Annotated in this window: 50 protein-coding genes and 1 riboswitch (2 of these 51 cut by a window edge); of the genes, 27 read left to right on the top strand and 23 right to left on the bottom strand. The window is 59.3% G+C overall.

The window, feature by feature from the left end; genetic code table 11:
• Positions 1-809: the 3' portion of an excinuclease ABC subunit UvrA gene (locus DW821_RS03525; protein WP_118065613.1), read on the top strand. The gene continues 1,684 nt to the left of window position 1, outside the view; the window shows 809 of its 2,493 coding nt (coding positions 1,685-2,493); its start codon lies beyond the left edge, outside the window; the stop codon is at positions 807-809.
• A 29-nt stretch (positions 810-838) separates the two neighbouring features.
• Here DW821_RS03525 and DW821_RS03520 read toward each other — a convergent pair whose 3' ends face one another.
• From DW821_RS03520 to DW821_RS03505, 4 genes are all read right to left on the bottom strand, one after another.
• Positions 839-1,438, bottom strand: coding sequence for a tRNA (cytidine(34)-2'-O)-methyltransferase (locus DW821_RS03520; protein WP_118065611.1), 600 nt, complete (start codon positions 1,436-1,438; stop codon positions 839-841).
• 101 nt (positions 1,439-1,539) lie between these two features.
• The gene (locus DW821_RS03515; RefSeq protein WP_118065609.1) at positions 1,540-2,670 is read right to left on the bottom strand and encodes a GTP-binding protein; all 1,131 of its coding nucleotides are present in this window, start codon (positions 2,668-2,670) and stop codon (positions 1,540-1,542) included.
• Between the two features lie 86 nt (positions 2,671-2,756).
• Positions 2,757-3,098 (bottom strand): arsenate reductase family protein, encoded by a 342-nt coding sequence (locus DW821_RS03510; protein WP_022093957.1) that lies wholly within the window; start codon positions 3,096-3,098, stop codon positions 2,757-2,759.
• Between the two features lie 36 nt (positions 3,099-3,134).
• Positions 3,135-3,740: a flavodoxin family protein gene (locus tag DW821_RS03505; RefSeq protein ID WP_118065607.1), complete on the bottom strand. Its 606-nt coding sequence runs from the start codon at positions 3,738-3,740 to the stop codon at positions 3,135-3,137.
• A gap of 404 nt (positions 3,741-4,144) precedes the next feature.
• Between DW821_RS03505 and DW821_RS03500 the strand changes: the two genes are divergently transcribed.
• The gene (locus tag DW821_RS03500; protein ID WP_117635527.1) at positions 4,145-4,465 is read left to right on the top strand and encodes a DUF3784 domain-containing protein; all 321 of its coding nucleotides are present in this window, start codon (positions 4,145-4,147) and stop codon (positions 4,463-4,465) included.
• A gap of 286 nt (positions 4,466-4,751) precedes the next feature.
• Here DW821_RS03500 and DW821_RS03495 read toward each other — a convergent pair whose 3' ends face one another.
• The 3 genes from DW821_RS03495 to DW821_RS03485 all read right to left on the bottom strand — a co-directional run bounded on the left by DW821_RS03495 (position 4,752) and on the right by DW821_RS03485 (position 9,127).
• On the bottom strand, positions 4,752-5,555 hold the full coding sequence (locus DW821_RS03495) for a diguanylate cyclase domain-containing protein (protein WP_158567533.1): 804 nt from the start codon (positions 5,553-5,555) through the stop codon (positions 4,752-4,754).
• Positions 5,521-6,285, bottom strand: a complete 765-nt coding sequence (locus DW821_RS03490; RefSeq protein WP_118065603.1) for a GGDEF domain-containing protein — start codon at positions 6,283-6,285, stop codon at positions 5,521-5,523. Before DW821_RS03490 ends, DW821_RS03495 begins: the two co-directional genes overlap by 35 nt.
• 124 nt (positions 6,286-6,409) lie before the next feature.
• A complete protein-coding gene (locus DW821_RS03485) occupies positions 6,410-9,127 on the bottom strand; it encodes an EAL domain-containing protein (protein ID WP_118065601.1) in 2,718 nt (905 codons plus the stop codon).
• Positions 9,128-9,451: 324 nt separating this feature from the next.
• On the opposite strand from DW821_RS03485, the gene DW821_RS03480 reads away from it, so the two are divergent.
• A complete protein-coding gene (locus DW821_RS03480) occupies positions 9,452-10,321 on the top strand; it encodes a patatin family protein (RefSeq protein ID WP_118065599.1) in 870 nt (289 codons plus the stop codon).
• 224 nt (positions 10,322-10,545) lie between these two features.
• On the opposite strand, the gene DW821_RS03475 is transcribed toward DW821_RS03480, so the two are convergent.
• From DW821_RS03475 to thiM, 3 genes are read right to left on the bottom strand one after another with little or no spacing between them, the layout of a single operon-like run.
• The gene (locus tag DW821_RS03475; RefSeq protein ID WP_118065597.1) at positions 10,546-11,241 is read right to left on the bottom strand and encodes a thiamine phosphate synthase; all 696 of its coding nucleotides are present in this window, start codon (positions 11,239-11,241) and stop codon (positions 10,546-10,548) included.
• Positions 11,238-11,579 carry a thiamine-binding protein gene (locus tag DW821_RS03470; protein ID WP_233552986.1) on the bottom strand — a complete coding sequence of 114 codons (342 nt, stop codon included), beginning with the start codon at positions 11,577-11,579 and terminating at the stop codon, positions 11,238-11,240. Before DW821_RS03470 ends, DW821_RS03475 begins: the two co-directional genes overlap by 4 nt.
• Before the next feature lie 3 nt (positions 11,580-11,582).
• Complete coding sequence (gene thiM, locus DW821_RS03465) at positions 11,583-12,422, bottom strand: hydroxyethylthiazole kinase (RefSeq protein WP_118065595.1); 840 nt, start codon at positions 12,420-12,422, stop codon at positions 11,583-11,585.
• 51 nt (positions 12,423-12,473) lie between these two features.
• Positions 12,474-12,584: riboswitch (TPP riboswitch) on the bottom strand.
• A gap of 60 nt (positions 12,585-12,644) precedes the next feature.
• On the opposite strand from thiM, the gene DW821_RS03460 reads away from it, so the two are divergent.
• The 4 genes from DW821_RS03460 (at position 12,645) to DW821_RS03445 (ending at position 17,206) form a co-directional block, all read left to right on the top strand.
• Positions 12,645-13,553, top strand: a complete 909-nt coding sequence (locus tag DW821_RS03460; protein WP_118065593.1) for an HAD-IIB family hydrolase — start codon at positions 12,645-12,647, stop codon at positions 13,551-13,553.
• Positions 13,554-13,563: 10 nt separating this feature from the next.
• Positions 13,564-14,460 (top strand): LysR family transcriptional regulator, encoded by an 897-nt coding sequence (locus tag DW821_RS03455; protein WP_118065591.1) that lies wholly within the window; start codon positions 13,564-13,566, stop codon positions 14,458-14,460.
• Between the two features lie 155 nt (positions 14,461-14,615).
• Positions 14,616-15,749 (top strand): 5-methyltetrahydropteroyltriglutamate--homocysteine S-methyltransferase, encoded by a 1,134-nt coding sequence (locus DW821_RS03450; RefSeq protein ID WP_233552985.1) that lies wholly within the window; start codon positions 14,616-14,618, stop codon positions 15,747-15,749.
• Positions 15,750-15,871: 122 nt separating this feature from the next.
• The gene (locus tag DW821_RS03445; RefSeq protein ID WP_118065587.1) at positions 15,872-17,206 is read left to right on the top strand and encodes a uracil-xanthine permease family protein; all 1,335 of its coding nucleotides are present in this window, start codon (positions 15,872-15,874) and stop codon (positions 17,204-17,206) included.
• 57 nt (positions 17,207-17,263) lie between these two features.
• Here DW821_RS03445 and DW821_RS03440 read toward each other — a convergent pair whose 3' ends face one another.
• From DW821_RS03440 to DW821_RS03420, 5 genes are all read right to left on the bottom strand, one after another.
• Positions 17,264-17,929: an alpha/beta hydrolase gene (locus DW821_RS03440; RefSeq protein ID WP_118065585.1), complete on the bottom strand. Its 666-nt coding sequence runs from the start codon at positions 17,927-17,929 to the stop codon at positions 17,264-17,266.
• A 207-nt stretch (positions 17,930-18,136) separates the two neighbouring features.
• A complete protein-coding gene (locus tag DW821_RS03435) occupies positions 18,137-19,834 on the bottom strand; it encodes a hypothetical protein (protein ID WP_118065583.1) in 1,698 nt (565 codons plus the stop codon).
• Positions 19,835-20,105: 271 nt separating this feature from the next.
• Entirely contained in the window at positions 20,106-20,936 is an 831-nt protein-coding gene (locus DW821_RS03430; protein WP_118065581.1) for a hypothetical protein, read from the bottom strand.
• Positions 20,937-21,139: 203 nt separating this feature from the next.
• On the bottom strand, positions 21,140-21,886 hold the full coding sequence (locus DW821_RS03425) for a carbohydrate-binding domain-containing protein (RefSeq protein ID WP_158567532.1): 747 nt from the start codon (positions 21,884-21,886) through the stop codon (positions 21,140-21,142).
• A 207-nt stretch (positions 21,887-22,093) separates the two neighbouring features.
• Positions 22,094-23,407 (bottom strand): NCS2 family permease, encoded by a 1,314-nt coding sequence (locus DW821_RS03420; protein WP_117803754.1) that lies wholly within the window; start codon positions 23,405-23,407, stop codon positions 22,094-22,096.
• A gap of 193 nt (positions 23,408-23,600) precedes the next feature.
• On the opposite strand from DW821_RS03420, the gene DW821_RS03415 reads away from it, so the two are divergent.
• Entirely contained in the window at positions 23,601-24,020 is a 420-nt protein-coding gene (locus tag DW821_RS03415; protein WP_118065577.1) for a peptide deformylase, read from the top strand.
• A gap of 131 nt (positions 24,021-24,151) precedes the next feature.
• The gene (gene bsh, locus DW821_RS03410; protein ID WP_117640612.1) at positions 24,152-25,117 is read left to right on the top strand and encodes a choloylglycine hydrolase; all 966 of its coding nucleotides are present in this window, start codon (positions 24,152-24,154) and stop codon (positions 25,115-25,117) included.
• A 79-nt stretch (positions 25,118-25,196) separates the two neighbouring features.
• On the opposite strand, the gene DW821_RS03405 is transcribed toward bsh, so the two are convergent.
• Entirely contained in the window at positions 25,197-27,446 is a 2,250-nt protein-coding gene (locus tag DW821_RS03405; RefSeq protein WP_118065575.1) for a KUP/HAK/KT family potassium transporter, read from the bottom strand.
• A 139-nt stretch (positions 27,447-27,585) separates the two neighbouring features.
• The gene (locus DW821_RS03400; protein ID WP_118065573.1) at positions 27,586-28,497 is read right to left on the bottom strand and encodes a DMT family transporter; all 912 of its coding nucleotides are present in this window, start codon (positions 28,495-28,497) and stop codon (positions 27,586-27,588) included.
• A gap of 118 nt (positions 28,498-28,615) precedes the next feature.
• On the opposite strand from DW821_RS03400, the gene DW821_RS03395 reads away from it, so the two are divergent.
• From DW821_RS03395 to DW821_RS03370, 6 genes are all read left to right on the top strand, one after another.
• On the top strand, positions 28,616-29,473 hold the full coding sequence (locus DW821_RS03395) for a LysR family transcriptional regulator (protein ID WP_118065571.1): 858 nt from the start codon (positions 28,616-28,618) through the stop codon (positions 29,471-29,473).
• 202 nt (positions 29,474-29,675) lie between these two features.
• On the top strand, positions 29,676-31,157 hold the full coding sequence (locus DW821_RS03390; protein WP_117757320.1) for an aminotransferase class I/II-fold pyridoxal phosphate-dependent enzyme: 1,482 nt from the start codon (positions 29,676-29,678) through the stop codon (positions 31,155-31,157).
• Between the two features lie 227 nt (positions 31,158-31,384).
• Positions 31,385-32,419 (top strand): amidohydrolase family protein, encoded by a 1,035-nt coding sequence (locus DW821_RS03385; RefSeq protein ID WP_118065569.1) that lies wholly within the window; start codon positions 31,385-31,387, stop codon positions 32,417-32,419.
• Positions 32,420-32,444: 25 nt separating this feature from the next.
• A complete protein-coding gene (locus DW821_RS03380) occupies positions 32,445-33,692 on the top strand; it encodes a hypothetical protein (RefSeq protein WP_128620467.1) in 1,248 nt (415 codons plus the stop codon).
• A gap of 18 nt (positions 33,693-33,710) precedes the next feature.
• Complete coding sequence (locus tag DW821_RS03375; protein ID WP_117647440.1) at positions 33,711-34,829, top strand: neutral/alkaline non-lysosomal ceramidase N-terminal domain-containing protein; 1,119 nt, start codon at positions 33,711-33,713, stop codon at positions 34,827-34,829.
• A 193-nt stretch (positions 34,830-35,022) separates the two neighbouring features.
• Positions 35,023-36,465: a PTS transporter subunit EIIC gene (locus tag DW821_RS03370; protein ID WP_117736463.1), complete on the top strand. Its 1,443-nt coding sequence runs from the start codon at positions 35,023-35,025 to the stop codon at positions 36,463-36,465.
• Between the two features lie 123 nt (positions 36,466-36,588).
• On the opposite strand, the gene DW821_RS03365 is transcribed toward DW821_RS03370, so the two are convergent.
• On the bottom strand, positions 36,589-37,512 hold the full coding sequence (locus DW821_RS03365; protein ID WP_118065567.1) for a LysR family transcriptional regulator: 924 nt from the start codon (positions 37,510-37,512) through the stop codon (positions 36,589-36,591).
• 36 nt (positions 37,513-37,548) lie between these two features.
• Positions 37,549-37,959 (bottom strand): peptide deformylase, encoded by a 411-nt coding sequence (locus DW821_RS03360; RefSeq protein WP_117778906.1) that lies wholly within the window; start codon positions 37,957-37,959, stop codon positions 37,549-37,551.
• 204 nt (positions 37,960-38,163) lie between these two features.
• Here DW821_RS03360 and DW821_RS03355 point away from each other — a divergent pair, with 204 nt between their 5' ends.
• Both DW821_RS03355 and DW821_RS03350 read left to right on the top strand, forming a co-directional pair.
• Positions 38,164-39,579 (top strand): MFS transporter, encoded by a 1,416-nt coding sequence (locus DW821_RS03355; protein ID WP_118065565.1) that lies wholly within the window; start codon positions 38,164-38,166, stop codon positions 39,577-39,579.
• Positions 39,580-39,731: 152 nt separating this feature from the next.
• Complete coding sequence (locus tag DW821_RS03350; protein WP_118065563.1) at positions 39,732-40,592, top strand: hypothetical protein; 861 nt, start codon at positions 39,732-39,734, stop codon at positions 40,590-40,592.
• 402 nt (positions 40,593-40,994) lie between these two features.
• Here the strand turns inward: DW821_RS03350 and pdxT are convergent, their stop codons facing one another.
• Both pdxT and pdxS read right to left on the bottom strand, forming a co-directional pair.
• A complete protein-coding gene (pdxT, locus tag DW821_RS03345; protein ID WP_118065561.1) occupies positions 40,995-41,582 on the bottom strand; it encodes a pyridoxal 5'-phosphate synthase glutaminase subunit PdxT in 588 nt (195 codons plus the stop codon).
• 20 nt (positions 41,583-41,602) lie between these two features.
• A complete protein-coding gene (gene pdxS / locus DW821_RS03340) occupies positions 41,603-42,493 on the bottom strand; it encodes a pyridoxal 5'-phosphate synthase lyase subunit PdxS (RefSeq protein ID WP_118065559.1) in 891 nt (296 codons plus the stop codon).
• A 145-nt stretch (positions 42,494-42,638) separates the two neighbouring features.
• Here pdxS and DW821_RS03335 point away from each other — a divergent pair, with 145 nt between their 5' ends.
• Positions 42,639-44,078 carry a PLP-dependent aminotransferase family protein gene (locus DW821_RS03335; protein WP_118065557.1) on the top strand — a complete coding sequence of 480 codons (1,440 nt, stop codon included), beginning with the start codon at positions 42,639-42,641 and terminating at the stop codon, positions 44,076-44,078.
• Positions 44,079-44,616: 538 nt separating this feature from the next.
• Positions 44,617-45,498: a hypothetical protein gene (locus DW821_RS03330; protein WP_117817290.1), complete on the top strand. Its 882-nt coding sequence runs from the start codon at positions 44,617-44,619 to the stop codon at positions 45,496-45,498.
• 242 nt (positions 45,499-45,740) lie between these two features.
• On the opposite strand, the gene DW821_RS03325 is transcribed toward DW821_RS03330, so the two are convergent.
• Positions 45,741-46,304 carry a ferritin family protein gene (locus DW821_RS03325; protein ID WP_070097113.1) on the bottom strand — a complete coding sequence of 188 codons (564 nt, stop codon included), beginning with the start codon at positions 46,302-46,304 and terminating at the stop codon, positions 45,741-45,743.
• Between the two features lie 253 nt (positions 46,305-46,557).
• Between DW821_RS03325 and DW821_RS03320 the strand changes: the two genes are divergently transcribed.
• From DW821_RS03320 to DW821_RS03285, 8 genes are all read left to right on the top strand, one after another.
• Positions 46,558-47,778, top strand: coding sequence for an iron-containing alcohol dehydrogenase (locus DW821_RS03320; protein WP_118065555.1), 1,221 nt, complete (start codon positions 46,558-46,560; stop codon positions 47,776-47,778).
• A gap of 8 nt (positions 47,779-47,786) precedes the next feature.
• Complete coding sequence (locus DW821_RS03315; RefSeq protein ID WP_118065553.1) at positions 47,787-49,166, top strand: aldehyde dehydrogenase; 1,380 nt, start codon at positions 47,787-47,789, stop codon at positions 49,164-49,166.
• Positions 49,167-49,430: 264 nt separating this feature from the next.
• Positions 49,431-49,610, top strand: coding sequence for a hypothetical protein (locus DW821_RS03310; protein ID WP_118065551.1), 180 nt, complete (start codon positions 49,431-49,433; stop codon positions 49,608-49,610).
• Between the two features lie 66 nt (positions 49,611-49,676).
• Positions 49,677-50,222: a metallophosphoesterase gene (locus tag DW821_RS03305; RefSeq protein WP_233545900.1), complete on the top strand. Its 546-nt coding sequence runs from the start codon at positions 49,677-49,679 to the stop codon at positions 50,220-50,222.
• 73 nt (positions 50,223-50,295) lie between these two features.
• A complete protein-coding gene (locus DW821_RS03300) occupies positions 50,296-51,132 on the top strand; it encodes a PRD domain-containing protein (protein ID WP_158551187.1) in 837 nt (278 codons plus the stop codon).
• Between the two features lie 339 nt (positions 51,133-51,471).
• Positions 51,472-52,920, top strand: coding sequence for a PTS transporter subunit EIIC (locus DW821_RS03295; RefSeq protein ID WP_117797677.1), 1,449 nt, complete (start codon positions 51,472-51,474; stop codon positions 52,918-52,920).
• Positions 52,921-52,997: 77 nt separating this feature from the next.
• Entirely contained in the window at positions 52,998-53,762 is a 765-nt protein-coding gene (locus tag DW821_RS03290) for a ChbG/HpnK family deacetylase (protein ID WP_117765952.1), read from the top strand.
• A 139-nt stretch (positions 53,763-53,901) separates the two neighbouring features.
• Entirely contained in the window at positions 53,902-55,659 is a 1,758-nt protein-coding gene (locus DW821_RS03285) for a DUF2130 domain-containing protein (RefSeq protein ID WP_118065547.1), read from the top strand.
• 79 nt (positions 55,660-55,738) lie between these two features.
• Here DW821_RS03285 and DW821_RS03280 read toward each other — a convergent pair whose 3' ends face one another.
• Positions 55,739-57,671 carry the 3' portion of an RNA helicase gene (locus tag DW821_RS03280; protein ID WP_118065545.1) on the bottom strand. 749 nt of this gene lie beyond the right edge of the window, so the window shows 1,933 of its 2,682 coding nt (coding positions 750-2,682); its start codon lies off the right edge, out of view; its stop codon occupies positions 55,739-55,741.

Below are 57,671 nucleotides of genomic sequence, written 5' to 3'. Positions count from 1 at the left end.
GCCATGTGCGCTGGGTCGACGCCGAGAGTATCGCACGCGCCAACCTGATTGACGCTACGCCCATCGGCGCCAACGTGCGCTCGACGGTGGCGACCTATGCCGACATCCATGATGAGCTGCGCCGCGCCTTCGCCCGCACGCCCGAGGCCAAGGCGGCAGGGTATAAGGCGGGTGCCTTTAGCTACAACACCGGCGCCTTGCACTGCCCCACATGCGATGGCACGGGCTCGATATCGCTTGACGTGCAGTTTTTGCCCGATGTCGAGATCGTCTGCCCTGCATGCCGTGGCTCGCGTTATGCGGATGCCGCCTCGCATATCCATCGCGAGGGCAAGGACGGCAGCCTGCTTACGTTGCCGCAACTTATGGATATGAGCGTGGATGAGGCCCTCGACGCGACCGTCGGACTCAAGAAGGTTCAGGTGCGTTTACAGACCTTGCACGACCTGGGCTTGGGTTATCTCACGCTTGGTGAGCCCACGCCGGCGCTTTCGGGCGGCGAGGCACAACGCCTTAAGCTTGCAAGCGAGATGGGCCGTGTGCAGGACGATGCCGTATTTGTATTCGACGAACCCACCATCGGCCTGCATCCGCTCGATGTTCAAGTGCTGCTGAGCGTGTTTGACGGCCTCGTCGCCAAGGGCGCCACGGTTATCGTGATCGAGCATGACCTCGACCTCATCCATAACGCCGATTACGTGATCGACATGGGTCCGGGCGGTGGCGACGCCGGCGGGCAGGTCGTCTGCGCCGGTACGCCGGGCGACATCGCGGCCTGCTCCAAGAGCATTACCGGTCGCTACCTCTAACCGAATGTGACAAAGGGACTGTCCCTTTGTCACATTCCCGGAAAGCCTGTTTGGCGCAGGGCCTCGTAGAGGACGATGGCGGCGCTGTTGGAGAGGTTGAGCGCGCTGATGCGGTAGTCGTCCGGGTCGACGAAGTTGCCGCAGATATCCTGCTGAAGGATGGCCTCGTGGCTGTCCTCGGTATGTCCGAGCGATTCCTCGTGGGCTTCCCATGCCTCGGCGTTGTCAAGCGAATCGCAATCGCGCAGCATCGGGATGCGCTCGCAGCGCTCGGGCGCCGCGGCAAGCAGTGGCTCGGGAATGCCCGAACTCTCGCTGCCAAAGACCAAGTAGTCGCCGTCGCGGTAGGTACTTTGCGCATAGGTGCGGCGTGCCTTTTTGGTCAGCAGATGCAGGCGCTCGTCGGCAGGGGAGAGGCCGTTGCGCGCAAGGAAATCCTCCCAGCCGGCATAGGTCGTCACGTCCAAGTTTTGCCAGTAGCCCAGGCCGGCGCGACGTACCGTCTTGTCATCGAGCGAAAACCCCAGCGGCTCCACCAGATGCAAGCGAGCACCGGTGACCACGCAGGTACGGCCGATGTTGCCCGTATTGGCCGGAATCTCGGGCGCATACAGCACGATATTGAACATGAATCTCCTTGGCTCAGAATGAAAAACCACCACGAAGGGGACAGGCACCTTCGTGGTGGTTTGGCGGTTACGTGGGCGGAAAAATGCTCGCTTCGTTAAACCTAGGCGCGGTGCCAGTCAGTCAGGCAGGCATCGAGCGCGGCGATGAGCGCATCCTTGTCCATGTGACGGCCGATGATGCACAGGCTCGTCATGCGGTCGCCCGTCTCGTCGTCCCAAATCTGCATGATCTCGGGGTTCTCGTCGATGATCTTCTGCTTCTCGCCCTCGGGCGCCGAGTCGACAAACAGGCCGTTCTCCATCAGGCGCATCTGGTGGCCGGCCTGCTCAAACATGTAGCACATGTCCGGATTGCTGGCCTGCCACAGCGGACCCTTGACGCGGATGACCTCGTCGGGCCACTCCTGCTCAACAAAATCGGTGAACTTCTGCAGGTCAAACGGCTTGCGGCGTGAGTACACAAAGGTCTCGATGTCGTACTCGAGCACCTCGGGGTCGTCGTGCTCCTCGGGATGCTCCATGGCCTCGATCCAAGCGGCGGAGTTGTAGGCGCGCATAAAGTCGAAGCGGTCGGTGTCGAGCAGCTCCTCCATGGGAACCTCGCCGTTTTGCGCCTCGACGATCACGGCGTCCTTCTGCAGGCTGCGCACGATGGCCTTGAGCTCGGCGATCTGCTCGGGGCTCACGGTGTCGGTCTTGTTGAGGATCAGCGTGGAGCAAAACTCGATCTGCTGGATGAGCAGGCTCTCGATGTCGTCCTCGTCGATATCCTCGGCTAGCAGGTCGCGACCGCCGTTGAACTCGTCGTACATGCGGGCGCAGTCGACCACGGCCACGATGTTGTCGAGCGCGAGCTTGGGCTCGCCGCCCACCTTGGCCTCGTCGCAGAAGCTCGAGATGGTGTAGGCGATGGGGATGGGCTCGCAAATACCCGAGGCCTCGATGATGATGTAGTCGAACTTGCCCGAATCGGCGATGCCCTGCAGCTGGTTGGCCAGATCGTCCGAAAGCGTGCAGCAGATGCAGCCGTTGGTGAGCGGGATGAGGTCGTCGGTCTCGGAAAGGCCGCCGTCGGCGATAAGGCTGGCGTCGACGTTGATCTCGCCGATATCGTTGACGATCACGGCGGCGCGGATGCCGCCGTCGTTAGCGAGGATGTGGTTGAGCAGCGTGGTCTTGCCGGCACCGAGGTATCCGGTAAGCATGATGATCTTCACGGGTCTGTTGGGCATGTGCCCTCCTTTGTTAGACATGGCTTACAGTTAAATCTTATGCCAAACGCCTGCTCTTATACCCACGCGCCGGCAAATAACACAGGCTACTCCCAGGCTCCCCACACATCGGGGCAATAACCGACGGTGGCCTTCTTGCCGTTGCGCACGATGGGCTCGGCCAGAACCTGCTGGTTCTCGAGCAGCTTATCAAAGCGCTGGCTGGGGGTGAGGTGCTGGATGAGTGCGAGCGTCTCCTCGTCCTTGGCTTTGGGGTTGAGCAGCTTGTCGATGCCGCCGACCGCCTGCATCACGCTCGTGAGCTCGCCCTTGCTCATCTCCTTTTCCTTAAGGTCGATAAACTGCACCTTAATGCGTCGCTCCTTAAAATAGCGCTGGGCCTTCTTGGTATCGAAGGACTTCTTAGTCCCGAAAATTTGAATATTCATATCTATGTTCCGCCGTTCTACCTGATGAAGTTGGTCCTAGCGCGATCGGCCTGGGGGGGCTTCGATGCCGGCGGCCTTTCCCGCCTCGATGCAACGTAGGAGCCAGGCCATGTTTTTGCCGATGTTTCGCATGGTGGCAAGGCCTTCGGCGTCCTGGGCGGCCTCGCCCGGCATGGCGCCAAAGACGTTGTTCCAGTAGGTGGATGCCACCACGGGCATCTGGTTGATGGTGAAGTATTTGTTGAGCACATCGAAGGTGGTCGACGTGCCACCGCGACGGGCAACGGCGACAGCGGCGCCCGGCTTGTGCGCAAAGGCCTTGCTGCCAGCATAGAATGCACGGTCGAGGGCAGAGAGGATGCGTCCGCTGGGATGCGCGTAGTAGACGGGCGAACCAAAGACAAAGCCGTCTGCCTGCTCGGCAGCGGCAATCAGCTCGTTGACCATATCGTCGTCAAAGGTGCAGCGGCAATCGAGCTTGCCGCACTGGCCGCACCCGATGCAATCGCGAATAGGCTTGGCGCCCAGCTGAAACACCTGCGTCTCAATGCCCTCTGCGTTGAGCTGCTCGGCAATCTCGGCGAGTGCGCGGTCGGTGTTGCCGTTTGCCTTGGGGCTGCCATTGACCAAAAGAACCTTCATCACAAACTCCCTCTGCTGTCGGTGACTTCTGCGGAGGATTATCGCACGAGCGGGCAGATGGCGTGGGGCGCGATTCCAGCGACCGCCCATCATGCGCCCCGTCTCGATCGGTAGCTTCATCCGAGTGTTTCTCGGGGCCGGGAAGCCGGCCCCGAGGGCCAACGGCGGGCTCGCTCACCAGGTACGAGAGGGACACGGTCCAGAGTATGTTGGAGCTCGGGGCCTCATGCAAGCCGATTGTGAGGAGTCTGGGCAGGTCGCCTTCGATGGCGAACTCTGAGGTCTTAGAAGGCGGGCTGCTGCGGCGGCTATGGTTTATACTAAGGCGGTTGCTATCGAGTAATTCATACTTGGTTTGATTCGATTGTGAATGCGTAACTAGGATGGAAAGCAAAGGAAACTCTATGGAAACAGAGGATGCTGTTTGCTTGATGACTTCGATTGCCTTGATTGTCCTTTCAATCCAATACCGAAGAGGAAGATGGCTCTGCTCAATTGCTGGATATGATGTCACAAAAAGGGAGAGCGAGATTGATATACGCCCCTACGCAAAGCTGATTTCTTCTGTGACGTTATGGATGGGGCTGCTGTTTTTCTTGTGGGCGGTAGAGGGCTGGGTACGCGATTGGAATACCAGCGTTTTTGAAGTTTTGGTTCTACTTCTGTTCAGCTTGGCCTCTTTGTCGTTCGTGCGGCTCGTTAGGTTTGTGTTTATGAGGCGATAGCCAGCGGAAGTGGCTGGACGACAAAATGGACCAATGCAGCCAATTGTCAATAGAATTTGATAGGCTTGGCTTAACAGATTTACTCGAGGGCATATCCGTGGCGGGGGATAGGTTCTATCTTGTTGAGCACTTATTTGCATCAGGCAAAGTAAACCAAGAGTATCGAAACGGTGCCCCCGGGCCCGCTAGGGACTGCGGGGGGGGCGTTCGGCTAACTGCGGGTACGGCCTATTTGCCCAATGTGTTCGCCCGAGATCGGAAATTAACCATCATGCGCCCCATAACGCTAGTCCAGCTTGGTGCCCGGTACCTGTGGCGCCTCTTTAATCAGCGCATTAAGTTCGTTCAAAATGGAAACGGGCTGTCGGTCGACGGCGTCCAGATGAAGCGTTGCCACGCGAAGGGGCGGCTGATATTCAAATGAGCCGAGGAGCACGGGCGATCCCAAGAACCGTTCGATTTCGTCTGCAACCGCGTCGGTCTCTTCGGGGTCAAAGTCGTCAAAGAGCGCCACGAACATCGGTCCGGTCGAGCGGAACAGACGACCCTTGCCGCGCGAGCAATCCATGAGGCAGGCGGCGCTTTCTGCCAAAACGCGGTCGCCTGCATCAAAGCCAAAGCGGGCATTGACCTGTGCGATTTCGTCGATTTTAATGGCGATCAAGCCCGCGTTTCGTGCCACGCGACGCATCTCGCCAATGGCGTTGACCAGGGCGTGGATATCGCCCAGACCGGTCACGGAATCGGTCGTATCTGCCAAGCTTCGGTTGGTGACAATGCCCACATACATGTTGGGCTCGGTATCGGTGCCGTCCAGGCGGTAACCCGTGCAGTCGCAAAGCGCGTATTTTCCGGCGGTATTCATGACGCGATACTGCATGCAGTGGAAGTGCCACGTGCCGTTTACCACCATATCGAGCTCGGCACGTACGTTGTCGCGGTCCTCGGGGTGAACACGGGCAAGCCATATATCGAGCGAGTTGTAGGGATGCTGGGAGGGTAGGTCAAAATCGCGCACGGCATTAACCGACCATTGCGATTCGCCGGTGTCGAGGTTAATGATGAACGGATAGCGTGTCTCGGAGCTCATGGAGATCGCTTGGAACACTCGGTCGTTGCAGGGGGGGGGGTTGTTCGGTGACCGGGCGTTGCGGCGCATCGCCTTCTTCCGGTTGTTGCACACGGTACATGAGCTTGTAGCGATACATTTTGCGGTCGGCGTCCTTTGTCATCTGGCGACGCGTATCGCCTGCAAGCGGGTCGACGCGCGAGCAGCCAAAACTAAAGCTGGCGATCATGGGCGCCTTGCCGTCCGATGTTGCCTCGATAAGATTGGCACGCGTCCGCTCCAGGCGCTGCTCGAGCTCGGCTTCGTCTGTCGTGGGGGATATAAGTACAAATTCGTCTCCACCGATACGGAACAGCAGCTCATCGTGCTCCATTGTCTCGGTGAGTGCGCGGCAGATGCTCAGAATGTAGCGATTGCCCTCGGCGTGGCCAAACTTATCGTTGCAATGCTTAAGGCGGTCGATATCGATATAGGCGCAGGTGAAGGGGGTGCCTTTGCGCCAGAGCTGATCGACATGGCGGTCGAGTCCGCCACGGTTGCCAAGATTGGTGAGCGAGTCGATATAGGCGCCGTGCTCAAGCAGCTCGCGTTCTTGTTGCAGGATGGCGAGCGTTTTCTGCAGTTGCTCACCAATGGCACGCAACTCCGGGGGCAGCGCGGCAACATCGAGCTCGGTGGTTGAGGCCCCGTTCGCAAGTCGCTGAAGATGAGCGATGATTGATTGCTCGCCCAGGCGATACGACTCGTTCATGATGGATGACCTCCTTGGATGGAACAATGGTTTGTATCTTACTCCCAATTCGGTTTAGATTGGGGTATTAGTTGGCTCATGGGAACAAACGCTCCCTCGACGGTGGCGTTTGCGCACGAGCGTATTAGTTGCTGTCGCCACCATCGAACAATGCCTCAAAATCCTTCGCCGGCATGGGGCGGTAGTAGAGGAAGCCCTGAGCGTAGCGGGCGCCCATCTGTCGTAGCATGTTCGCCTGCTCATTTGTCTCGACGCCTTCGACTACGACGGGCAGATGGAGCGACTGCGCCATCTCGAGCATCGATGACACGATCTGCGCGCTGCGGCCTTGATCGCGGTCGGTGGGCACAAAGGTGCGGTCGAGCTTGATGACGTCGACGTTGACGTTCTTGAGCATCGCGAGCGTGGACTGGCCGGTGCCAAAATCGTCCATATAGGTCGAGAAGCCGCGGATGTGCAGGTCGGCTGTCAGTTTGTCCACGGCCTCGGACTCCCCCGTATAAGCCGTCTCGGTGATCTCGATACGCATGAGCTCGGGCGGTAGGTTGTATTGGGCGGCGAGCGCCCCCATATGTTCGGCAACGTCGCAGGCAAGGATATCCACGCGCGACACATTAAGCGAGACCGGAACCACGCGAAGTCCTCGATCGATGCGCTCGCGCAGCCACGAGGCGACGCCCTGCCAAATGTACTTGTCGAGCGTCACCACAAAGCCGCTTTCCTCGAGTGCGGGGATAAACGTTGCGGGCGAAATGAGAGAGCCATCTTTGTCGATCCAGCGTGTGAGCGCCTCGGCGCCAATGATCTCGCCGGTTTCCATATCAACCAGTGGCTGCAGATAGTAGGTGATGCGGTCGTTTGAGAGCGCATACTGGAACTCGGTGAGGGTGCGGTGAAACGCAACCTCGCGCTTGTATTCCTCGGGGCGAAAGACGGCAATGCGATCCTTAAAGTCGTTTTTCGCGCGCCGATTGGTAAACATGGCCTTGGCCTGTGCATCGATGCTGATTTCCTCGTTGGAGTCGATGGGGTAGACACCCATGGACGGCCAGAAACCTACGCCGTTATCATGCTTGGCCACGGCCTCGCGAACGCGGTTATAGATTTTATGGACGGTGTCGTGCTCAAAGGGGATGAGTACGCAAAAGTCATCTTGGCCCCAGTACCCTGCGACGCCCATGTCGGCATTCTCGATGTCCTTGAGGACCGTGCCCACATCGGCGAGCATGCGGTCGCCCTCGGCCTGTCCGTGCCATTCGTTGAACAGCCGCATGTGTCCCATGTCGACGGTGGCGATACACCAAGCGCCGTCGCGCCCTGTCCTCAGAAATGCGTTGGCACGCCGCATAAACTCGCTGGGTCGATAGAGGCCCGTGAGCGTATCGATGCGTTCGGCGACGGCGCTTTTGCGCTCAATCTCAGGTATGGGGAGGCTGTCGTTGGGAACAAGCCCGCCGGCCGCACGAAGACGACGGTCGAGTTCGCCTAAAACAGCGGTCGCTTGATTGATTAAGCGCTCGTAAAAGGCCGGAACGACGAGGCAGACGGGGGTAATGGTATCGCCCGCGATTTGAACAGGAGCGAAAACGGCTTCTTTAAGATGATGGGTCAGTTGCTCGAATGCCTCGTGGCCCAACTCGTTGCTAAGCACGACGAACTGGGCGTTTCGTGAGCGGAAGACGCGACTCCTGCCGCGGGTGATCGACAACATGCGGCCTGCGTATTCGGCGAGCATGTTGTCGACAGCCTCGGCCCCATAGAGCTCGTTGAGCTTTGCCGTGCCGCGAACGCGGACCGCTATAAGCCCCGTCTCGCAACGGTCGCGACGGCAAGCATCGATAGCGTTGATCAGCATACGCTGCGTTCCGAGGCCCGTAGCGGCGTCGACGGTTTCGGCAAGCGAGTGGTTGACGAGCTCGCCGACATAGAGCGAGGGGGTATTTCCGTCGCCGTCGATACGAAACCCGCGAGCGCGGCAAAGGACGTAGTCGCCCGCGGCATTGCGCATACGGTACTGCATGACGCGGCGGTGTTTGGAGCCGTTGTAGATTTGGTCGATATCGCTGGTATAGGCCTCAAGGTCATCGGGATGGACACGCGTTTTCCAGTAATCGTGGCAGTTGTCGATATGCTCGGAAGGAAGACCGAGATCGCGCAAGGCGCCTTGTGACCAAAGGGTGCGATGCTTGTCCAAGTTCTCGATAAAGCAATAACGGCCTTCGTTGAGCATCGAAAAGGCATCGAAAACGCGGTCGCTTATTTCGAAGTCGTCGGCGTGGACTTGCACGATATTGCGTCGATCAAGGTGCATGGCATGGCGCAGCTTGTAGTCGTACATGCGATGGTCGGCATCGAGTGTCATGCGATTGGAGGCTTCGCCCAGGGCGGGGTCGGCGTGTGCCACTCCGTAGCTAAACGAATGAGGCATCTCGGAATCGTTGTTCTTGAGCAGGACCGTTCGGCAGTGTTCCAGACGTTCGGCGAGGTCGTCCTCGGTCGCAATCGTAGATAGGATGGCAAACTCGTCGCCGCCTATGCGAAACGCCGCCTCGTCCACTTTCATATACAGTTTGAGATAAAGGCTTACCTGCAAGATGTAGCGGTTGCCCTCGTCATGCCCAAAGACGTCGTTGCAGTGCTTGAGATTGTCGATATCGATGAACGCCATGGTAACGGGGATGTCCTGCCCCCAGAGCTCCTCGAGGGAACGGGCAAAGCCGCCGCGGTTGCCAAGTCCGGTAAGCTGGTCGGTAAAGGCGGTCCTAATCAGATCATCCTGACGCTCGAGAAGGTCACGGATGGTCTTTTCGAGCGTTTCGGTGTAATTGCTGACAGTATCCATGTTCTAAGCGGCTTTCTGAGGTCGGGGCGGATTGCGTCGGGCGAGCTCGTTGTGTACACGCGTCGTTGCTCAGCGTATTGCGTGTATCCAGGCCTCCGCCTTGCGGCGTTGTTGGGTTACTTTGCCGGCTAATGTTCGCTGTTGATAACTGCTGAGTAGTATAAACAACAGTACAAAATTATATAGGGGTGCCAATACTATGGGTGACAATTATTTGCCAAGCGGTAACACGACGATGCGATGTTCGATGAAAATGCGACTGAGACGATATATGTTGACGGGTATACTTGTCCCGTTTAAAAACGCAGAAACGGGGATGATCGCATGACGCAGCCAGATACGACGCGCACGGTGGGGCTCGCGCTCGAGGGAGGCGGCTACCGCGGTATGTATACGGCGGGCGTGCTCGACGTATGGATGGAGTGCGGCTTAACTTGCGACCATATGGTGGGTGTCTCGGCGGGCGCGGCATTTGGCTACAACTTTAAATCGCGCCAGATCGGCCGTGCCATCCGCTACAACAAGGCCTATTGCGCCGACAAGCGCTATGCGAGTGTAACGAGCTGGTTGCGAACAGGGGACATGTTCAATGCCGATTTTGCCTATCATGAGGTGCCCGTCGAGCGCGATCCCATCGACCTGGAGACATATCGTGCCTGCCCCATGCGGTTTACGTGCGTGTGTACCGATATCGAGACGGGCAAGGCCGTCTATCACGATCTGCCGTATGGCGACGAGCGCGATATCGAGTGGATTCGGGCGTCATCGGCGATCCCTGTGGCAACGCGTCCCGTTGCTATTGAGGGCCGCAAGTATCTGGATGGTGGCGTGGCCGATTCCATTCCCAGTGCTTGGCTGTTTGCGCAGGGCTATGACCGCAACGTGGTGGTGCTGACGCAGCCGGCGGGCTTTGTAAAGCAGCCCAACAGCGTGATGCCCATGCTGCGTCGTGTGTTCCGTCACTACCCGGAGTTTGTCGCAGCGCTTGAGCATCGGCATGAGGTCTACAATGCTACGCTCGATGACCTGGCACGTCGCGAGGCTGCCGGCGAGATCTTTGTGGTGCGGCCGAGCGAATCGGTGAAGGTGCCGTCGCTGTGCCGCGAGCCCGATGAGCTCGAGCGCATCTACCAGATCGGCCGCCACGATGCGGAGGCGACTTTGCCGGCGCTGGAGACCTACCTGGCGGGGTAGGGGCTGCGGCGGAAAGCGCGTCCCAGAATCGGCGCCCAGAACGGGATGCAGTTTCCCGGACGGGAGGGTTTTGGAAACGGCGTCCCAGAATTTGCGTCTGGAATGGGATGCAGTTTCCCACTGGCCCTCTATACGGAAAGCGCATCCCGGAATGGACGTCCAAACTGGGATGCGCTTTCCATTGCTGAAGATATGAGGCTGCGGAGTAGCTGCTCGGCCTATGTCTATGCCTGCTGCCAGGTGTCGACGAGCTCCTTGGCCGCGACGTAGGGGTCATCGGCGCTGCAGACGGCGCTCACCACAAAGAAGCCGTCGACGCCGGTGGCCTTGAGCTGCGGCAGGTCGGCCGTCTTGACGCCGCCGCCCACCACGATGGGCACGGGGCTTGCCGCGTGGAGTGCGGCCAGGTCCTCAAAGCTCTTGGTGATGATGGAGCCGTCGGCCGCGCGTCCGCAGTCGCGCTTGGTCTCGGTCTCGTGGAGCGGGCCGATGCCCAGGTAGTCGACCAGGCTCATGTCGGCGGTCTTGACGTACTCGAGCATCTCCTCGCAACGGGCCGAAAGACCCACGATGGCATCGGGGCCCAGCAGCTTGCGACAGACCTCGACGGGGATGTCGCTCTGACCCACGTGCACGCCGTCGACAGCGATGCCCTGCTCGCGCGCGGCGAGCACGCAGTCAAAGCGGTCGTCGATCAGCAAGGCGACCTGACCGGTCTTGCCGGCCTGAGCGATAGCCTGCGCGGCGTCGTCGGTCAGCGCGATGATCTCGCGGGCACTTGCCACCTTGGAGCGCACCTGGATGCAGGTAAAGCCGGCGTCGAGTGCCTGGGCCACTACATCGCCCACGGGGCGCCCGAGCGTGTTTTCGGGACCGAGTACCAGATAGGCCGAGATATCAAGGTTGTCGCGGATGCTCATCGTGCTTCCTCCTGTTTCTTGATCTGTGCTTCCATGCGCTCGAGTTTGCCGGTCATGGTGTCGGTAAATCCGGGTCGAATATCGGCTTTGAGCACGACTTCGGTGCGGATGCCCTTGCTCGCCAACACAAAGGTCGCGTCGCGCACGACCTGCATGACCTCGTCCCAGTCGCCCTCGATCTCGGTGAACATCGAGGTGGTGCGGTTGGGAAGGCCGCTCTCGCGAATGACGCGCACGACCTCGGCGACCTTGGCGGACAGCTCATCGCCGGTGCCGCACGGGGCGATGGCCACGGCGACGAGCGTGTTCATGCCGGCGTTGGTTGCGGGTTCGGACATGGCTTATGCCTCCTCGAGCTCGAGTCGGTTATCGGCGATGTCTTGGGCGGTTGCGCGGTAGAGCTCGTCGATAAAGGCGACCTTAAAGCTTGCCGGGGCATCGGCAACGGCGGCGGCACGCGTGCCGGCAACGTTGTAGGCGGCGGTGCCGCAGATGGCCGCCGTAAACGGGTCGGCGGCGCAGGCATACACGGCCAGCACGCCGCCCTGCGAGCAACCGCAGCCGGTGATTTTGGACATGAGCGGGCTGCCGCCGTGGGACTTGGCCACGGTCGTGCCGTCGGTAATCAGGTCGACTTCGCCCGAGACCACAACGGCGCCGCCGGTGTAGCGGGCGAGCGCCACGGCGGCGCCGCGGGCGGCGTCTACCGTGTCGGTGGTATCGACACCGCGCACGCGACTCAGATCGGCCGCTTCGCCCTCAAGGCCCCACAGGCCGGCGAGCGCGATAATCTCGGAGGCATTGCCGCGCACGATGGCGGGTTTGTACTGCTTGAGTTCGTTTACCAGTTGGGTGCGCAGGCTGCCGATGCCCAGGCCCACCGGATCGAGCACCCAGGGCTTGCCGGCGTCGTGTGCCGCCTTGGCCGCGCGGGGAATCGTCTGCTCGTAGATGGGGAAGAGTGTGCCCATGTTCAGATAGATGGCGCCGCCGCCGGCAACGAGCGCCTCGCCCTCGTCGGGCAGATAGACCATGGCGGCCGATCCGCCCACGGCGAGCTGCGCGTTGGCGACAAAGTCGATCGTCACCGTGTTGGTGATGGAGCCCGCCATCGGATTGGTGGCGCGAATCTTCTCCACTGCCTTGACCACGTCTTGCTTAAGCTGTTCCGAATCAATCACTGCACATGCCTCCTTGGCATAGAAAAGGGGCGCTGTGCATAGACAGCGCCCCTCAAAAGGCGGCATGCTCCCTACGCCAGCATTAACTGACAGGTTCAAAGGATTGGGCCCCATGCCCTCTCAGCCTTGTGGTTTGCACCGCCGGCACTCCCGCATCGAATCTGTTGCTCCCTATACTAACGCATCGGTACAATTGATGGGGTTGAAACGAATGGGGACTCTATGATTAAACTTGTGCTGACCGATATGGACGATACGCTGATTCCAGCCGGGCATGACGGCGCCAGCGACTACGCCATCGAGGGCATTCATGCCATGCAGGCGGCGGGTCTGCACTTTGGCCCGGTTTCGGGTCGCCAGCCGTCCGCGATGGGCTGGATGTTCAAAAATCGTTCCGAGTGCTTTTCGACCGGTGCGTTCTGCAACGGCCAGGTCATGTTTGTCGACGGTCAGGCGGCCGCCTCGCGCGCGACCGACAACGATGCCCTGATGCGTCTGGCCGATTACCTCGAGCAAGAGACCGACGATACCTATCTAAAGGTCTACAGCCTGGGTGACGACTTTTGGGATAACGATGCCTATTGCGTGACGAGCGACCCCGAGCGCGTGCGTCGCGCCATGGAGTCGGGCGGCAACGCATGGCTCAAAGGCGAAGAGGCTCCGTGCCGTCCTGTTGTCGATGATGCCCCGGTATACAAGGCGAATATCTGGAGCGCCCGCTCGCGCGAAGAGCTCGCTGAGCTGCGCGACCGCATTGCCGCCGAGGTGCCGGAGCTCTCGCTTGTGTTTCCCAACAACCGCGTGCGCCTATTCGATATTCTCCCGGCCGGTTGGGACAAGGGCTGCGCTGCGCTGGAGCTGGCGCGCGCTTTGGGCCTGACGCCCGATGAGGTGGCCGTATTTGGTGATTCCGATAACGATCTGCCCATGATCGATGCCGTTCCCAACTCCGTTGCAGTCGCCAATGCCAACGAGGCCGTCACGGCTGCCGCGCGCTGGCATATCGGCGCTGCGGCAGATGATGCGGTTGCCGGGGCTCTGCATCAGATTGCCGCCTGCGCCGCGACGGGGGAGATGCCGTCGTTTATGCGCCTGCCGGGTACTGCCGACGCGAATCTCACGAACAGCTAAGGAGACAGCCATGAAGCTCCAGCAGCTCAGATATGTCGTCAAAGTTGCCGAATGCGGCAGCATTACCGAGGCCTCGCGCCGGCTCTTTGTGTCGCAGCCTTCGATTACCGCATCGATTCGCGATCTCGAAAACGAGATGGGTGTGCATATCTTTGAGCGCACTAACAAGGGCGTCGTTGTGTCCGAGGAAGGCGAGACCTTCTTGGGCTATGCGCGCCAGGTGCTCGACCAGGCCGACCTGCTCGAGGGCAAGTACAAGGGCGCATCCGAGCAGGTGCCGCACTTTAGTGTGAGCTGCCAGCATTATTCCTTTGCCGTTAACGCGTTTGTCGACGTGATCCGCGAGTTCGATGCCACGCGTTACGACTTTACCCTGCGCGAGGAGCAGACTCACGAGATTATCGAGGATGTCGCGCATATGAAAAGCGAACTGGGCATCCTATACTTATCCGAGCATAACCGCGAGGTTATCGAGCGCATGCTTGCCGCCAACGAGCTCGTATTCGAGGGACTCTTCTGCGCCACGCCGCATGTCTTCGTGTGCGCAGACCATCCGCTGGCGGGCCGCTCGAGCGTGACGCTCGAGGACTTGGAAGACTACCCGTTCCTGTCCTACGAGCAGGGCAGCTATAACTCGTTTTACTATTCCGAGGAACTGACCTCGACCTTTGAGCGTCGCAAGAATATCCGCGTACGTGACCGTGCGACGTTGTTCAACCTGGCCATGGGCCTCAACGGCTACACGGTGTGTTCGGGCGTGATCAGCCACGAGCTCAACGGGCCGGGTATTATCTCCATTCCGCTCGATGTGGACGAGTACATGGAGATTGGCATCATCACGCGCAAGAACACGACGCTCACGCGCTACGGTCGGGCCTATATTGACGCGATTCGTCAGCACATCTAAGCTGCTGCGTTCTGCACGGATCAAATCTCTTTATGGCAGTCCTAGCTGATATAGGAAGCATCTATATCAAACTGTTATAAACATATATTTTACGATGGCCATATGAGCGCTCATACTCTGTCCCAGTAAAGCAACCAATGCAAAGGGAGATATCCATGAGCACTTCGATTCAACCGAACGCGCCGTTTCGCGCCGATATCGTCGGCAGCTTTCTTCGTCCGCAGGCCGTAAAGGACGCCCGCGCTGCCTATGCGGCAGGCACGCTTGATGCCGAGGGGCTTAAGGCCGTCGAGGACGATGCCATTCGCGATTTGGTGGCAAAGCAAAAGGCCGCTGGCCTGCAGGTGATTACCGATGGCGAGTTTCGTCGCAGTTACTGGCACCTCGACTTTATGTGGGGGCTCAACGGCATTGAACGCCGCACCTCGCGTACGGGCTATATGTTCCACGACGAGGAGACCACGGCTGACACCGCCGTGGTGACCGGCCCCATCAGCGGCGAGAACCACCCCTTCGTCGAGCACTTTAAGTTTGTCAAGGTGCTTGAGGGCGAGGGCCAGGTTGCGCGCCAGACCATTCCGGCGCCGATCCAGACGTTCTCCGAAGTCACGCTCGACCGCTGTGATGGCCAGCAGGAGAGTCTGCACGCTGTCTACAAGACCGACGAAGAGCTCGTCGACGCCATCGCGGCGGCATACCGCACGGTGATCGCCGACCTGTATGCCGCGGGCTGTCGCAACATCCAATTTGATGACTGCACCTGGGGGATCTATTGCGATACCGACTTTGTGGCAAAGACTGGTATGAGCCCGGTCGACCTGCAAAAGGTGTCCGAGCTGGGCGTGGCGCTCAACAACGCCGCCATCGCGGGCAAGCCCGACGACCTGGTCATCAACACGCATGTGTGCCGTGGTAATTACCACTCTACCTATGCCTTCGAGGGCGGCTACGACCCCATCGCGCCGTATCTGTTCGCACACGAGAACGTCGATGCGTTCTACCTTGAGTTCGATACACCGCGCGCCGGTGGCTTTGAGCCGCTGAAGTATGTTGCCCCCGGCAAGAAGGTCGTGTTGGGCCTAGTGACCACCAAGGCCGCTGAGCTTGAGGATGAGGATGCCATCGTTGAGCGTATTCACGAGGCTGCAAAGTATGTTCCGCTCGAGAACCTGTATCTGTCTCCGCAGTGTGGCTTTGCCAGCTGCGAGATTGGCAACAAGCTGACCGAGGACGAGCAGTGGGCGAAGATCGCGCTGGTCAGGCGCATCGCCGAACGCGTTTGGAAATAGCGCTAGCGTTTGCAGGTGGCGGCGCGTGCGAGGCACTGCGTATCGCGTACAATGGTTCGGATCGTATCGTTCGGGCAGGTTATCCAATATGCCCGATCGCCCTTCCATTCGAAAGGACATCCATGTCCCAGTCTTCGACGCCCGCCGTCGCCGATGCCATCTACGATGCGTCATCGCTCGGCCGCCCGCGCATGTTCCTACTCGGTCTGCAGCATCTATTTGCCATGTTTGGCGCCACGGTGTTGGTGCCCGTGCTCACCGGTCTCTCGGTGTCGGCAACGCTTTTGTTTGCCGGCTTGGGCACGCTGCTGTTCCACTTCCTGTCGCGCGGTAAGGTGCCGGCCTTCTTGGGCTCGTCGTTTGCCTTTATTGTCGGTTATGCCGCAATCGCGCCCAACGGCGAGGCCGAGCTTTTGCCCTACGCTTGCCTGGGCGTAGCTTGTGCCGGCCTGCTCTATCCGGTGCTGGCGGCCCTGTTCCGCGCGTTTGGCGCCAAGCGCGTCATGCGCTTCTTTCCGCCGGTGGTGACCGGCCCCATCGTCATTTCGATCGGCCTAATCTTGGCAAGCTCTGCCATCGCTAACTGCCAGACCAATTGGCTTGTTGCCGTTGTCGCTGTGGCTGTGATCGTCATCTGCAACATCTGGGGCCGCGGCATGGTCAATATCGTGCCGATTCTGCTGGGTGTTGTGGTGAGCTATGCCGTTGCCGCCGCGCTCGGCGAGGTTGATTTCTCGGGCGTTGCCGCCGCGCCGTGGGTCGGTCTTCCCATCGTGTGGGACAACACCGTGTTTGCGCTCTTTGGCCCGCAGTTCGATAGCGGTCTTGCCACGACGGCCATCATCACCATTATGCCGCTGGCCTTTGCGACTATGATCGAGCATATTGGTGATATCTCCGCTATCGGCTCGACTTGCGAGCGCAACTACATTGCCGATCCCGGCCTGCATCGCACCCTGCTTGGCGATGGCCTGGCGACCATTCTCGCATCGCTCTTTGGCGCTCCGGCTAACACCACCTATGGCGAGAACACCGGTGTGCTTGCCCTGACGCGTGTGTTTGACCCGCGCGTGATTCGCATTGCCGCGTGTTGCGCCATTGTGCTCTCGTTCTGCCCCAAGTTCGCGGCTGTCATTGCGGCCATGCCGGCGTGTGTGATCGGCGGCGTGTCACTCGTGCTCTATGGCATGATCAGTGCGGTAGGTGTGCGTAACCTCATCGAGAACCAGGTCGATTTCCAGAACAACCGCAACGTGCTGGTGGCCGCTCTGGTGCTGGTGCTTTCACTCGGCATTGCTTACAGCACTGCCGGTGCTATCGTGTTGGAGCTGGGCGGCGTGACCATTTCGCTTTCGGGTCTTGCCGTGGGTTCGCTGGTGGGCATTGTGCTCAATGCCATCCTACCGGGTAACGACTTTGAGTTTGATGTCTCCGAGCTTGAGGAGGCTGCTGAGTAACAACTGCGTCCAGCTGAATCAAAAAATGGCGCCCATGCGTACGCGCGGGCGTCATTTTTAATGCGTCAATATCCAGTGGATGCCACGTGCCATGCGCAGATCGGTTTGGGCAAAGTGATTGCCGGGGTTGAGCTCCAGCGTTGTTGGAATGCCGCGCGCGACGAGCAACGCTTCCATCGCGCGTGTGTCGTCGAGTACATGCCGCATCATGCGGTTGGGTGTCTTGGTCTCCTTTTTGCCGAGTGACAGATAGACGGCCTGCGGGTTGCCGGCAAAAGGGGCCGTGCTGGCGCGATCGACAAAGTCGGGAAACCACAACGACCCCGATGCGCTTGCGGCGCGGCTAAAGGCGTCGGTTTGCCAGAGGGACCAGAGCGCGAAGAGGCCCGCGAGCGAGTAGCCGGCAATGCCGCGCCAGGTGGGCGGCTGAGGAAGCGACGACTCGGCCTCTGGGATTATCCAGTTCAACAGCTCATCGAGAAATCCGGAAGCCTGACCGCCAAAGGGCTCGGCATCGCGCACGGTTCCGTCGCATCCCCAGGGGCTCAGCTCGCGATTCCAGTTGAGGCTGCCAATGCCGACAAGCGTGAAGGGCGGGCAGTTGAGCTCTCGGCAGCGTTCATAAACCTCCGCGCCGTCGCCCATGACCACGGGAAGATAGATGACTGGTGCGCTTTCGGCATGCTGTGCATGAACGGTTATCTGCTTTTGATGCGCTTCCATGACGGGCTTCTCTCGGCGTTGTGATATCGACGGCCCCCATTGTCGCACGCCGGCTCATGCAGGTTGGGCTAGACAAAAGACAATCTCGTGCATACCCTGCGGACGCATATGGAAAACGCCACCGCCGGAGGGGAGCTCGGCGGTGGCGTTGTTAAACGGTCCTGGGACTCGGGGCCTTCGCGGGAGCTGCCATGTGCGCAGAGGCGTCTACGAGCGTTTGCGGCTCGCCATGGTGCCTGCGGCGATAGCGGCTGTTCCCGCAAGGACGGTTGCCACGATGGCCGCACCCGAGGTGTCGCCGGTTGCCGCGAGCACGCCGGTGGCCTTGGCCTTCGTGGTTGCAACCGCAACGGTCTTGGTCGTCTTTGCGCCCTCGGGCTTGGGGTCCTGCTTGGACTCCGCGGGCTTGGTCTCGTCGGGCTTGGGGTCTTCCGGCTTGGCTACCTCGGGAGGTGCGATGACCATGCTCTTGGCGACAGCTTCGTTATAGGGGGAGTCGATCACAGCGTCGCCCGTGCCGATGGCTTGGCCTGCCTCGTAGATGCCGTTACGGAGCTTGCGATAGTCAATGACCTTGCCGCCTTCGGGCGTCTGGATGGCGGCGTTCTCAATCTTGATGGTGCCGATTGTCTTGCCGTCAGCGCTCATGGCACGGGCAAAGATTGCCGCTGTATCTCCTTCGGCCGTTACCTTGCTGCGGATGATCGAGATGGCTGCGGGTGTGACGCCCTCGCTGGTCTGGGCGATGATGCCGATGTTCTCGCCTTGGGGCTCGGGGCTCGTCTCACCATCTTGGTTTTCGCTGTAGGGGATGGGGCCGTCGCCGTTCTCGACATAGCGGGCTATGGCCTTGACAACGGAGTCGCTGATGTAGATGTGGCCACCCTCCTCGTTGGGTCGATCGTTTCTGGTGGAGAATGCAGCCGAAACCTCACCTTCCGCAAACGCGTCCACGGTGGAGCCGTTCTTGACGACGATGTCGTCCTGGTAGGTGAAGAGGGCGATGGCGCCACCGTATCTGCCTTTACCTGCACGGACCGTCACGTTTGCATGATCGAGGGTGATGCCCTTGTGGGCATAGACGCCATATTCAACACCGTTTACGTTGAGGGAGGCGTTTGTGGCTGCGAGGCTGCCCTTGGCCTCGACGGCAGCGTCTTTCTCGGAGCTTGCCTCGACCGTCCCGCCACCCTTGATGGTGAGGTCCTTGTCGGTTCCAATACCCTTGTCCTCGGTAGCCCTGGCGGTGACGGCTCCGCTGTCGTCAATCGTGATATTGCCGTTTGCCCTGATGCCATCCGATGCACCCGTGGCGTTGACGTTGCCCGAACCTTTGATAGCGAGATCACCCCCGGCATTGATGGCATCAAACCCAGTGCTCGTGGCGTTGACGGATCCGGCTCCGTCGATGTTGATATTACCCGTGGAGAGGATAGCGTCCTCAGTAGATGTCACGCTGAGCGTGCTGCCCGCGTCGCCTTGGATATTGAGCTCGGCATTCTCGTTAGTGCCATGAGAAACGTTGATGCTTTCGATCCATTCGGCAGTGACGATGTTGGTTCCCGAGTAATTCACGTTGAGCTTGCCTGCGGCCTGGATCTCGCCGCCGTTATAGTTGTTGAGCTTCAAGTCGTCGGCGCCGTCCCACGACCAGGTACCGGCCTCGTCGCTCGCCGCGGTGTTGTACTTGTTGCCGCCGACCTTGACCCATTCCGCTGCGAGCGAGACGCTCGGCATGAGCAGCGAGCTCACCGTGAGCGCGCACACGGCGCCCGCGACGATGCGGCGCGTCACGCGGCGCCAGCTGCCGTGCGCGAGTCCTATGCGACGGCGAACGTCGGGTTCGGCAACATGGGTTCCGGCGGTAGCGTCATTGCGTTTGGGGGTCGTGAACAAGGCTGCCATGGTTGCTCCCGTTCTCATAGGGCCTATACGGCTAGGTTCAGCGTATCTGCTGGATGTTGCCGGCGGTAGTGCCGTTTGGAGGGCAAAATGGCCAAAATGGGGGAGAAATAGGCCGCACGCCGGCGCAGGGACCGACGTTAAAAGAAAAGCGCGGGGCCGCATGGCGACTCCGCGCTTTATTGTTCAGCTTTTGCAGCCTTGCCCTTACGCTACGAAGAAGTAGACGGGGAAGGCAAGGGCTGCGACCCACCCGTCCTGTGCGAAAAAGTGTTTACGAGCGTTTGCGACTCGCCAGGGCGCCTGTGACGATAGCGGCCGTTCCTACAAGGGCGGTCGCTATGATGGCCGCGCTCGAGGTGTCGCCGGTTGCGGCGAGGATGCCGGTGGTTTTGGCTCCCGCGGTTGCAGCCGCAACGGTCTTGGTCGTCTTCGTGCCCTCGGACTTGGAACCCGGCTTGGTCTCGCCGGGCTTCTCCTCGGGTTTGATCTCCTCGGGAGGCACGATGGCCGTGCTCTTGGCGACAGCGGCGTCATAGGGGGAGTCGATCGTGGCGTCGCCCGTGCCGATGGTTTGACCTGCCTCGTAGGAGATGCTGGGGCCGCACTCTTCTTCGTAGCGATAGTTAATGATCTTGCCGCCTGCGGGCGTCTGGATGGGAGCGCCTTCGATCTCGATGGTGCCGATCGCCTTGTCATCCTCGCTTATGGCAAGAGCGAAGATTGCCGCCGTGTCTCCCTCGGCCGTGAGCTTGCTGCGGACGATCGAGATACTCGCGGGCGTGATGCCCTCGTAGGTCTGGGCGAAGATACCGATGTTCAGACCCCTAGGCTCAGGGATGACCTCGCCGCTTTGGTCGTTGCTGTAGTGATCGGGGCCATCGCCACCGGTCTCGACATAGCGGGCTATAGCCTTAACAACGGAGTCGCTGATGTAGATGTGGCCGCCAGCGACGTTTGGCTGGTGGTTTCTGGTAGAGATTGCAACCGAGAATTTGCCTTCTGCGAACGCGTCCACGATGGAACCATTCTTGATGACGATGTCGTCCCCGTCAGTGATGAGGGCGATGGCCTGGCCGCCGCTCGCGCTTGTGCGGACCGTCACGGTCGCGTGATCGAGCGTAACGCCCTTGTAGGCATAGACACCATATTCAACACCGCTTGCGTCAAGGGAGGCGTTCGTGACCGCGAGACTACCCTCAGCGTCGACGGCAAGATCTCCCTGGGAGCTTGCCTCGACCTGGCTGCCGCCCGAGATGTCGATGTTGCCGTCAGCCCAAATCGCCGCTTCTTCTATCGAGCTTGCTTCTACCTTGCCACCGCCTTTGATGATCGGTCACTGCCCGCGGCGATGCCGTAACCTTCGCTTCCTTTAGCGATCACTGTGCCAGAGGAATCGATGGTGGTCTTGCCCTTGGATTGGATGCCTTCGGTACCGCCCGTTGCATTCACGGTGCCCGAGCCCGTGATAGAGAGATCGCCCTTTGCCTCAATTCCGTCGGAAGTAGTGCTTGTGGTGTTCACAGTGCCTGGGCCAGAAATGGAGAGGTCGCCTGTGGATTTAATTGCATCGGCCTCAGCTGTCACATTGAGCTCATCCGTGCTATTCGAGCTCGTTATGTTCAACTCTGCTTTCTGGCTAGTGCCATCCTGCGCCTTGATGGCGGCTCCGGTGTAATCGGGCTCGGTTTTCACGGTGTTCTTTCCCTCGTAGGCAATGTTGAGCTTGCCCGCAGCCTGGATCGCACCGCCGTCATAGCCGTTGAGCTTCATATCGTCGGCGCCGTCCCAGCTCCAGGTGCCGGCGGCGTCGCCCGCCGCGGTGCCGGCGTTGTACTGGGTGCCGCCGACGTCCATCCACTCCGCCGCGAGCGAGACGCTCGGCATGAGCAGCGAACTTACCGTGAGCGCGCAGGCCAGGCCGCAGACGATGCGGCGCGTCACGCGGCGCCAGCTGCCGTGCGCGAGCAGCGTGCGACGGTGCACGTCGGGCTCGACAAAATGGGCTCCTGAGGTTTTATCATTGCGCTTGGGGGTCGTGAACAAGGCGGCCATGGTTACTCCCATCCTCATAGGGCCTATGCGATTACGCCCAGCATATCTGCAGGATGTAGCCGGCGGTAGTGCCGTTTGGAGGGCAAAATGTCCAAAACTTGGGAGGCAATACATCGCGCGTCCGTGCGGTGCCTGGCTTTAAAAGAAAAGCGCGGAGCCGCTCGATGCGACTCCGCGCTTTGGTGTTCTGCTTTGGCAGCTTTGCCGTTACGCTACAAAGAAGTAGACGAGGAAGGCAAGGGCTGCGATCCACATGAGCGGCTTGATCTTGGAGGCCTCGCCCTTAAAGAGCGCGACGATCACGTAGGCGATAAAGCCCAGGCCAATGCCGGCAGAGATGGAGTAGGTGAAGGGCACGCCGGCGACGATCATGAACGCCGGGAAGCCCTGCGACACGTCGGACCAGTCGATCTCGGAGGCCTCGCTCATCATGAGGTAGCCGACGTAGACCAGAGCACCGCAGGTGGCGGCACTGGAAACGATGGTGACGATGGGGGAGAAGAACGCGGCGAGAATGAACAGCACGCCGGTGGTGACGGAGGTGAGGCCCGTGCGACCACCGTCGGCAGCGCCAGAGGTGGACTCGACGAAGGTAGTGATGGAGGAGACGCCCATAAAGCCACCGGCAGCAGCGGCCACGGAGTCGACGACCAGGATGGGACGGATGTCCTCGACATTGCCGTCCTCGGTCAAGAACTCGCCCTGCTTGGCGACGGCCATCGCGGTGCCCATGGTGTCGAAGAAGTCGCTCATGAGCAGCGAGAAGGCAACGACGAGCAGCATCGGGTCGGTCAGGACCTTCACGATGGCAAGGTTGCCGTCGGCAGTGCTGGCAAACGGGGCGCCGAAGGTCGAGAAGTCGAGCGGTGCGATGAGGCCCTCGGGCGCATGGGTGACGCCCAGCGGGATTCCGGCGATAACGGCGACGATGATGCCGATGAGCAGCGAGCCCGGCACGTTGCGGGAAGCCAGGGCAACCGTCACGACGATGGAGATGATGCCGACGATAAAGGTGGGGGAGGCGATGTCGCCCAGGCCGACGAGCGTACCGGCGCCAGCGGTGATGATGCCGGCGTCGCACAGGCCGATCATGGCGATAAACAGGCCCAGACCCACCGAGATGGCGTGGCGCAGGACCACGGGGATGGCGTCCATGATGGCCTCGCGCAGGCCGCACAGGACGAGCAGCAAGATGACGATACCCTCGAGGAAGATAACGCTCATGGCCACGTGCCAGTCGCCGCCGCACATGGTGGTGGCGATGCCCGCGATCATGGCGTTGATGCCCAGACCCGACGCGCAGGCGAGCGGGCGGTTGGCGAAGATGCCCATGCAGATGGTCATGATGCCGGCGCCCAGGCAGGTGGCGCAGGCGAGCGCTCCCGCATCGATGCCAGCGCCCGAGAGCACTGCGGGGTTGACGGCGATGATGTAGGCCATCGCCAGGAATGTTGTCAGTCCAGCGCGAAGTTCGGTCCCGATTGTGGACTTGCGCTCACTGACGTGAAATAGTTCGTCCATGCATACCCTTTCCTTGTTCGGCCCCGAGTTTAGGCCGATTGACACGAACTCACCTACTATATCGCCTTTGAAAGGTTGATGTTCCTCGCGTGTTGAAGTTCGGCGCTTTGTAGCAGACGGACGGTATTATTCGCATGAAAATGTGTAGGTACCGTATACTTAAGCGGTTACAACGACCCCTATGGAGGAACGTATGATTAAAGAGCTCTGCCACGACGAGGCTATCCTGTCCCAGCGTTGCGAGGTTGCGACCGTCGAGGACGGGTCGGTTGCTCAGGACCTGATCGATACCATCAAGTCGCTCGACGATGCCGGCTGCCTTGCCGCTAACCAGATTGGCGTTACCAAGAAGGTTTGCGTCTACTTGGACGATGCCGGCGAGCCCCACGTGCTCTACAACCCTCGTCTGGTGTTTGGCCTGGGCGCCAGCAAGATGGAGGAGAGCTGCCTGACGCACGACGAGATCACCAAGTCCACGCGCTACATCAAGTGCAAGGTTGCCTTTGACCAGATCGTCGACGGCAAGATGCGCGAGCGCAAGCAGGACTTTGTGGGCTTCGAGGCGCAGATGATCCAGCATATGATCGATCACTGTCTTGGCAAGCTTGTCTAAGGCGACCACAGCACCGCACTTCGTCGTTTTTGGTCCGGGCGTGACATTGTTGTCATGTCCGGGCTTTTGTGTTTAGCGCCTTTTTGTTTGGTGACAATGAACTTAGCAAGAACGTAAAGCTAGGAGGCGCTATGTGTACGAGCATTCGATTTACCGATAATTCCGGCAACATGTATCTGGGCCGCAACCTCGACTGGAGCTTTGACTACGGCCAACAGGTTCGCGTGATGCCGCGCGGGTTTCACATTCCGTATTCGTTTATCGACGACACGACAGCGGCACACGCGGTGATCGGTATGTGCATCGATTACAAGAACTACCCTATGTTCTTCGACTGCGGCAACGATGCGGGCCTCGCCGTGGCGGGTCTCAATTTCCCGGGTTATGCCGAGTATGCCGAGGACCCTGTCGACGGCAAGACCAATATCGCGGCCTATGAGTTTCCCCTGTGGGTGGCAGCGACGTTCTCGACGGTCGATGAGGTCGAGGCCGCGCTGCGCGACACGGTGATTGTCGCCAAATCTGCCGGAGAGGGGCTGGGCGTGTCGCTGCTCCATTGGATTATCGGCGACAGCCAGCGTAGCATCGTGGTCGAGATGATGGCTGACGGCCTGCATGTATACGACGATCCGGTCGACACCCTTGCCAATCAGCCCACCTTCCCGTGGCATATGGAAAACCTACGCACTTATATCACCGCCACAAGCGATTTTCCGCAGACGGCGACGTGGCGTGGCGCCGAGCTTAAGCCCTATGGAGCCGGTGCCGGCATGCGCGGCATTCCCGGCGACTGCTATTCGCCGAGCCGTTTTGTAAAGGCAGCGTACCTCAACGCCAATTACCCGCAAAAAGACAGCGAGACCGAAAACGTCGTCCGCATGTTCCGTTCACTCGAGGGCGTGGTGATGATTGAGGGGGCGTCCAGGATGGGCGATGGCAAGTTCGAGAAGACTATCTATACCGGATGCTTTAGCGCGCGCACAGGCAATTATTACTACGCGATGTATGAGGATCCGTCGATTCGCTACGTGAGCCTGATGGATGCCGAGGGCGCGAGCCCCGATAGGCTTGTGGTTCCCGAGCCGCGTCGTTCGTAGCCGAGGGCTTTACTGAAATGCAAAGCGCCCCTGCATCTCCTGTGAGGTGCAGGGGCGCTGTCGTTGATGTGCGACGTCGCTAGAAGTTGGCGTCGTTGAGCTGGGCGCTCTCGAGGCCGTCGAGCAGTTGCTGTTCGGGCGTATCGGCGACGCTCTCGAGCAATTCGGTGGGATCGACGTTCATGTCCCTACCGGCCTCGTTGCCGTTGACCAGGTCGTCCGAGAAGATATCGACTTCCATTTCCTCGGCTTCTTCGATCTGGACCTCGAGCGGCACATGGGTGCGTACGAGTTTAACCGCCGGACGCATGCGGGCAAAGAGAGGCACGTACTCGATGATGATCGCCGAGTTCTCAAGACCGTACCAGCGTGCCGGGCTTCCGCAGGCGCGGCGGACGGCGTACTTGATGGCCATCACGCGGTGGTCGTTGCGGTTGATGTCCGTTTCGGGGGCAAGCATCTTGCGCAGCATGCAAAAACGGAAGTCGCCCACGTTGCCGCGTGTCTCGTAGATGGAGTAGGTGTGATGCTGCGGTGGCAGCTCACCCGATGTCATCAAGTCGCCAACGATCTGACGCAGATAGGCGTTGATGCGCTGGTTGACCTTAAAGCCCAGGTCCAGGCGCACGCGGAACAAAAAGTCCGTGCCAAAGGTCTCGACGGAATACTCGTGCGTATAGGGCTCGTCGGTAACGTTCACGTTGATGAACCAATATGCCTTGGCGCGCTTGGGGTGCTTGTCCAGGATGGAATAGAGCACGTCGCGGTCGAGCGTGAGCGGGTCGGGGCTGTTGGTGAGGAACACCAGATTGTCGGCGAGCACGGGGTAGGTCTCGTCGTTGCGCAGGCGGTTGAGCTGATCGATGTACTTGGAGACGGGCAGTAGGATCGTCTGCGTGCGCTCGATGGCGGTGCCGCGGCGCCACACGTACATAAGGCCAAACAGCAGCGAGGCCAGGAAGATCATCACATAGCCGCCGTCAAAGAACATGGTGAGGCACGAGGCAAAGAAGCAGAGCTCGATGGCGCCAAAAAGCAGGGCAAAGACGCAGGCGCCCAGCTTGTGCTTGAGGATGCCGGCGATATAGCTCGTCAAAAGCGTCGTGGTCATGAGCATAGTCACGGTGATGGCGAGGCCGTAGGCGCTCTCCATGCGCTCGGAGTTTTGGAACAGCAGCACGATGAAGATACAGCCGACCCACATGATGTTGTTGACGAGCGGAATATAGAGTTGACCCTTGGTGTCGCTGGGGTAGTGGATGCGCAGATGCGGCATAAGGTTGAGACGCGTGGCCTCGGATACCAGCGAGAACGAGCCGGTGATAAGCGCCTGCGAGGCGATGATGGCCGCTACGGCCGATAGCACGATGGCAAAGGGGCGCAGGGGCTCGGGAAGCATCATGTAGAACGGGTTGACGATGTCCATCGCGAGCATCTGGGGGTTGGAGTTATTGGCGAGTAGCCAAGCTCCCTGACCCAGATAGTTGAGGATAAGGGCCGCCTTAACAAATGGCCAGGATGCATAGATGTTTGCCTTGCCCACGTGGCCCATGTCCGAGTAGAGTGCCTCGGCACCGGTTGTCGATAGGAAGACAAAGCCGAGCACCATAATGCCCGAATGGTTGATGGGCGAGAACAGGAACATAATGCCGCGGATGGGGTTGAGCGCGCGCAAGATGGACAGGTTGCCGAGCATGTTGAACAGACCGGCGCCTGCCAGGAACAGGAACCACAGCGTCATGAGCGGGCCGAAGAGCTTGCCGATTGACGAGGTGCCGGCGCGCTGCATGGCAAATAGGCCGCAGATAATGATGATGGTGATGATGATGACGTTGGTCTGGCCGTCGCCCAGCAGCGCATGGCCCCATTCGATGGTGCGTAGACCCTCGATGGCTGTGGTGACCGTGACGGCGGGGGTGAGGATGCCGTCGGCGAGCAGCGCCGCGCCGCCGATCATGGCGGGCAGAATCAGCCATGGTGCCACCTTGCGCACGAGACTGAACAGGGCGAAGATGCCGCCTTCGTTGTGGTTATCGGCCTTCATGGCGATTACCACGTATTTGACCGTGGTCACGAGCGTCATGGTCCAGATGACGAGCGAAAGTGCGCCCAGAATCATGTCCTCGCTGACGGTGCCGATGCCGCCGTTGTTGGCGACGATCGATTTCATGGTGTACATGGGACTCGTGCCGATGTCGCCATAGACGACGCCGAGCGTTACGAGCAGCATGCCGGCGGAGAGGGGGATGGCGCCATGCCCGCCCTGCACATGCTGATCTTGGAGGTTTGCCTCCAGTTTGTTGTGTGCCACGAGGACTCCCTTAGACATCCGGTTATCTGTCTAGGACAAAAAACTTTATGCCGTCTTTATACATACAAGAGCAGTTTGGCACATCGGGTTATTTTAGACAATAATCCTCAGCTGGGGATTATTTATCTACGCAGGTAGCATTTCAAAGCAGGGGCTTTTAAGCACGTGCTATCTGGGCGATGCCAGCCTTGGCGTTTGCGCGTTTGCCGGCGAGTTCGCAAAAAATCGCGCCGCCGATGATAAGCGCGGCGCCCATCAGGCGGACCGGTGTTATGGCTTCACCCAAAAGGGCGGCCGAGAACACGACCGCCGAAAGCGGCTCGAGGTAGCCGACGACGGCGACGGTCTGGACGGGCAGCTTGGCGACGGCGCTAAAGTAGAGCAGGCAACCAATGCCGGTGTTGACGACGCCGAGCATAGCGACGGCGCGCCAATCAATACTGGCGGCGACGCCGGCGGACAGGAACGAGGGAGCGCCCTGCGTGATGAGCGTGAGGGCCAGTGCGGTCACAAAGGCGGCGCTCACTTGGAGTGCGGAGTTCTCGAGGCCCTCGATGTGAGGCGCACCCTTGCTGGCGATGACCATCAATGCATAGCAGAAGGCCGAGGCGATTCCACAGACGATGCCCGCAATGGGCATATTGCCGCCTAGACCTTGCGCTGCAATGAGAAAAGCACCGCAGGCGACGGCGATAAAGCCGGCGATTTTGCTGCCGGTCAGCTTTTCGCCAAAAATGAGCGGGGAGAGGGCCATAACGATGATGGGGCCACAGTAATACAACAGCGAGGAGATACCAACGCCGATCGTCTGATAGGCGCGGAACAGGAAAATCCAGCTGGCGCCCAGCGCGGCGCCCGAGACGATGAGCGCTGCGGCCTCGCGGGGGCGAGACGGAGCCTGCAGGTTATGGCGCTTGGTTATGAAGAGGACGGCGGCAAGGGTGAGAGCGCCCAAAAACGTGCGCAACAGTACGATATCGGAGCTCGGCAGCGCGATGGCAGCGGCGATGATGCCGTTGGAGCCAAACAATAGCAATGCTGCTAAGTACGTAAACAATCCGTTGTTCATGTGCTGACATCCCCTCTATATTCGAGCATGTTCACTATGGGTGAACTGGCTTTAGAAGAAAAGCGAATATAATGCATGGATAACATGACAAAAACTCATGTAAAGGTGGAGGGGTGCCGTGGAAACGAATATTCAAAAGATGCAGGTGCTGCTCGAGACGGTGCGGGCCGGCAGTTTTACGCGCGCCGCCGAGCGGCTGAGCTATTCGCAGTCGGGCGTGAGCCGCATGGTGGCCGATCTCGAGGCCGACTGGGGCTTTAAAGTGCTCGATAGAAGCCGCGAGGGCGTAGTGCTTTCTGCCGATGGGCAGCAGGTCATGCCGGCAGTCGAGGCGTTATGCGAAGAGTTTGGCCGCCTGCAGCGACGGGTGGATGAGATGCGCGGGCTCATGCGCGGCAAAATCTGCATCGGTACGTTTTCGAGTGTGGCGACCCACGTGTTGCCGCCGGTGATTGCGCGTTTTCGCGCCGATCACCCGGACGTCGATTATGAGTTGCTGATGGGCGATTACTCAGAGATTGAACAATGGGTGGCAGAGGGCCGCTGCGATCTGGGCTTTATCCCGCGTGAGCCCCGAGAAAATGGCATGACGTCGCGGTCTTTGGCGCGCGACGAGTTGATGGCGGTGGTGCCGACAGATTCGTTGCTTGCCACGGCGGAGTTCGTCTCTCTTGCCGATTTAGCCAACGAGCAGTTTATTCTGCTGGAACGGGGTACCGATGATGAGATTACGCCGCTATTCCGTCGGGCGGGGCTGGCGGTGCGCTCAAAACTGTCGACTTGGGATGACTATGCGATTATGGCTATGGTCGAGGATGGCCTGGGCGTGAGCATCCTTCCGGCGCTCATCTTGCGTCGCTGTCAGTTCGATGTTGCCGTGCGTTCGCTCGAGGGGCATCCCCATCGGCAGATCAACGCCATATATCGAACGGCCGATGTTTCGCTTGCCGCCGCTCGTTTCCTCGAATACCTCTAAATGCGTGCACGTCGTTATCGCCTTGGGATAAATCTCGAGGTCTTGCTCATTTTATTTTTGAAATTGAACTTTTCGAAATAGCACGGCGTTATACTGCTTCCTAAATTGAACTCAGGTTCAATTCGTGTTGTATGAATTGAACTTTGCCAGCAAGGAGGTTCTAGTGGCCCAAGAGACGTTTAGCGATCGTCTGCGACAGGCTATGTCCGATCGCGACGTTCGCCAGTCGGACGTGATCCGCGCATCGGAGATGCTCGGCAAAAAACTCGGCAAGAGTCAGATGAGCCAATATGTGAGCGGCAAGACGATTCCGCGGCGCGATGTGGCTGAGCTGCTCGCCCGTATTTTGGAGGTCGATGTTACCTGGCTGCTTGCCGGCGACGCCGATCAAGGCGAGGCATCATCACCCCGCAACGATTCCAAGCCCGAACCCCATCCCTCAGCTCAAATTGCAAGGAGCACCACCATGCGTACTTTTTCTAAATCCACCAAGCTCGATAACGTCCTGTATGACGTGCGCGGTCCCGTCGTCGACGAGGCCGCCCGTATGGAGGACGAGGGCGAGCGCATCCTCAAGCTCAATATCGGCAACCCGGCGCCCTTCGGTTTCCGCACGCCCGATGAGGTCATCAAGGACATGCGCCAGCAGCTGCCCGACTGCGAAGGCTATTCCAACTCGCGTGGCCTGTTCTCCGCGCGCAAGGCGATCATGCAGTATTCGCAGATCAAGGGCTTGCCCAACGTTCAGATGGAGCATATCTACACGGGCAACGGCGTGTCCGAGCTCATTCAGCTTTCGATGAACGCGCTGCTCGACAATGGCGACGAGATTCTGATCCCCAGCCCCGACTATCCGCTCTGGACGGCGTGCGCAACCCTTGCCGGCGGTCATCCCGTGCACTATCTGTGCGATGAGCAGGCGGATTGGTATCCCGACCTGGAGGATATGGAGTCCAAGATCACGAGCGCGACCAAAGCCCTCGTCATCATCAACCCCAACAACCCCACGGGTTCCGTCTATCCACGTGAGGTGCTCGAGGGCATCGTCGAGGTTGCACGCAGGCATCAGCTGATGATCTTTGCTGATGAGATCTACGACCGCCTGTGCATGGACGGCTACGAGCACGTCTCGATTGCCTCGCTCGCTCCCGATCTGCCCTGCGTCACCTTTAGCGGTCTGTCCAAGTCGCACATGATCGCGGGCTATCGTATTGGCTGGATGGTGCTTTCGGGCAACCAGCGCTGCATGAGCGACTTCATCATGGGCATCAACATGCTCTCCAACATGCGTCTGTGCTCCAACGTGCCGGCTCAGTCGATCGTCCAGACGGCGCTCGGCGGCCATCAGTCCGTCAACGACTACATCCGCCCCGGCGGCCGTGTCTACGAGCAGCGCAACTTTGTGTATGAGGCGCTCAACAAGATTGACGGCATCTCGGTGGTTAAGCCGCGTGCGGCGTTCTACATCTTCCCCAAGATGGATGTGAAGAAGTTCAACATTACCGATGACGAGCAGTTCGCCCTTGACCTGCTGCACGAGAAGAAGATCCTGATCACGCGCGGCGGCGGCTTCAACTGGGCTGAGCCCGACCACTTCCGTATCGTGTACCTGCCGCGCATGGAAGTGCTCAAAGAGTCCCTCGAAGATCTCGCCGACTTCTTCGATCATTACCGCCAGTCGTAACGACAAAGGTAGCCTGTACTAAAACGGCCGGCCCGCAACGGATGCGGGCCGACCGTTTTCTGTCTAAGCCCGTGCTGCTAACGCTTTGTCTCTTTGAGCGAGCAAGGTTCGCGTGTGAGCGGTAAGTTCTATTCCAAAATGGAATACAGTAGGCTTAAGCTGGAATTGATGCCCGGGTACCCGCTTTTCTAGAATGTTCTCAACAAGATGAAAGGCGGTTCCAACCAATGATTATCGATGCAAATTCCTACTGGTTCGACGAGCGCATCTTTCATGACGAGACGCTCTGCGAACAGTTTTTGGCCGAGGTGCCCCGCGCCTACGACACCGAAGGCTATCTGACCGTGAATTCCGTCGGCAAGCGACAGATCGTGATCGAGATGCCCGCCGGTTCTCCGGGCCTTAATTACATCGAGGGCGACTACACCCTCGAGAAGCGCTTGGCCGATATGGATGAGGCGGGGGTCGACAAGGCGATCCTCAAGCTCCCCGGCTGCCACGAGTGGATGTCGCTCGAGATGTGTCGGCGCTTCAACGACGGTATGGCCGCTGACGCGAAGGCGTCAAATGGCCGCCTGATTCCGCTTGTCGCTGTGCCACCCTTTGGCACCAAGGCAAATTTAGAGGAGCTCGACCGCAGGCTCGACGATGGTTTTGCGGGTGTGCAGCTCTGCGCTCACTACGGCAAGCGCTATCTCGACGACCGGGTTTTCTCGAGCTTCTTCGAACACCTGAACGAGCGCAACGTCACCGTTTACGTCCACCATGTTCCCGTACCGGTCGAGAACGAGTCGCTTCTCGCGTACGACAACCTTCGCCGCTCTTATGGTCGCTGCGTCGACCAAACTACGGCGATCGGCCGCGAGATCTTTGGTGATTTCTTCGAGCGCTATCCTAATATCAAGATGGTCCACTCCATGCTCGGTGGCGCATACTTTGCGTTCAAGGAGATGCTGCTGCCTCACGGCCCCAAGCGCCCTGATGCCTCTGGACGTTTTCAGGTCGATACCGAGACCGTTTCCAAGCGCCTCGAGAACAACATCTATTTCGACATGTCCCATGCCCAGCCTTGGGGCAAGACACTCCTCGCCTGCGCGGTTAACGTGTTGGGTGCAGACCATATTGTTTTTGGCACGAGCTATCCGGTTAAACGCGAGTGGCTCACCGAGGGTGTCGCCTGCGTTCGTGCCGCGAGCCTGAGCAATGCAGACACAGATCTTGTGCTTGGCGGCACGGCGCAGCGACTGTACGGTGTCGAGTGAGCGGCAATCAGAGGGGGTGTCTGCCATGGACAAAGGAGAGATGAGGGCTGGGGCCGCCCGTGCGGCCATCGATCTTGGGGGCGTATTGCCGTTTGACGGTTTCGACGAACTCCGCCATGAGGTCTTTGCCCGTGCTCTTGTCATCGAGGGGGCGGGGCGACGCTCCTGCATTCTTTCGCTTGAGGTCACATCGATTGCTCCGGCTCTGCTCGCCGATCTGCGTGAGGTCGTCGAGGATGCCGCCGGCTGCAGTGGCGCTTACTCTTGGGTGGTTCCTACCCACACGTTTTCCATGCCTCACGTTCGCACTCCCGGGCATCTTGCCGATGCTGCTGCCCGCGATCGCAACGAGCGCTATCGCGCAGCGCTCATCGCCGCCGCCCGCACGGCTGTCGAGCGGGCTGTTGCGGGCATTCGCTCCGTCACACTCGCCACGGCGGAGGGCGACTGCCCCGTGAACGTTAATCGCGACATCGAGACGCCGGCCGGCTGGTGGTTGGGCTCGAATCCCGAGGGGTTTGCCGACCACGCGATGCCCGTGCTCGCCATGAGGGATGCCGGGGGCGAGTACGTTGCCGTACTTGCGGCGGCGGACGTCCAGTCCTCCGTGCTCGACGGGTCGCGCGACTCCGAGGGGAGACGCGTGGCGAGCGGAGATCTCTTTGGTTTTGCCGCCATGTCACTCGAGCGTGAGCTGGGCGGCGTTGCCCTGTTGCTGCCGGGCGCCGCGGGCGACCAAGGTCCGGCGGAGCGCGCCATGAACGTCACGTTCGATGCCGCCGGCGTGAAGCGGACGGTCGATGCCCATGAGGACGGATACCGCATGCTGCACCAGCAGGGGCAGGTCTTGGGCGATGCTTTGATTGAGGCCGCTCGCATGGCACGTGAGGATAGCGCTGCCGGCATCGATGCTCGCACGGTCGACGTCCTCCTGCCCGCTCAGACACGCGCCGATTTTTACTCTTTGGCTCCGCATCGAACGTATGAGTTTCATGCTGCCGGTGAGCAGCACACGAGGGTCTATCTGCTTCGGCTGGGAAACGTCGAGCTTGTCGGCGTGCAGCCCGAGGTCTCGAGTACATTCGGCGCCACCGTGCGCGTCGCCCGGTCCGGCTCTGTGCTCTTTGCCACGCTCGTCAACGGCGGACAGAAATACCTACCGGCCCCCGACGCGTACGAAAAGATCACCTATGAGGCCATGAACTCCGGTTTTGCCGCCGGCTCCCATGAGCGCCTCGTCGATATCATCATTGCCGCCTTGAATGCGGCGTAACACAGAAGGAGAACGTGCATGAACATTGGACACGCGCGCCGCAAAATCACCCCACAGGGCGACATCTACCTGATTGGCTATCGCAATCTTCCCAACCGCCTGGAGCCTGCGACGGGCATCCATGACGACGTCTACGCCAACGCCATTCTCTTCCAGCAAGGCGAACGCGAGGTGTTTCTCTTTAATGCCGATGTCCTCGAGTTCGAGGAAAGCATGGCCGAGGAAGTCAAGACAATGCTCGCCGAGCGCTACGGCATTGACCGTGATTGCGTCCTGCTCTCGGCGACGCACGACCATACTTCAATCGTCGCTTACCACCGCAGCTGGTGGACGGGAAAATTCGACGAGAACTACTATCGCTGGCTCCTCGATACCATTTGCCAATGCTTTGAGGAGTGCCGCGCCAATGCGCAGCCCGCGATTTGCCGCCTGGGCAAGCAGGTCGTCACCGGTTTCTATGACAACCGCATCATCCCAGGCGAACTCGCCGACAATGAGGTCATTGTCGTTTCGTTCTTCGATACCGAAGGCAAGCCATTTGCGGGCTTTGTGAACTGGGCGGTGCATTCCGCTTGCGTCGGGCCCGATTGTACGGAGCTCACGAGTGAGCTTGCCGGCCTTACCGGTAAAAAGCTCGCCCCGAGCCTCGGGTACTATCCTGCCATGGTCGTGGGCGCTGCTGGCGACTGCAGCGATCGCAATTTTCGCCAAGGTCGTGGCATCCCCGAGGTCGAGCGCGTGTCGACCGGTCTTGCCGAGGCGATTTCCCAAATCAAGCTCGATCGCGAGGTTAAACTCGACCGTATCGAGCCCCAGACGTTCTATCACACCGTCGCCCATGACGATTTTTCGCTCACGCTCAAGTGCGCCGTTATCAGCTTGGGTGGTATGCACCTCTTTGTGTTTCCGAGCGAGCTCGGCAGCGACCTTGGCGTTCGCATGAAGCGCGAATGTCCGGTTGAGGGGATTGTCTGCGGTTATACCAACGGCTATTACGAGTACTTCCTTCCGGCGCGTGAATACGGCCTCTCCTTTGAGACCGAACGTACCCAGATTCCCCAAGGCGAACCGGAGCGCCTATGCGATAAGTTCTGTCAAACCGCGCGCCTTCTCGGCGCGCCAGATTCGCGCCTGTAGTTTTGCCGCCACGGCATGGGACCCATGAGGGTCGCGGCCGTGTGATCGGCGTTCTTATTTCCCTTGTTATCTCCCATCCCGGACGTATATGCGCCCGCGGATTTTAAAGGGGAGGCGGGTTCTGTGGCTCCCCACGTCGACTACGGGGGTCTGGAATCAATGCCATGCCCCGCTCAGAAAAAGGAGGAATACCATGAAATACCAGCAGCTTTGCGATGGAATCATCGCAAAGGTCGGTGGCCGAGACAATGTGCTGGACGTGAGTCACTGCATTACGCGTCTCCGCTTTCACCTCAAGGACGAATCGCTCGCCCAGACCGATGAGCTCAAGGCCATGAAGGGTGTCGTTGACGTCATCCAGGCCGGTGGACAGTATCAGGTCGTAATCGGTGCCACCGTCGAGTCCGTCTACAATGAACTCGTTCAGATCGGCGGGTTCGACGCCAAGCCCGCGCTTGATATCGATGAGGGCGACAATGTCAAGAAGGGCGATCCGTTCTCGCGCCTACTCGCCATCATTTCCGAGATCCTGCAACCGGTTCTTGGCGTGCTTATGGCCGGTGGCTTCATCAAGTCGATGCTCGCCCTCTGCACGGTTGCCGGCTGGCTCGCCAAGGACAGCAATACCTATGTGACGCTCTCGGCAATCGGAGATTCGGTCTTCTATTACTTCCCGCTTATCATCGGCTGGACGGCTGCCAAGAAGTTCGGACTTAAGCCCGTTATGGGTATGGCCCTCGGCGGCATCCTCGTCTACCCGACGCTCGTTGCCCTTATGGGTGGAGACCCGCTTTACACGCTCGGCACCGGTACGGTCCTTGAGTCCAATGTCTACGGTGATATCTTTGGCATCCCGTTGATTATGCAGAACTATTCATCGACGATTCTGCCTGCGATTTTCATCGTCTGGATCGCCTCGAAGGTGCACAAATTCCTTTCTGGCGCACTGCCCGCGCTTGTGAGCTCGTTCTTCTCCAACATTTTGACGCTTCTCATTTGCGGCATCCTGGGCCTGCTTGTGGTCGGTCCGGTCATGACGGTCCTCTCCAACATCGTTGCCCAAATCATCCTGGCGCTCATCAACTTCCAGCCCGCCATCGCCGGTTTTGTCATCGGCACGTTCTGGAGCCTGCTCGTCATGTTCGGTCTGCACTGGGGCGTCATTCCGCTGTGGTTCATCGATGTCGCAACCTACGGCTATGACCTCATCAACCCTCTCGTATACGCAGGTGGGTGCGCCATCGCCGGTGCCGTGCTCGGCATGATCATTCGAACCAAGGATTCCGAGGAAAACGCTGTCATCAACATCCCTGCTCTCGTCTCGTCGATCTTCGGCGTCAACGAGCCCGCGCTTTACGCCATCCTGCTGCCGCGTAAGCGTCTCATGTGGGCGACCTTCATTTCCGCCGGTGTCGGCGGCGCCATTGCCGGCCTTATGGGTGCCAAGCTCTATGCCTTCGGTGCCTCCGGTCCGCTCGGCTTCCCGAGCTTTATCAACCCCGCTGGCATCGATTCGGGCTTTATCGGTCTTGTCATCTCCGGTCTGGTCGCCTTTATTTTGGCGCTTATCGCCGCTATGGTGATCGGCACCAAGAAGGACGAGGGCGGTCAGACCCTCAACATCTCGGTGGACTAGTCCATCTACCCGCTTTGATTTAAAAGGCCTCGGACGGCAGCTGTGCTGTCCGGGGCCTTTTGCGTTTTGTACCGTTGCCGGTTGGTTTGTGGGGCATCTCAAAAGTGGCGGTGTGTGCTGGGATTACGACGACTGCGGCGCTTCGGAGGTCATGCGGCCGCCCTGTAGAAGCTGGCGATAGGGGAGAAAGCCGATAAACGAGACGACGGCTTGCGAGTACGCAGCGCTCCGTTTGAGGTAGAGCCTGACCTCGGAGGTCGTTGCAGGCTCGAGCGGCACGAGGGCCACCTTGCCGCCGGCGAGTGATTCGGCAGGCTTGCGCATGAGCAGCGAGACGCCGGCATCGCGCGCGACAAGCGAGATGATGTTTTCTGCCCGTTTGCCGGTAAACGTGACACGTGGGCTGAATCCTGCCTTGCGGCAAAGGGAGAGGGTGAGTTCGCTCACGAACGAGCCTTGGGGAAGCATAAGGAAATTCTCATCGATAAGGTCGTCGATCTCGATGGCGTTGCGCTTGGCGAGTGGATGGTCGAGCGGGATAACGGCCACGAGCCGGTCGGTTGTAAAGGGGATTTTTTTAAACTCCGGCTCGATGACGCCGCCGTCGCGGATGAAGGCGAGGTCGATGTCCTCGCGCAAGAGCATCTGCTTGAGTGCGCTGCCTTCGCCCTCGATGAGCTCAACGGAATACGAGGGGTTCGCCTGCTGGAAATCGATGACGGCGTCCGTGATTCCATAGGGAGCCATGATGGGGATGGAGCCCACGGTGATGCGTTCGAGTGGTTCATCTGCGGCTATCTGGATGGCAGCGAGATAGCGATGCTGGAGCGTCGCTATCTTTTGTGCATAGGGGAGGAGCGCTTCGCCTTGCGCGGTGAGCGTAACGTGGCGTTGACTCCGATCGATGAGATTACAGCCGAGCTCGCGCTCCATTGCCATAATGTGCTTGGAGAGAGTCGACTGCGACATGAAGAGCAGCTCCGCCGCATCGAGAAACGTACGCGACTGCGCCAAGATGGCGAACTCACCAAAACGGCTGATATCCATAGGGTAGCCTCCGGTTCCCTCATGTCGGCAAGTAACCTAGATCACGATTCCTTGGCAGTGGTCGATTTCGTGTTGGATGATTTCGGCGGTGTAGCCCGAGAAGTTTTTGATGAGGTGGACGAAATTCTCGTCCAAATACTCAACCTTAATGCGGCGATAGCGAGTACAGGGGCGCTCGCCGGAAAGCGAGAGACATCCTTCGCTCGTCTGATAGGAATTGACCTGCTCAAGAATTTGAGGGTTGTACATCAGCAGCGCCCTGTTGCCGTCCTTTACGCAGATGATGCGTTTGCGCACGCCAATCATGTTGGCGGCAAGGCCCACGCACTCGTGCTCATGCTCATGGAGCGTATCCAGGAGGTCCTGCCCGGTCGCGGCATCGTCGGGTCCCGCGTCTTCGGAAGGCAGGCGCAAAAAGAACTCGGATTTCATGATGGGCTTAATCATGGCGGGCTCCTCATGTCTCGTGCTTTCGTGAACTTTTAATAATAGCGCGGAAGGAAAGCTGCGCGTCAGCGTTACAATCTTTCAACGTTGGACCATGTTGTCGGATCCGTCGCGTGCGGCGTCTGACGTAAGTCTAGGGCTCATGCTCGCCCTGGACTGTTCCTCTGGGGCGATGTGACTGTTGTTCCAAGAGGAAGGAAATGCATGGGGAGCAAATCTCAGCAACAAGTTCAAGCAACGCCATCGGCCACTTCGGCGTTTCTCGTCGTAATGTATATTGCAGCCTTTGTTGCCGCGTTTAACGAGAACATCATTAACGTGGCACTGCACGATATCATGGCGGCCTTTTCGGTGGGTGCCACCACGGCGCAGTGGCTAGTTTCGGGCTACATGATCGTGACATCGATCTTTACGGCCATCATGGCCTATCTGTCCGGTCGTTTCTCGACGCGCAAGCTGCTGTTTTTCGCATGCGGATGCATGGTCGCCGGCGAAGTCCTGTGCCTGGTCGCCCCGTCGTTTGCCGTTTTGCTGCCAAGTCGTATTTTGCAGGCTGCGGGATCGGGTATCTTGTTTCCGCTCATGATGAATGTGGTGCTATCTTGCGCCCCGCGCGAGAAACTCGGTCTGTATCTGAGCCTGGGCGGTGCCTGCATTACGCTGGGGCCGGCGTTTGGACCCGTGATCAGTGGTCTTATGTGCACCTTGTTTGGCTGGAGGGCAGTGTTCGTAGTGCCACTGGTGGGCGGTGTCGTGGTCGCCGCTGCGGGCGCAAGGCTCGTTCGGAATGTCGGAAAGCGCTCGAACTTCACGCTTGATATTCTGTCGGTTGTTTTGCTCGCTGCCGGCATTACGGCATTTGTGTATTCCGTAGGCGAGTTCTCGACCAATCTGATTGCCGGTATCGTGACGCTTTTCGCCGCCGTTGTGCTACTCGGCCTGTTTGCGGTTCGTCAGCTCAAGCTCGAGCATCCGGTGCTCAACGTGCGTCCCATGGCGAGCGTTCGTTTTTGGCCTGCGTGCCTGCTTGTGGTGGTGTCGATGATGACAACGTTCTCGATGAGTGTTTTGTTGCCGCTCTATTTTGAGGGCGCATACGGCATGACCGCACTTGTTGCGGGCTTGCTCATTTTGCCGGCGATTGCCTGCAACGCTGTGACCTCGATTGTGGGCGGACGCGTGATGGATGCCCGTGGCGCGTGGCCGCTGCTGCCGGTCGGCTTTGCCCTGATTGCTGTGGGACAGGCTGCAATTTCGATGACCGCGGCAAGCATGAACATTGGTATTGTCGTGGCGCTGACTGTTGTGGTGTATGCCGGTGTCGGTTTGGTGCTGAGCCCCTCGCAGACGGCCGGCCTGGAGACGTTGCCCGCCGCTGAGCATCCTCACGGAACGGCATTGCTCAACACGTGGAACATGATTGCCGCGTCGTTTGGCCCGTCCCTGTTTATCGGCCTGCTCTCGAGTTCTGCGGCGGTTGCCGGCGCCGCTGGCGTTGCGGCGGACGTTGCCCAGGCGATCGGATTTGCAGCCGCCGTGCGCGTGGCGGCCGTGATTGCCGTTGTCGGGTTCGCGGTGTCGCTGGTGTACGCTCGCCGCGAGTCGCACATGTCGCATTAATGTGTGCACATAGATTCTGCAGCTAGATTGGATGGCGACACCATAAACTAATGGACGTTTTGCCGAGAGGCATGAATGTTTAAAGCGCAAAGAGTGCGCGACGGGCCCCGCGAATGGGGCGATGATGCCCGAGAGGGCCAAGAAGGAGTCTCATGTCTGAGAACGAAGAGATCATGAACGAGACCGAGAACGAGACCATGGCTGCCGAGGTCGAGGCAGTCGAGACCGTGGAGACCGAAGCTGCCGAGGTTGAGGCTGCTGACGAGGTTTCCGCCGAGGAGGCCGAGGTTGTCAAGGCCGCCGCTGATTACGATGACGAAGAGCTGATGGACAAGATGCAGAAGGCCGCCCGCCTGCTGCGCAGCCGTCGCTTTGCTATTTCCAAGGAGGAGGAGGCCAAGGCTGAGCGCATGGCGAACATCGAGCGCGCCATCAAGCTTCTTGACCTCAAGCCCAAGATGGAGCAGAAGGAGATGTCCGACCTGCTGGGCATGCGCCTTCGTGAGCTCGATGGCCTGATGGCCGAGGCCGAGGCTGCCGATCTGGTCGGCCGCATCGACGACGCCGAGGGCGATATGCGCAAGATCGTCGTCTTCGCTGCCGAGGATGCCGCTGAGGGCCTGGTCGAGCTTGCCAACAAGAAGGAGAAGCTCCTGCCTGAGCTTTCTTACGAGGAGGCCACCGAGCTGATGGCCGCTCTCGATAAGGTTATCGCTCCGCTCGTCGCCATGGGCCTGGACGAGGACCGCGGTCCTCGCGGCGGCTTTGGCGATCGCGGTGGCCGTGGTGGTGACCGCGGCGGTCGCGGTGGCGATCGCGGTGGCCGTGGCGGCTTTGGTGACCGTGGCGGCGACCGTGGCGGTCGCGGCGGCTTTGGTGGCAACCGTGGTGGCTATGGCGATCGCGGTGGCAACCGTGGCGGCTTCGGCGGCAACCGTGGTAACGACCGCGGCGGTCGCGGTGGCGATCGTGGCGGCCGCAACGGTGGCGGCTTCCGCGGCAACCGCTTTTAGGGGTTACGCGGTTCTACGAACCGCGTAACTAGTTGACGCTGCGCGCCACCCAGGGCGACAATTTGTCATTCAAAAGGCAAGGCATGACCAGAAGGTCTATGCCTTGCCTTTTTCATGCCAACTTGTTCGCCCTGGGCGGCGCTCGCTGGCGTTGCCAAAACATCGGCGTTGCCTTGATCAAAACCTGCCAAAAAGGGACAGGTTTATTTTGGTCGGTTTTATCTGAGCAAACGTGGTTGTCTATCGCAATGTAGTCGTTGGGAACGTTCTTGTTTGAGTAGTCGTTTAAGAGCGACCCCAATGACTACATAGCATGAGAGTGGATAATCTCCCGGTTTGAGCCTGCATCCAAGCTTGAAGTGGGAGATTATCCGCTCTCGTTTCGTTTGTTGATTTCGATGCCTACATTTGTAGGAGCAGTTCGTGGAGGCGGGTGTCGTCGTCGAGTTCGGGGTGGAAGGTCACGCCGAGTTGTTTGCCTTGGCGCGCGGCGACGATGCGACCATCGACCTCTGCCAGGGCCTTGGCGTCGCCGTGGACCTCGACGATGCAGGGTGCGCGGATAAACGTCAGTGGCACTTCACCGTCGATGCCGGCTACTTGCCCTTTGGTTCGAAAGCTGCCGAGCTGTCTGCCGTAGGCATTGCGCTCGACAAGTACATCCATGGTCGCCAAACGCGGCGTCCCCTTATCGTCGTGGGCGGCAAGATCGCGCGCCAATAGAATCAAGCCGGCGCAGGTGCCCAGGACGGGCATGCCCTCAACAATGCGGGCGCGAAGCCCGTCGAGCATGCCAAGCTCGGCAAGCAGCTTGCCCTGAACGGTGGACTCGCCGCCGGGGAGAACCAGGCGGTCAAAGTTCTGTTGTAAATCGGCCGCCTGCCTCAGCTCAACACAACGTGCGCCGAGCTCGGACAGCCTCGCCTCGTGCTCGGCAAAAGCGCCTTGGACCGCCAGCACGGCGACCGTCTGGCCTGCATAATCGCTCATGTGCGATCCTTTCTGCCGGACTAGCGTCCGCGCTCCTCCATGATGATCTCGATCTCGTCAGCGTTGATACCGACCATGGCCTCGCCCAGGTCCTCAGAAAGCTCGGCAATGAGCTTGGCGTCGATGAAGTTTGCCACAGCCTTAACGATGGCGGCGGCGCGTTTGGCGTGGTCGCCGCTCTTAAAGATGCCCGAGCCGACAAAGACGCCCTCGGCACCCAGCTGCATCATCAGCGCGGCGTCCGCGGGGGTTGCTACACCGCCGGCGGCAAAGTTCACCACGGGAAGCTTGCCCGTGGCATGGACCTCGCGCAGAAGCTCGACTGGAACTTGCAGTTGCTTAGCTGCCTCAAAGAGCTCGTCATCGCGCAGAGCAGCAACGTCGCGGATTTGCTTTTGAATCTTGCGCATGTGGCGCACGGCTTGGACGACGTCGCCCGTGCCCGGCTCGCCCTTGGTGCGAATCATTGTGGCGCCCTCGGCAACACGGCGCAACGCTTCGCCCAGATCGCGGGCACCGCAGACAAACGGGACGTCAAACTGGGTCTTATCGATGTGGTAGACATCGTCGGCGGGGGAGAGAACCTCGGACTCATCGATGTAGTCGATCTCGATGGCCTGAAGGACCTGCGCCTCGACGATGTGACCGATGCGGCACTTGGCCATGACGGGGATGGAGACGGCCTCTTGAATGCCCTTGATCATCTTGGGGTCACTCATGCGCGACACGCCGCCGGCGGCGCGGATGTCGGCCGGGATGCGCTCGAGAGCCATGACGGCGCAGGCGCCTGCCTCCTCGGCGATACGTGCCTGCTCGGGCGTGGTGACGTCCATGATGACGCCGCCCTTGAGCATCTGCGCGAGCTCGCGATTGAGTTTGACGCGATCTGCCTTGCTGGTCTGTTCTGCCATGGTTGCTCCCTTGGTTGGCATGTGCATTGCTTGACAGAAAATCCTATCGGGGAGCTGGGCATGGCAAAATACTCAGTTTTCGAGATAATAATAAGGTCAGCTTAATACCAGATTGAACAGCTCGATAAGGTCAGGTGATATACTCATGCTTGACTACAATTTGGAAAAACGCGGCGAAGCATCGCTCTATGAGTATGTTTACCAGCAAATCCGAGATGATATCGTAGCTGGACGCATTACGGCGGGGGAGCATCTGCCGTCCAAGCGCGCCTTTGCCAGTCATCTGGGAATCAGTGTTATTACCATCGAGAATGCATATAGCCAGTTACTCGCTGAGGGCTATATTTGCTCAATGCCACGTCGTGGCTACTACGCTTGCGAGCTTCCGGATGCACCGGTTTTGGCTTCGGCTGCGGAGGGCATCGACCGAGATGCCGTCTCTGTGGGCCCCATCGTGCATGATGTCAACGGACAGGTCGAGCGATTCGATGCGCTTTCTCCTTCTGCTTTGGAGGCGGCGCGGCTTTGGCAAAGCGCGCTACGGGCGACGCTGGCATCCGAAGATGAGCGCGAAATCTTTTCGCCCGCACCGGCGCAGGGCACTGCTCGGCTGCGACGCGCAATTGCTCGCCATCTGCGCGGGATAAGGGGTATGAATGTCGACCCCAACAACATTGTTATCGGTGCGGGCGCCCAGCTGCTCGATACCATGTTGGTTCAGTTGCTTGGAGCCGACAAGGTGTATGCCGTTGAGGATCCGGGCTATTTGCGCCTGACGCGCATCTATCAGGCTATGGGCTGCCAAGTACGACATATCCCGTTGGATGACGACGGCGTGGACCTGAGCGCTCTGCAGAAAACCGGGGCGGATGTCCTTCACCTGATGCCGTCTCACCAATATCCGACCGGCCTTGTGACGAGCATTGCGCGTCGCTATGCCCTGCTGAGCTGGGCCGCCGAGCAGCCGGACCGGTATCTCATCGAAGATGACTTTGATTGTGAGTTTCGCCTTGCCGGCAAGCCGATTCCCGCGCTCGCGTCGATCGATGCCGCCCAATCGGTCATCTACACCAACACCTTTTCAAAAAGTCTGTCGTCGGCCCTGCGTTTGGCGTATATGGTCCTGCCTGATGAGCTGATGGAACGGTTTAGGCGCAACCTTGGTTTTTACGCCTCGTCGGTGAGTTCTGTTGACCAGGTCGCTTTGGCTCGCTTGCTGGAATCGGGTGATTACGAGCGACATGTGAACCGCGTGCGCGTTCGAGCTCGCGAGGCGCGTGATGGCCTGACGGCGCTTGTGCGAAAGGCGTTTCCGGCAGGGGAAGTCTCGATCGAGCATGCAGACGCGGGCCTTTACTGCATCGTGGTTGCGGAGCGTGGCGCGGGCGGAAGCTCTTTTACGCGGGCACTTATGCACTCGAATATCCCTTATATCGATATCGGTGACTGCTTTTGGTGTGCCGATGGCGCATCTGTCCCTAAAAACTTGGCTCGAATCCTTGTCCAGTATGACGATTTGAGTCCAAATGCGCTAAACACCCTGGAATCACAGCTAATGGGGGTGCCCTCTAGCCTAAGTGAGTAGACTTTTGGCGTTATGCCGACCAGACCGTTTTGCAGCAAGTCGTCTACCTGCGGCCTTGCAAGACAAGATGGCCTGCCTGCTCGGGAGTTTCCAAAAAGCCTACTCACTTGCTGTGCAAAGCTTCCGCATGAGAGAAATAGCGGGTTTTCAACAGGACTCCGTCCAGTTCTTGGCAAGCTTTTGGCCAGTTGGGGAAGGCTGTTGAAAACTTAACAGTCCGTTCGGCGCCCTTTTCGGTACGTTCGCGCCAATGCGGGAGTACCCGGGTTGAAATCCGTGTTTTCCTGTGCCTATGAAGGATCTACTTTGTGACATATCGGCTTTTAGGTACTGGCGTTTGCCTCCTCAAGCCCTCGCTTTGTGTCCGCCACTTCCACGACCGGAAGAAGACCGGCAGCGATATGGCCTCGCCCGTAACCCGACGGCTGCGGTTGCGCTCGGCTTGCCGTTGCATACATTGGTTGGGACGAGAAATAAGCGGACTTGTCCTGCCAGCGTTAGGCAACGGCTGTTCCTTGGTGAGCTTCCCAGGGAATCCGTGCTGGAAACGGAACATGGGTTTTTGGTCACATCTCCTTTGCTGACGGCATTCATCATGTCGCGGCATCTGACGGATCTCCAGCTGCTTTTGGTATTGGCGGAGATGTGCGGCTTGTTTACGGTTTGTGCCTTGCCAGCAGCACTCGAGGCAGAGCTTTCGCGTGCAATTGAGTCGGGCGCGATTCCGGCAACCTTTGGTTGGGCACGTTGCCCGTCCGAGGACGGTGCCGCCTCAAATTTGTGGCGGCGCGACGCTTTGGTTTTGGACGGAGATCTTGACCGTTTTTGTTCAGATGTTTGTGGGATGCGTTACGGCAAGCGATTTGTCGCGGTATCGCATCTCGTTCCACTGGGTGCCGCATCGCCTTTTGAGGTTGAGACGTATTTGTTGCTTGGGTTGCCACGATCATTGGGAGGCGAAGGTTTTTGCGGCATAGAGCTCAATGTCGAAGTGGCGCTAAGCGCAAGTGCTCGGGCGATTGTAGGCAAGTCCCGTGTATATATCGACCTACTTCTTTCTTCGCCGGACGGAGAGCGACAGGTGGCCATTGAATGCCAAGGAAAGGGCTCACACGGGCGAGCCGGGGATGGTTTGCGTGACGCCGACCGCATGACGGCGCTTCAGGCCATGGGCTACGATGTATTTCTCCTGACACACGGACAGATATCCGATGATGATAGATTCCATGCGATTGTTAAGGCCGTATGCAGGTTGCTCGATGTTGAATATCGCGATAAAAGCTTGGAGGAGCAAGGGGCCGAGGCATTACTTCGGTCTGAGCTATTCGTTGACTGGTCAAAACTGGGAGAAATCGACAAAAAGATGCCCGTTAGACACAAAAAGGCCCGATCATGGACGGTTGCAAATCTAAGTGAGTAGACTTTTAGCGTGATGGCGACCAGATTGTTTTGCGGCAAGCTATCTACCTGCGGTTTTATAAAGCAATACGGGTGGTCTGCTCGACAAGTTCCCAAAAGGCTACTCGCTTAGTTTTTGACGCGAAGCCGATGTCAAAGGTGGTCCTATTTTTGGGACGTTAACTGGTTTGCAAGACACGAAAAAGGCCCGAACCATGCGGTCCGGGCCTTATAAAGCTAGAGAATGTCTCTCAGGCGTTTGGCTTAGCCGAAGTAGCGCTTTAGCAGGCCGGCGAAAGCCTTGCCGTGGCGAGCCTCGTCGCGAGCCATCTCGTGCACGGTGTCGTGGATGGCATCGAGACCAGCGGCCTTGGCGCGCTTGGCGAGATCGGTCTTGCCGGCGGTGGCGCCGTTCTCGGCCTCAACGCGCATCTCGAGGTTCTTCTTGGTGGAGTCGGTCACGACCTCGCCCAGGAGCTCGGCGAACTTGGCGGCGTGCTCGGCCTCCTCGTGGGCAGCCTTCTCCCAGTACAGGCCGATCTCGGGATAGCCCTCGCGATGAGCGACGCGAGCCATGGCCAGGTACATACCGACCTCAGAGCACTCGCCCTCAAAGTTGGCGCGCAGGTCAGCAACGATGTCCTCGGAGACACCCTCCATCTTGGCGACGCCCACGACGTGCTCGGCAGCCCACTCGAGCTGACCCTCTTCCTGCTTCAGGAAACGAGAACCGGGAACGCCGCACTGGGGGCACTTGAAGTCCTCGGGCAGCTGGTCGCCGTCGAACTCTTCCACATAACCGCAAACGGGGCAAACAAACTTCATGATTCGATCCTTTCGATCGATGGCGATTGTGCGCTCGTCCGGTCCCGTAAGGGCCCTCTCCGGACGTGCGTCTTGACGAGTTCTATTATCCATAAATGCAACCAAATGTGAAGCCTATTAGGAATGATTTTTAATAAAATAATTTTGAGATGTGAAGATGTTGATTGATTAACGGTTTGCAAGTCATATACGGACGCCGCTGAGTACAATCGGGCGAGCAAATGTTGACCTATCAACAAATGAAGGAGTTTCCTTTATGCATCTAGCCCGTCGTGCCTGGTGCCGAACATATCAGACGGTTTTTCGCATTGCATTGCCAATCCTGCCCTATACCGAGCCGCGCATTTTGGAGCATGCCGAGGATGTGCCCGCAGTGCTTCAAAAGCGCTCGATCCAGAAGGTCCTTATCGTGACAGACCCTGGTATTGCTCGTTTGGGACTCACGGCATCACTCGAGCGTGCGCTTACGGCTCAGGGGATTGGCGTTACGGTCTATGCCGAAACGCATGCGAATCCCACGGTCTCAAACGTGGAGGAAGCGGCGTCCCTGTATCGCGAGAGCGCCTGCCAGGCCATTATCGGCTTTGGTGGCGGTTCGGCCATGGACTGCGCCAAGGGTGTGGGCGCACGCATCGCACAGCCAAATAAGCCCATCAACAAGATGCGTGGCCTGTTGCGCGTCCACCGTCTCCTGCCGCTGCTTATTGCGGTTCCCACTACCGCCGGTACGGGAAGCGAAGTCACACTCGCGGCGGTTATCACCGATGACGAGACGCACTACAAGTACCCCATTAACGACTTTGTGCTTATCCCGCGCTTTGCGGTGCACGACCCCGAGTTTACACGCGGCCTGCCCGCCTCCATTACGGGGCAGACGGGCATGGATGCCCTGACGCATGCCGTCGAGGCCTTTATCGGCCGTAGCACCACGCCCTACACGCGCAAGATGGCGCGTCAGGCGGTCCAGCTCATCCACGACAATTTGCCCGAGGCTTATGAGCATGGCGACGACATGCGCGCTCGTCGCAATATGCTTTCGGCGGCGTATAAAGCGGGTGTTGCATTTACCCGCTCCTATGTCGGATACGTGCATGCCATCGCGCACAGTCTGGGCGGCCGATACGGAATTCCGCACGGTTTGGCCAACGCGATCATCCTGCCGCACATGCTTCGCGCTTATGGTGACGCCGCCGCCCCCAAGCTTGCCGATCTTGCTCGCATGGCCGGTATCGCGCCGGCTAACGCGCAGGACAGTCTTGCGGCCGAGGCCTTTATCGATTGGGTCGACCGCATGAATGCCGCCTTGGGCATTCCCAAATATGTGACGGGCATTCGCCGCTCCGATATTCCGCAAATGGCGGCCCATGCCGATGCCGAGGCCAATCCGCTATACCCCGTTCCACTTTTGATGGACCGTTTGGAGCTCGAGCGTATGTACGAGGTCGTCGCGGGTGGTATGTTTGAGGATGAGAACTAGGAGGGCCCATGAACACCGAGGAAATCGCGCGCATTGTCGGCGAACAGCGCGCCTACTTTAAGACGCGCGCCACGTTTGATGTCGATGCTCGACGTCGCGCCCTCGTGCGCCTGCGCGAGGCGGTGCGGGCACACGAGACCGATATTGCCCATGCGCTCAAGACCGATTTGGGAAAGTCGCATGACGAGGCCTATATGTGTGAGATCGGCACCTCGCTTTCCGAGATTCGTCATCAGATTGCGCATGTGGCTCGATGGAGCCGTCCGCGCCTGCGTCCGTGTGACCTCGCCAACGCCGTGAGTGTGTGCAAAACGCAAGCCGTGCCCTATGGCGTCACGCTCATTATGGCGCCCTGGAACTACCCGTTTTTGCTAACGCTCGAGCCGCTTGCCGGCGCCCTTGCCGCGGGCAATACCGTGGTCATCAAGCCGAGTGCCTATGCTCCGGCATCGAGCGCGGTGCTCAGGCAGATTTGCGAGGAAGCATTTGATCCGCGCCTGGTGACGGTCGTCGAAGGCGGGCGTGCCGAGAATGAGGCGCTGCTCGACGAGAGCTGGGACAAGATTTTCTTTACCGGTAGCGTTCCGGTCGGCAAGCTCGTCATGGAGCGCGCAAGTAAAAACCTGACGCCCGTGACGCTTGAGCTGGGCGGAAAGAGCCCCTGCATTGTGGATGCCACGGCAAACTTAAAAGTCGCGGCACGGCGCATCGCCTTTGGTAAATGGCTCAACGTGGGGCAGACCTGCGTGGCGCCCGACTACCTGCTGGTCGATACGCGCGTACACGATGAGCTGTTGGGCCTCATCAGGGAGGAGACCCGTCGCATGTTTGGCGAGCATCCGCTCGACAACGAGGATTACGGTCATATCGTCAACGCCAAGCATTTTTCGCGCGTGCGCGGGCTGATCGACCCCGACAAGGTTGTGCTGGGAGGCACGGCGCGCGAGTCGTCGCTCAAGATTGAGCCGACGATCCTAGACGGCGTGGCGCCTGAGGACGCCGTGATGCAGGAAGAGATTTTCGGTCCCATCTTGCCGGTGCTGACGTTTGAGAGCCTGGATGAGGCCGAGGCGTTTATTGCAGATCGTCCGACGCCGCTGGCTCTGTATATCTTTAGCCAGGATCGCGCAGTTCAGGAGCGCTTTGTGCGCTACGTGCCCTTTGGCGGCGGCTGCGTTAACGACACGATCATGCACTTGGCTACGAGCCATATGGGCTTCGGCGGCATGGGTGCGAGCGGTATGGGGCAGTACCATGGCCGCGAGAGCTTCGATACGTTTAGTCACAAGAAGAGCATCGTGAACAAGGCAACCTGGCTCGACGTGCCATTCCGCTATGCTCCTTACGCAAGCTGGAAGCACAAGTTCGTGCGCATGTTTGTGCATTAGAATCAGATGACATAGGGATAAACAAAGTGGCCGTCCCCGCGTAAGCGAAGACGGCCATTTCTCACGATGAAAACGTGTATCGGAGTTGGCAAGACCCGCTGTCACGGGTGCCATCCGTGTTCCTATCTTATCTGCAAGCGTTCCGTTGCGCAAGCGTTGCGGCAAACGATTGAAAGACACGGATGGGGTGAATTTGTGTCCGCACGAACCCGTAGACTTCTCAACTATGTGGTGGATACTCGCTAATCGGTGATGGAGGCGGTCATGTTTGATGACGATGACCTGTTCAATCTGGTAGACGATCCGTTTGAGTGGGATTCGCTGCTCGATGACGATGAGTTGGAGCAGGACCGCAAAAAGCAAAAGGATAAGAACGCCCGGGGTAAAGGTTCGAATAAAAAGGACAAGCGCCGCCGAGGTCTGTTCGGTGGGCTCTTTGGGTAATTGTCGCATCGCTGCGTCTGTATACTAGACAGGTCTTATACGCGTTGCGAAATGAGGACAGAGACGATGATGTGGTTTACCGCCGACCTGCACCTGGGCGATACGAATATCCTGCACGACATGGATCGACCGTTTGACTCGGTCGAGGAGATGAACCGCCGTGTCATCGATGCCATCAACGAGTGCGTGGCTGTGGACGACCGCCTTTATGTCCTGGGAGACTTTACGTATCGATTGCCCATGGTGGAGGCGGTGCGCCTGCGCGAGCGCATCGAATGTCAGAACGTAACGCTCATCTGCGGTAACCATGACGGCGACTGGGAAGATCCAGACGCGCCGCACATTTGGGATGAGGTGCGCGATTATCTGGAGGTCGCCCCCGGTTACGCTAAGGGCCATCGCCTGGTAATGAGCCATTACCCCATGCTCAGCTGGAACGGCAAGGCGCGTGGCGCCATCATGTTGCACGGGCATATCCACAGCAGGGGAGACCGCACCAACGCGCGCAACCGCGATCGCGAGCGCCCCATCTTTCGCTATGATGTCGGCCTCGATGCCAACGAGTACAAGCCCGTAAGCCGTGACCAAATCCTAGGCTTCTTTGGACTGTAGCTGTAAGTGCAGGTAGAATGAACGCGCCGCGCGGATGGTCTGTGCGGCGCGTTTCAGTAGGAGCGATGAATCCATGAGGGCTATCCAGCGCATTAACCATAACGCTGCCATCTGCGAAGACGGCGCGGGGCGTCAGCTTATCGCGCTGGGTCGTGGTATCGGCTTTGGCGATATGCCGCATGAGGTCGACCTGGATGTCATCACGCGTACCTTTTACGGCATTGATTCAAAGTACCTGGCGTTTATCGATGAGGTCGATCCCGAGGTGCTGGAGTTTTCTGCTCAGCTGGCCGATATCGCGACCGGACAGCTTTCGTACGAATTGAGTCCTAACCTTCCCATTACATTGGCAGACCATATTCAGTTTGCCATTAAGCGTGCCCGCGAACACATGGTGGTGTCGTTGCCGCTTGAGCGCGATCTTGAGCAGCTGCATCCCATCGAATACCGCTTGGGCGAGCTGGCTGTTCGCGGTATCCAGAAGAGCTTTCATGTGCGCATGCCCCGAAGCGAGGCCGCGGGCATTGCCATGTCGATTGTCAACGCATCGGTTAAGCCGAGCGAGCGGCGCGTGCTTGCCGAGCAGCACGAGGAGCGACTGCTCGATATGACGGTCGCGATTATTCAAGAAGAGTTGGGTGTGACGGTCGATCGCTCGTCGTTCGCCTTTGCCCGCTTTGCCACTCATGTGCGCTATCTGCTCGACCGCGTGGCAAAGAAAGAGCCGATCGATACCGAGAACTCCGGTCTTTACGACGTGCTCGTGGAGCAGTATCCGGCGGCATCGCGTTGCGCTCACCGTGTCGACGATCTGATTCAAGAGACCTTTGGCGAGCCATTGGCCCAAGAGGAGCTCGTCTATCTGATCATGCATGTGAATCGCGTGGCTTCTGTCCACTCGGATAAATAGGCTCTCTGGTATTTCCTTTCCGTCATGGTGACCGTTCGCGGGTCGTTTGCTACCGTTCGTCGGTAATCTGAGCCGCAACGAACGCATCTGCCGCATATACTCGCCGTGTGTTGGGTGTTACTCACGGCGCAGCTCCGAGAGGCACTACCGATTCTGCCGAGGCCATAATTGGGTCTCTGTCGGTTGTGCGCGGGGCTTTTTCATGTCGATCCACCCGGGAATCACATGCAAATCAATCTCTTGCCAACTGATGTCGCGCGCTGCGCAGGCGCGAGCGGAATTGTGCGTCTTGGTGCCGTGAAGTCCCACGGCCTTTAGTTGGAAGAGAAGGGATTCGACATGGCTGTCGATAACAAGAAGATTGCCGAGGACGTGCTTGCTGCCGTCGGCGGCGCCTCCAATGTGACGAACGCGACGCACTGCATGACCCGCCTGCGTCTGAACCTCAAGGATCAGTCCATTCCCAATGACGATGAAGTAAAGAAGATCAAGGGCGTGCTGGGTGCACAGTGGTCTGGCGGCCAGTATCAGGTCATCATTGGCCAGAACGTGCCGAAGGTCTATGACGCCGCCATTGCGCTGGGCGTCAAGGGCGAAGGCTCCATTGACGAGAACCTCGATGACGGCATCAAGGAGCCACTGACGGTCAAGACTGCGGGCAAGAAGGCCCTTAACTACCTGTCCAAGACAATGTGCATGACGATCCCCATTATCATGGGCGCCGCCATGTTCCGCACACTTGCCGTACTTTGCGGCGACGGCATGCTCGGTATCTGGTCTGCTGATTCCGACATCTACAACTTCTTCTACAACTGGATTTACAACGCAGGCTATTATTTCCTCCCTGTTTATCTGGGTTGGGCTGCCGCAAAGCAGCTCGGCTGCAGCCAGCCGCTCGGCATGATGCTCGGCGGCGTGCTCATTGCCCCTGAGTTCATGACGCTGGTCAACGCTGCGGCGGATTCGGGTGCTACGACCACGATGGTTTACGGCGCGCTCCCGGCTCAGCTGAACAACTATTCTGCGACCGTGCTCCCCATGCTGCTGTCTATGCCGGTGCTGATGGTCGTCGAGAAGTTCATGAAGAAGATCATCCCCGACATGCTCTCCACGGTGTTTGTGCCCGTGTGCACCATGGCTGTGATGACCCCCGTTTCCCTGTGCGCCCTAGCTCCGATTGGTTCCATTCTGGGCGACCTGGTCGGCAACTTTATGTTCGGCCTCGGAAACGCTGGCGGCATCGTCACGATCCTCTCCCTCGTCGCCATTGCTGCGCTTTGGGAGTTCCTGGTTATGACCGGTATGCACCAGGTTCTGATTGCCCTCGGCATTGTGCAGGTGCTCACCTCAGGGTCTGACTCCTGCGTTATGGTCGCGGGTGCTATCGCTCAGTTCGCCACGTGGGGCATGGCCTTCGGTGCCTTCCTGCGCCTTAAGGAGGTCGACGAAAAGGGCGCTATGCTTGGTTTCTCGCTCTCCGGCATTGTCGGTGGCGTGACGGAGCCCGCGCTGTATGGCTGCGGCTTTAAGTATACTCGCTGCCTGGGTGCCATGGTCGCGGGCGGCGCTATCGGCGGCCTGATCGCGGCTCTCACTAATGTGACCACGTATGTTTTGGGCGCAACTAATATCCTTGGTATTACAGGTTATGTTGCAGGCGGAACTGCTAATCTCGTATGGGGCTGCGTTGCATCGGGCACTGCATTTGTTGCCGCCGCTGCCATCGCCTACTTCTTTGGCTTTACCAAGGAGCAGCTCGACGAAGACGCTGCTGCCGCCAAAGCCTAAAGCATCCGTTCGGTAGGACAATTATCTGGGGCACTTGGCTGCGCTTCAAGTGTCCCTTTCCGTAGATGGGGGTCAATATGAAGCAATTGCTCATTCGTGCCGACGATATCGGTTATTCGTATGCCGTTAACCTGGGGATTGCCCGCAGTATCAATGAGGGCCTGGTGCGCTCGGCGGGACTTATGCCCAATATGCCCGAGGCCGAGCGTGGCTGGTCGCTCGTGGCGGATGTCGGCATTGCGGTGGGTCAGCACACCAACGTGTGCCTGGGCAAGCCGTGTGCCGACCCGGCGCTCATTCCGAGCATGCTCAACGAGAACGGCGAGTTCCATAGCAGCCGTACCTTCCGCGATCATTTTAAGCGCGGCGAGGAGTTGATAGACTTCGACGAGGCCTGCATCGAGATCCGCGCGCAGCATGACCGCTTTGTCGAGATCGTGGGCCGCGAGCCCGATTACTTTGAGGCCCATGCCGTCATGAGCAAAAACCTTAACCGAGCGATCTCGGCGGTTGCTCAGGAGCTGGGCCTTAAGGAGCAAAAGGCGAGCTTCGACCCCGCGGCTGTGGTGCATTGCGGAGATACTGATCTGCGCATGGTGATGCGCTCGATGGAGCCGGGCTACGAGCCCAAAGAGGCAATCATGCAGACGGTTCGCGAGATGGTGGACGGCGAGACGGTCGTCTTTGTGTGCCATCCGGGCTATCTCGATCGTTTTATCCTGGAGAACAGCTCGCTCACGACCGACCGCACCAAGGAAGTCGATGCGCTGATCGACCCCGAGCTTCGCACTTGGCTTGAGTCTCAACCTGATCTTCGCCTGATCGACTACCGCGACCTGTAAGGACCCAAGTCACCACAAAGGGGACAGTCGCCTTTGTGGTGGTTCTGGCGCCGTTGCCATTATGGCGGCGGCGTCTTTTTTGTCCGTGCGGCGCGGTAGAGTGTAGGCGGTTGAAATTTGCGTCCATCGAGGAGCTGCCATGAACGAGATCAAGTGCCCGCATTGCGGCGAAGTGTTTAAGGGCGATGCGTCCGGCTATGCAGATATCGTCAAACAGGTGCGCGATGCCGAGTTCTCGCGCGATCTTGATGAGCGTGTGAAGGCGGTCCAGCGCGAGGGCGAGCAGGCGCTGGAGCTTGAGCGTTCGCGTTCGACGGCTGCCTTGCAAAAGGCAGAGTCTCAGCGCGACGCTGAGCTCGTAGAGCAGAAGAACGCTGCGGCTCAACAGCTGGCGCAAGAAGTCGCCAAGCGCGATGCCGAGCTTGCCGAGCTGCGCGCCAAGCTCGAAGGCGCTACTGCAGAGCGCGAGAGTGCAAGCCAGCGCGCGGCGGTTGAGGCCCGCGCCGATGCTCAAAAGGAGAATGCCGAACTGCAGCGCGAGATCGACAACCTGCGTGCGCAGTTGGGGCGCAAAGATGATGAAGCCAAGCTTGCCGAGGCAGCGGCACGCAATGCTGCTCAAAACGACCTGTCCGCACGTGATGCCCAGATTGCCGAGCTGCAAGCCAGGCTCGCCGCGGCGGACAAGGCCCAGGAGATGGCGCTTGCTGCTGCTGCGGCCGAATCGCAGCGTGAGCTCGAGGCCGCTCGCAGCGAGGCCGAACGTACGCTTGCTGACTATCGCGCGAAGGTTCAGGAGAAGTTTTCCGTCGCAAAGGCTCAGTCCGAGCAGGAGGCCGAGGGTCTGCGTGCTCAGCTGCGCGAACAGGAACTGACGGCCAAGATGAACCTATCGGAGGCGGTCGCCGCGGCGGAGCGTGAGCGTGACGAGGCCCGCGCCAAGCTCACGAGTGAGCTGGCGGTGCGCGATTCACGCGAGGAGCAGGCCAAGGCGGCACACGAGCTCGAACTTGCGCAGACCAAGCGCGCGAACGAGGAACTGATTCGCTACAAGGATGAAGAGATTGAGCGCCTTAAGGACATGAAGGTCCGCCTGTCCACCAAGATGGTGGGCGAGTCGCTCGAGCAGCACTGCGAGACCGAGTTTAATCGTCTGCGCATGACGGCGTTTCCCAACGCGTACTTCGAGAAAGATAACGATGCGTCCGAGGGCACCAAGGGCGACTTTATCTTCCGCGAGTGCGACGCGAGCGGCAACGAGATCATTTCGATCATGTTCGAGATGAAAAACGAGAACGACGAGACCGCGACCAAACACAAGAACGAGGATTTCATTAAGAAACTCGATCACGATCGCCGCCAGAAAGGCTGCGAGTATGCGGTGCTCTGCACCCTGCTGGAGCCCGAGAGTGACCTCTATAACGCGGGTATCGTCGACGTGAGTTACCGCTATGAGAAGATGTACGTGATCCGCCCGCAGTTCTTCATCCCCATGATTACGCTCCTTCGCAACGCCGCTATGGGTTCGCTTCGCTATAAGCAGGAACTGGCGGAGTACAAACAGCAGAATATCGATGTCACGAACTTCGAAGCCAAGATGGAGAAGTTCAAGGATGGCTTCTCGCGCAACTACAACCTGGCGAGCAAGCAATTCGAGTCGGCAATCAAGGAGATCGATGCCGCCATTAAGCAGCTCGAGAAGACCAAGGACGACTTGCGCCGCAGCACCGAGAACCTACGCTTGGCCCACAACAAGGCCGATGAGCTTACCATTCGCAAGCTCACATGGGGCAACAAGACCATGAAGGCAGCGTTTGACGAGGCGCGCGAGGCTGCGCCAGAGACAAACGAGGAGCCAGCCGAGGCGGATTCGTATGAGGTCGAGGATGCCGAGTAAGGCATAGCGGATAGTGAAAAAGCGGGGCTGCTGGCGATGTTGCCAACAGCCCCGCTTCGTTTCGTCCCAATATGCTTGGCTAATCCTCGAGCAAATCCTCGATAAAACCGACGCGGTAGTTCTTGAAGATGACCTCGCCACCGTCTTGCGTGGCGTCCAGATCGACATCGCCCATGATGCCAAAGTCGTGGTCGCCGTCCTCGTCGGCAAAAATCTGGTGCACGTGCCACACGTGGAGCGCCTTCTCGTCGGACTCGTCGATCGAGAACATAGCAGAGGAGCGCGCGTCGCCGTCGGTGAGAATCTCCTCGTGCTGCTCGTGGTAAGCGTCGAGTGCTTTTTGCCAGCGGATCTCGCTCATGCCCCAGTCGTCGTCGAGTTCGCCCAGGTCGCGCACATGCTCGCGGGCGGCAAGAGTCACGCGGCGGAAGAGCGCGTTGCGCACCAACAGCGTGCAGCCGCGACGGTCCGCCACGACCTCGTCGATGCCCTGCGGCGGCGTGGCGTCGAGGGCTGCCGGGTTGCCAGCGTTCTCCCACTCGTCTACCAAGCTCGAGTCGACCGAGCGCACCACAAAGCCCAGCCACGAGATAATGTCGCGCAGGCGCTCGTCGCGCTTCTCGATGGGTACGGTGCGGTCGAGCGAACGGTAAGCCTCTGCCAGGTAGCGCAGCAAAATGCCCTCGGAGCGGGCGATGCCGAGCTTTTGAATGTAGCCCTTAAAATCGCTCGCGCTCTCCAGCATATCGCGCAGAACGCTCTTGGGAGAGAGTTGGTAGTCGTTTGCCCAGGGTACTTCCTGGCAGTACTTGTCAAAGGCGGCGTCGAGCAGGTCCTCAAGCGGCTTTTCGTACGTGACGTCCTGAATACGCTCCAGGCGCTCCTCATACTCGATGCCGTCGGCCTTCATCTCGGCCATAGCGCGATCGCGCGCGGCACGCTCCTGTGCGCGCAGCACCTGTTTGGGGTCCTCGAGCGTGGCCTCGACCATCGAGATCAGATCCATGGTATAGGTCTCGCTCTCGGGATCGAGCAGCTCCAGCGCGGCAAGCAAAAAGGGCGAGAGCGGCTGGTCGAGCGCAAAGTCCTCGGGCAAGTCGACCGTCAGTGCGTAGTCGATGTCCGGCGCGGCGTCAGCCGGAGCGTCGGGTGCGGGCGGCACCTCGGTGCGCACGACGACGCCGGAGTCGATGAGCGTGGCGAAGATCTCGTCGGCACGAACCTCGAGCTTCGCCTTTTCCTCGGGCGTTTGCAGGCTTGTCTCGATAAGGTCGTGCACGCGGGCGCGGGCGTCGCCGCCCTGCTCGACCACACTAATCACCATTGAGTGTGTGATGCGAAGGCGCGGCTTGAGCGTTTCGGGCTGCGTCTCGATCAGGCGCTCAAAGGTCTGCTTGTTCCAGGTGACAAAGCCCTCGGGGGCCTTCTTCTTTTTAATCTTGCGGAGCTTCTTGGGGTCGTCGCCCGCCTTGGCCATGAGCTTGGCGTTTTCGATCTCGTGCTCAGGCGCCTCGGCAATTACCATGCCCTCGGTATCGAAGCCCGAGCGGCCGGCGCGACCGGCAATCTGGTGGAACTCGCGGGCGCGCAGGCGACGCATCTTGTAGCCGTCGAACTTGGTGAGCGCGGTGAGCACCACGGTGTGGATGGGTACGTTGATGCCGACGCCGAGCGTGTCGGTGCCGCAGATGACGGGCAGCAAGCCCTGCTGCGCCAGGCGCTCGACCAGCAGGCGATAGCGCGGCAACATACCGGCATGGTGCACGCCGACGCCGCATCCGAGCAAGCGCTTAAGAATCTTGCCAAAGGCCGTCGAGAAGCTCGTGCCCTTGGCTGCCTCCTTGATGGCCTCGCGCTGCTCCTTGCTGGCAATACCAAAGTTGGCGAGGGATTGCGCCGTCGCAAGTGCGGCGTCCTGGCTAAAGTGCACGATGTAGAGCGGGGCCTCGCCGCGGCGCATTGCGAGCTCGACGGTGCCCTCGAGCGAGGTCGTCACGTAGTCGTAGCTCAGC

The organism is Collinsella sp. AM33-4BH (genome assembly GCF_003469205.1).
In the GTDB taxonomy this organism is placed as follows: Bacteria; Actinomycetota; Coriobacteriia; order Coriobacteriales; family Coriobacteriaceae; genus Collinsella.
Note: the sequence above shows the minus strand (reverse complement) of the source record. Positions and strands in the feature narration are given on the sequence as shown.

What these genes read in the sequence shown, in the direction of transcription:
- DW821_RS03490 (WP_118065603.1), bottom strand. Translation starts at nt 6,285, where the DNA reads ATGAACGAGTCGTATCGCCTGGGCGAGCAATCAATCATCGCTCATCTT.
- DW821_RS03455 (WP_118065591.1), top strand. Translation starts at nt 13,564, where the DNA reads ATGAAGCTCCAGCAGCTCAGATATGTCGTCAAAGTTGCCGAATGCGGC.
- DW821_RS03300 (WP_158551187.1), top strand. Translation starts at nt 50,296, where the DNA reads ATGAGGGCTATCCAGCGCATTAACCATAACGCTGCCATCTGCGAAGAC.
- bsh (WP_117640612.1), top strand. Translation starts at nt 24,152, where the DNA reads ATGTGTACGAGCATTCGATTTACCGATAATTCCGGCAACATGTATCTG.
- DW821_RS03295 (WP_117797677.1), top strand. Translation starts at nt 51,472, where the DNA reads ATGGCTGTCGATAACAAGAAGATTGCCGAGGACGTGCTTGCTGCCGTC.
- DW821_RS03320 (WP_118065555.1), top strand. Translation starts at nt 46,558, where the DNA reads ATGCATCTAGCCCGTCGTGCCTGGTGCCGAACATATCAGACGGTTTTT.
- DW821_RS03420 (WP_117803754.1), bottom strand. Translation starts at nt 23,407, where the DNA reads ATGGACGAACTATTTCACGTCAGTGAGCGCAAGTCCACAATCGGGACC.
- DW821_RS03350 (WP_118065563.1), top strand. Translation starts at nt 39,732, where the DNA reads ATGTCTGAGAACGAAGAGATCATGAACGAGACCGAGAACGAGACCATG.
- DW821_RS03400 (WP_118065573.1), bottom strand. Translation starts at nt 28,497, where the DNA reads ATGAACAACGGATTGTTTACGTACTTAGCAGCATTGCTATTGTTTGGC.
- pdxS (WP_118065559.1), bottom strand. Translation starts at nt 42,493, where the DNA reads ATGGCAGAACAGACCAGCAAGGCAGATCGCGTCAAACTCAATCGCGAG.
- DW821_RS03415 (WP_118065577.1), top strand. Translation starts at nt 23,601, where the DNA reads ATGATTAAAGAGCTCTGCCACGACGAGGCTATCCTGTCCCAGCGTTGC.
- DW821_RS03475 (WP_118065597.1), bottom strand. Translation starts at nt 11,241, where the DNA reads ATGAGCATCCGCGACAACCTTGATATCTCGGCCTATCTGGTACTCGGT.
- DW821_RS03355 (WP_118065565.1), top strand. Translation starts at nt 38,164, where the DNA reads ATGGGGAGCAAATCTCAGCAACAAGTTCAAGCAACGCCATCGGCCACT.
- DW821_RS03370 (WP_117736463.1), top strand. Translation starts at nt 35,023, where the DNA reads ATGAAATACCAGCAGCTTTGCGATGGAATCATCGCAAAGGTCGGTGGC.
- DW821_RS03485 (WP_118065601.1), bottom strand. Translation starts at nt 9,127, where the DNA reads ATGGATACTGTCAGCAATTACACCGAAACGCTCGAAAAGACCATCCGT.
- DW821_RS03380 (WP_128620467.1), top strand. Translation starts at nt 32,445, where the DNA reads ATGGACAAAGGAGAGATGAGGGCTGGGGCCGCCCGTGCGGCCATCGAT.
- DW821_RS03405 (WP_118065575.1), bottom strand. Translation starts at nt 27,446, where the DNA reads ATGTCTAAGGGAGTCCTCGTGGCACACAACAAACTGGAGGCAAACCTC.
- DW821_RS03375 (WP_117647440.1), top strand. Translation starts at nt 33,711, where the DNA reads ATGAACATTGGACACGCGCGCCGCAAAATCACCCCACAGGGCGACATC.
- DW821_RS03360 (WP_117778906.1), bottom strand. Translation starts at nt 37,959, where the DNA reads ATGATTAAGCCCATCATGAAATCCGAGTTCTTTTTGCGCCTGCCTTCC.
- DW821_RS03515 (WP_118065609.1), bottom strand. Translation starts at nt 2,670, where the DNA reads ATGCCCAACAGACCCGTGAAGATCATCATGCTTACCGGATACCTCGGT.
- DW821_RS03445 (WP_118065587.1), top strand. Translation starts at nt 15,872, where the DNA reads ATGTCCCAGTCTTCGACGCCCGCCGTCGCCGATGCCATCTACGATGCG.
- DW821_RS03510 (WP_022093957.1), bottom strand. Translation starts at nt 3,098, where the DNA reads ATGAATATTCAAATTTTCGGGACTAAGAAGTCCTTCGATACCAAGAAG.
- DW821_RS03365 (WP_118065567.1), bottom strand. Translation starts at nt 37,512, where the DNA reads ATGGATATCAGCCGTTTTGGTGAGTTCGCCATCTTGGCGCAGTCGCGT.
- pdxT (WP_118065561.1), bottom strand. Translation starts at nt 41,582, where the DNA reads ATGAGCGATTATGCAGGCCAGACGGTCGCCGTGCTGGCGGTCCAAGGC.
- DW821_RS03450 (WP_233552985.1), top strand. Translation starts at nt 14,616, where the DNA reads ATGAGCACTTCGATTCAACCGAACGCGCCGTTTCGCGCCGATATCGTC.
- DW821_RS03495 (WP_158567533.1), bottom strand. Translation starts at nt 5,555, where the DNA reads ATGAGCTCCGAGACACGCTATCCGTTCATCATTAACCTCGACACCGGC.
- DW821_RS03520 (WP_118065611.1), bottom strand. Translation starts at nt 1,438, where the DNA reads ATGTTCAATATCGTGCTGTATGCGCCCGAGATTCCGGCCAATACGGGC.
- DW821_RS03315 (WP_118065553.1), top strand. Translation starts at nt 47,787, where the DNA reads ATGAACACCGAGGAAATCGCGCGCATTGTCGGCGAACAGCGCGCCTAC.
- DW821_RS03425 (WP_158567532.1), bottom strand. Translation starts at nt 21,886, where the DNA reads ATGGCCGCCTTGTTCACGACCCCCAAGCGCAATGATAAAACCTCAGGA.
- DW821_RS03460 (WP_118065593.1), top strand. Translation starts at nt 12,645, where the DNA reads ATGATTAAACTTGTGCTGACCGATATGGACGATACGCTGATTCCAGCC.
- DW821_RS03285 (WP_118065547.1), top strand. Translation starts at nt 53,902, where the DNA reads ATGAACGAGATCAAGTGCCCGCATTGCGGCGAAGTGTTTAAGGGCGAT.
- DW821_RS03500 (WP_117635527.1), top strand. Translation starts at nt 4,145, where the DNA reads ATGGAAACAGAGGATGCTGTTTGCTTGATGACTTCGATTGCCTTGATT.
- DW821_RS03390 (WP_117757320.1), top strand. Translation starts at nt 29,676, where the DNA reads ATGTCCGATCGCGACGTTCGCCAGTCGGACGTGATCCGCGCATCGGAG.
- DW821_RS03290 (WP_117765952.1), top strand. Translation starts at nt 52,998, where the DNA reads ATGAAGCAATTGCTCATTCGTGCCGACGATATCGGTTATTCGTATGCC.
- DW821_RS03335 (WP_118065557.1), top strand. Translation starts at nt 42,639, where the DNA reads ATGCTTGACTACAATTTGGAAAAACGCGGCGAAGCATCGCTCTATGAG.
- DW821_RS03470 (WP_233552986.1), bottom strand. Translation starts at nt 11,579, where the DNA reads ATGTCCGAACCCGCAACCAACGCCGGCATGAACACGCTCGTCGCCGTG.
- DW821_RS03440 (WP_118065585.1), bottom strand. Translation starts at nt 17,929, where the DNA reads ATGGAAGCGCATCAAAAGCAGATAACCGTTCATGCACAGCATGCCGAA.
- DW821_RS03385 (WP_118065569.1), top strand. Translation starts at nt 31,385, where the DNA reads ATGATTATCGATGCAAATTCCTACTGGTTCGACGAGCGCATCTTTCAT.
- DW821_RS03305 (WP_233545900.1), top strand. Translation starts at nt 49,677, where the DNA reads ATGATGTGGTTTACCGCCGACCTGCACCTGGGCGATACGAATATCCTG.
- DW821_RS03480 (WP_118065599.1), top strand. Translation starts at nt 9,452, where the DNA reads ATGACGCAGCCAGATACGACGCGCACGGTGGGGCTCGCGCTCGAGGGA.
- DW821_RS03435 (WP_118065583.1), bottom strand. Translation starts at nt 19,834, where the DNA reads ATGGCAGCCTTGTTCACGACCCCCAAACGCAATGACGCTACCGCCGGA.
- DW821_RS03310 (WP_118065551.1), top strand. Translation starts at nt 49,431, where the DNA reads ATGTTTGATGACGATGACCTGTTCAATCTGGTAGACGATCCGTTTGAG.
- DW821_RS03505 (WP_118065607.1), bottom strand. Translation starts at nt 3,740, where the DNA reads ATGAAGGTTCTTTTGGTCAATGGCAGCCCCAAGGCAAACGGCAACACC.